General features: G+C 71.6%; 53 protein-coding genes (1 of these 53 only partly in view). 24 read left to right on the top strand and 29 right to left on the bottom strand.

The window, feature by feature from the left end:
• The 6 genes from KIK05_RS21635 to KIK05_RS21610 all read left to right on the top strand — a co-directional run.
• On the top strand, positions 1-708 hold the 3' portion of the coding sequence (locus KIK05_RS21635; RefSeq protein ID WP_308250051.1) for a PP2C family protein-serine/threonine phosphatase. Its footprint begins 489 nt before the window's first position; 708 of the gene's 1,197 nt are visible here — the last part of the coding sequence; its start codon lies beyond the left edge, outside the window; its stop codon occupies positions 706-708.
• A gap of 22 nt (positions 709-730) precedes the next feature.
• Positions 731-2,308, top strand: coding sequence for a sensor histidine kinase (locus KIK05_RS21630; RefSeq protein ID WP_214412600.1), 1,578 nt, complete (start codon positions 731-733; stop codon positions 2,306-2,308).
• On the top strand, positions 2,301-2,756 hold the full coding sequence (locus tag KIK05_RS21625) for a response regulator (protein ID WP_214412599.1): 456 nt from the start codon (positions 2,301-2,303) through the stop codon (positions 2,754-2,756). Before KIK05_RS21630 ends, KIK05_RS21625 begins: the two co-directional genes overlap by 8 nt.
• A gap of 218 nt (positions 2,757-2,974) precedes the next feature.
• Positions 2,975-3,790, top strand: a complete 816-nt coding sequence (gene sdhC, locus KIK05_RS21620; RefSeq protein WP_214412598.1) for a succinate dehydrogenase subunit SdhC — start codon at positions 2,975-2,977, stop codon at positions 3,788-3,790.
• A 13-nt stretch (positions 3,791-3,803) separates the two neighbouring features.
• Positions 3,804-5,711, top strand: coding sequence for a fumarate reductase/succinate dehydrogenase flavoprotein subunit (locus tag KIK05_RS21615; RefSeq protein WP_214412597.1), 1,908 nt, complete (start codon positions 3,804-3,806; stop codon positions 5,709-5,711).
• Entirely contained in the window at positions 5,711-6,484 is a 774-nt protein-coding gene (locus tag KIK05_RS21610; RefSeq protein WP_214412596.1) for a succinate dehydrogenase/fumarate reductase iron-sulfur subunit, read from the top strand. Before KIK05_RS21615 ends, KIK05_RS21610 begins: the two co-directional genes overlap by 1 nt.
• Positions 6,485-6,562: 78 nt before the next feature.
• Here the strand turns inward: KIK05_RS21610 and KIK05_RS21605 are convergent, their stop codons facing one another.
• Both KIK05_RS21605 and KIK05_RS21600 read right to left on the bottom strand, forming a co-directional pair.
• A complete protein-coding gene (locus KIK05_RS21605) occupies positions 6,563-7,390 on the bottom strand; it encodes an alpha/beta hydrolase (RefSeq protein ID WP_214412595.1) in 828 nt (275 codons plus the stop codon).
• A complete protein-coding gene (locus KIK05_RS21600) occupies positions 7,387-7,581 on the bottom strand; it encodes a hypothetical protein (protein WP_214412594.1) in 195 nt (64 codons plus the stop codon). The genes KIK05_RS21605 and KIK05_RS21600 overlap by 4 nt, the downstream gene beginning before the upstream one ends.
• Positions 7,582-7,741: 160 nt before the next feature.
• Here KIK05_RS21600 and KIK05_RS21595 point away from each other — a divergent pair, with 160 nt between their 5' ends.
• The gene (locus tag KIK05_RS21595; RefSeq protein ID WP_214412593.1) at positions 7,742-8,053 is read left to right on the top strand and encodes a cupin domain-containing protein; all 312 of its coding nucleotides are present in this window, start codon (positions 7,742-7,744) and stop codon (positions 8,051-8,053) included.
• Positions 8,054-8,082: 29 nt separating this feature from the next.
• Here the strand turns inward: KIK05_RS21595 and KIK05_RS21590 are convergent, their stop codons facing one another.
• A complete protein-coding gene (locus KIK05_RS21590; RefSeq protein WP_214412592.1) occupies positions 8,083-8,811 on the bottom strand; it encodes an SDR family NAD(P)-dependent oxidoreductase in 729 nt (242 codons plus the stop codon).
• Between the two features lie 52 nt (positions 8,812-8,863).
• Between KIK05_RS21590 and KIK05_RS21585 the strand changes: the two genes are divergently transcribed.
• The 3 genes from KIK05_RS21585 to KIK05_RS21575 all read left to right on the top strand — a co-directional run bounded on the left by KIK05_RS21585 (position 8,864) and on the right by KIK05_RS21575 (position 11,450).
• Complete coding sequence (locus KIK05_RS21585) at positions 8,864-9,289, top strand: MarR family winged helix-turn-helix transcriptional regulator (RefSeq protein WP_214412591.1); 426 nt, start codon at positions 8,864-8,866, stop codon at positions 9,287-9,289.
• Between the two features lie 407 nt (positions 9,290-9,696).
• Complete coding sequence (locus tag KIK05_RS21580) at positions 9,697-10,221, top strand: SigE family RNA polymerase sigma factor (protein ID WP_214412590.1); 525 nt, start codon at positions 9,697-9,699, stop codon at positions 10,219-10,221.
• On the top strand, positions 10,218-11,450 hold the full coding sequence (locus KIK05_RS21575) for a cell wall synthesis protein CwsA (RefSeq protein ID WP_214412589.1): 1,233 nt from the start codon (positions 10,218-10,220) through the stop codon (positions 11,448-11,450). The genes KIK05_RS21580 and KIK05_RS21575 overlap by 4 nt, the downstream gene beginning before the upstream one ends.
• A 98-nt stretch (positions 11,451-11,548) precedes the next feature.
• On the opposite strand, the gene KIK05_RS21570 is transcribed toward KIK05_RS21575, so the two are convergent.
• Positions 11,549-12,733, bottom strand: a complete 1,185-nt coding sequence (locus KIK05_RS21570) for a sensor histidine kinase (RefSeq protein WP_214412588.1) — start codon at positions 12,731-12,733, stop codon at positions 11,549-11,551.
• A complete protein-coding gene (locus KIK05_RS21565) occupies positions 12,730-13,383 on the bottom strand; it encodes a response regulator transcription factor (RefSeq protein ID WP_214412587.1) in 654 nt (217 codons plus the stop codon). Before KIK05_RS21565 ends, KIK05_RS21570 begins: the two co-directional genes overlap by 4 nt.
• 152 nt (positions 13,384-13,535) lie before the next feature.
• Here KIK05_RS21565 and KIK05_RS21560 point away from each other — a divergent pair, with 152 nt between their 5' ends.
• From KIK05_RS21560 to KIK05_RS21545, 4 genes are all read left to right on the top strand, one after another.
• Entirely contained in the window at positions 13,536-14,057 is a 522-nt protein-coding gene (locus KIK05_RS21560; RefSeq protein ID WP_214412586.1) for a hypothetical protein, read from the top strand.
• On the top strand, positions 14,054-15,115 hold the full coding sequence (locus KIK05_RS21555) for an efflux RND transporter periplasmic adaptor subunit (protein ID WP_214412585.1): 1,062 nt from the start codon (positions 14,054-14,056) through the stop codon (positions 15,113-15,115). Before KIK05_RS21560 ends, KIK05_RS21555 begins: the two co-directional genes overlap by 4 nt.
• Positions 15,112-15,834, top strand: coding sequence for an ABC transporter ATP-binding protein (locus KIK05_RS21550; RefSeq protein WP_214412584.1), 723 nt, complete (start codon positions 15,112-15,114; stop codon positions 15,832-15,834). The genes KIK05_RS21555 and KIK05_RS21550 overlap by 4 nt, the downstream gene beginning before the upstream one ends.
• A gap of 166 nt (positions 15,835-16,000) precedes the next feature.
• Entirely contained in the window at positions 16,001-17,200 is a 1,200-nt protein-coding gene (locus KIK05_RS21545; protein WP_214412583.1) for an ABC transporter permease, read from the top strand.
• Positions 17,201-17,208: 8 nt separating this feature from the next.
• On the opposite strand, the gene KIK05_RS21540 is transcribed toward KIK05_RS21545, so the two are convergent.
• From KIK05_RS21540 to ychF, 13 genes are all read right to left on the bottom strand, one after another.
• Complete coding sequence (locus KIK05_RS21540) at positions 17,209-18,564, bottom strand: hypothetical protein (protein ID WP_214412582.1); 1,356 nt, start codon at positions 18,562-18,564, stop codon at positions 17,209-17,211.
• A 132-nt stretch (positions 18,565-18,696) separates the two neighbouring features.
• Complete coding sequence (locus tag KIK05_RS21535; RefSeq protein ID WP_214412581.1) at positions 18,697-21,339, bottom strand: hypothetical protein; 2,643 nt, start codon at positions 21,337-21,339, stop codon at positions 18,697-18,699.
• A gap of 103 nt (positions 21,340-21,442) precedes the next feature.
• Positions 21,443-21,832, bottom strand: a complete 390-nt coding sequence (locus KIK05_RS21530) for a (deoxy)nucleoside triphosphate pyrophosphohydrolase (protein WP_214412580.1) — start codon at positions 21,830-21,832, stop codon at positions 21,443-21,445.
• Positions 21,833-21,944: 112 nt separating this feature from the next.
• Complete coding sequence (locus tag KIK05_RS21525; RefSeq protein ID WP_308250050.1) at positions 21,945-23,036, bottom strand: C40 family peptidase; 1,092 nt, start codon at positions 23,034-23,036, stop codon at positions 21,945-21,947.
• Positions 23,033-23,686, bottom strand: a complete 654-nt coding sequence (locus KIK05_RS21520; protein WP_214412579.1) for a hypothetical protein — start codon at positions 23,684-23,686, stop codon at positions 23,033-23,035. The genes KIK05_RS21525 and KIK05_RS21520 overlap by 4 nt, the downstream gene beginning before the upstream one ends.
• 2 nt (positions 23,687-23,688) lie before the next feature.
• Complete coding sequence (locus tag KIK05_RS21515) at positions 23,689-26,220, bottom strand: type IV secretion system protein (RefSeq protein ID WP_250563202.1); 2,532 nt, start codon at positions 26,218-26,220, stop codon at positions 23,689-23,691.
• Positions 26,217-28,700 carry an ATP-binding protein gene (locus KIK05_RS21510; RefSeq protein ID WP_214412578.1) on the bottom strand — a complete coding sequence of 828 codons (2,484 nt, stop codon included), beginning with the start codon at positions 28,698-28,700 and terminating at the stop codon, positions 26,217-26,219. Before KIK05_RS21510 ends, KIK05_RS21515 begins: the two co-directional genes overlap by 4 nt.
• The gene (locus KIK05_RS21505) at positions 28,700-28,846 is read right to left on the bottom strand and encodes a hypothetical protein (protein ID WP_214412577.1); all 147 of its coding nucleotides are present in this window, start codon (positions 28,844-28,846) and stop codon (positions 28,700-28,702) included. Before KIK05_RS21505 ends, KIK05_RS21510 begins: the two co-directional genes overlap by 1 nt.
• Positions 28,847-29,017: 171 nt before the next feature.
• Entirely contained in the window at positions 29,018-32,113 is a 3,096-nt protein-coding gene (locus KIK05_RS48215) for a conjugal transfer protein (protein WP_214412576.1), read from the bottom strand.
• 38 nt (positions 32,114-32,151) lie between these two features.
• Complete coding sequence (locus KIK05_RS21495) at positions 32,152-32,424, bottom strand: hypothetical protein (RefSeq protein WP_250563201.1); 273 nt, start codon at positions 32,422-32,424, stop codon at positions 32,152-32,154.
• Positions 32,425-32,532: 108 nt separating this feature from the next.
• The gene (locus tag KIK05_RS21490; RefSeq protein ID WP_308250049.1) at positions 32,533-33,456 is read right to left on the bottom strand and encodes a conjugal transfer protein; all 924 of its coding nucleotides are present in this window, start codon (positions 33,454-33,456) and stop codon (positions 32,533-32,535) included.
• A 1,073-nt stretch (positions 33,457-34,529) separates the two neighbouring features.
• On the bottom strand, positions 34,530-35,000 hold the full coding sequence (locus tag KIK05_RS21485; protein WP_214412573.1) for a DIP1984 family protein: 471 nt from the start codon (positions 34,998-35,000) through the stop codon (positions 34,530-34,532).
• Between the two features lie 286 nt (positions 35,001-35,286).
• Complete coding sequence (ychF, locus tag KIK05_RS21480; RefSeq protein ID WP_214412572.1) at positions 35,287-36,363, bottom strand: redox-regulated ATPase YchF; 1,077 nt, start codon at positions 36,361-36,363, stop codon at positions 35,287-35,289.
• A 41-nt stretch (positions 36,364-36,404) separates the two neighbouring features.
• Here ychF and KIK05_RS21475 point away from each other — a divergent pair, with 41 nt between their 5' ends.
• Together KIK05_RS21475 and KIK05_RS21470 are read left to right on the top strand one after the other, a co-directional pair.
• Positions 36,405-37,847 (top strand): DNA recombination protein RmuC, encoded by a 1,443-nt coding sequence (locus tag KIK05_RS21475; RefSeq protein ID WP_214412571.1) that lies wholly within the window; start codon positions 36,405-36,407, stop codon positions 37,845-37,847.
• A gap of 59 nt (positions 37,848-37,906) precedes the next feature.
• Complete coding sequence (locus KIK05_RS21470; RefSeq protein ID WP_214412570.1) at positions 37,907-38,482, top strand: DUF6542 domain-containing protein; 576 nt, start codon at positions 37,907-37,909, stop codon at positions 38,480-38,482.
• 52 nt (positions 38,483-38,534) lie between these two features.
• Here the strand turns inward: KIK05_RS21470 and KIK05_RS21465 are convergent, their stop codons facing one another.
• Complete coding sequence (locus KIK05_RS21465; protein WP_214412569.1) at positions 38,535-39,506, bottom strand: 4-hydroxy-3-methylbut-2-enyl diphosphate reductase; 972 nt, start codon at positions 39,504-39,506, stop codon at positions 38,535-38,537.
• A gap of 185 nt (positions 39,507-39,691) precedes the next feature.
• Between KIK05_RS21465 and KIK05_RS21460 the strand changes: the two genes are divergently transcribed.
• The 4 genes from KIK05_RS21460 (at position 39,692) to KIK05_RS21445 (ending at position 42,914) form a co-directional block, all read left to right on the top strand.
• Positions 39,692-40,750: a hypothetical protein gene (locus KIK05_RS21460; protein ID WP_214412568.1), complete on the top strand. Its 1,059-nt coding sequence runs from the start codon at positions 39,692-39,694 to the stop codon at positions 40,748-40,750.
• A 26-nt stretch (positions 40,751-40,776) separates the two neighbouring features.
• On the top strand, positions 40,777-41,988 hold the full coding sequence (gene xseA, locus KIK05_RS21455; RefSeq protein WP_214412567.1) for an exodeoxyribonuclease VII large subunit: 1,212 nt from the start codon (positions 40,777-40,779) through the stop codon (positions 41,986-41,988).
• Between the two features lie 36 nt (positions 41,989-42,024).
• Complete coding sequence (locus KIK05_RS21450) at positions 42,025-42,267, top strand: exodeoxyribonuclease VII small subunit (RefSeq protein WP_214412566.1); 243 nt, start codon at positions 42,025-42,027, stop codon at positions 42,265-42,267.
• 86 nt (positions 42,268-42,353) lie between these two features.
• Entirely contained in the window at positions 42,354-42,914 is a 561-nt protein-coding gene (locus KIK05_RS21445; protein WP_214412565.1) for a DUF4245 domain-containing protein, read from the top strand.
• Positions 42,915-42,923: 9 nt separating this feature from the next.
• On the opposite strand, the gene KIK05_RS21440 is transcribed toward KIK05_RS21445, so the two are convergent.
• Positions 42,924-43,520 carry a TetR/AcrR family transcriptional regulator gene (locus tag KIK05_RS21440; RefSeq protein WP_214412564.1) on the bottom strand — a complete coding sequence of 199 codons (597 nt, stop codon included), beginning with the start codon at positions 43,518-43,520 and terminating at the stop codon, positions 42,924-42,926.
• A gap of 144 nt (positions 43,521-43,664) precedes the next feature.
• Here KIK05_RS21440 and glpX point away from each other — a divergent pair, with 144 nt between their 5' ends.
• A complete protein-coding gene (gene glpX, locus KIK05_RS21435; RefSeq protein ID WP_214412563.1) occupies positions 43,665-44,699 on the top strand; it encodes a class II fructose-bisphosphatase in 1,035 nt (344 codons plus the stop codon).
• A gap of 60 nt (positions 44,700-44,759) precedes the next feature.
• On the opposite strand, the gene KIK05_RS21430 is transcribed toward glpX, so the two are convergent.
• Together KIK05_RS21430 and KIK05_RS21425 are read right to left on the bottom strand one after the other, a co-directional pair.
• A complete protein-coding gene (locus KIK05_RS21430; RefSeq protein ID WP_308250048.1) occupies positions 44,760-45,446 on the bottom strand; it encodes a DUF1707 SHOCT-like domain-containing protein in 687 nt (228 codons plus the stop codon).
• Between the two features lie 56 nt (positions 45,447-45,502).
• Complete coding sequence (locus KIK05_RS21425; RefSeq protein ID WP_308250047.1) at positions 45,503-46,009, bottom strand: DinB family protein; 507 nt, start codon at positions 46,007-46,009, stop codon at positions 45,503-45,505.
• 176 nt (positions 46,010-46,185) lie between these two features.
• Between KIK05_RS21425 and KIK05_RS21420 the strand changes: the two genes are divergently transcribed.
• Positions 46,186-47,376, top strand: a complete 1,191-nt coding sequence (locus KIK05_RS21420) for an MFS transporter (protein WP_214412561.1) — start codon at positions 46,186-46,188, stop codon at positions 47,374-47,376.
• A gap of 4 nt (positions 47,377-47,380) precedes the next feature.
• Here the strand turns inward: KIK05_RS21420 and iolD are convergent, their stop codons facing one another.
• The 7 genes from iolD to KIK05_RS21385 form a co-directional block, all read right to left on the bottom strand.
• Positions 47,381-49,216 (bottom strand): 3D-(3,5/4)-trihydroxycyclohexane-1,2-dione acylhydrolase (decyclizing), encoded by a 1,836-nt coding sequence (gene iolD, locus KIK05_RS21415; protein WP_214412753.1) that lies wholly within the window; start codon positions 49,214-49,216, stop codon positions 47,381-47,383.
• A 5-nt stretch (positions 49,217-49,221) separates the two neighbouring features.
• Entirely contained in the window at positions 49,222-50,160 is a 939-nt protein-coding gene (gene iolB / locus KIK05_RS21410; RefSeq protein ID WP_214412560.1) for a 5-deoxy-glucuronate isomerase, read from the bottom strand.
• Positions 50,160-51,041 (bottom strand): Cgl0159 family (beta/alpha)8-fold protein, encoded by an 882-nt coding sequence (locus KIK05_RS21405; RefSeq protein ID WP_214412559.1) that lies wholly within the window; start codon positions 51,039-51,041, stop codon positions 50,160-50,162. The genes iolB and KIK05_RS21405 overlap by 1 nt, the downstream gene beginning before the upstream one ends.
• The gene (iolC, locus tag KIK05_RS21400) at positions 51,034-51,978 is read right to left on the bottom strand and encodes a 5-dehydro-2-deoxygluconokinase (protein ID WP_214412558.1); all 945 of its coding nucleotides are present in this window, start codon (positions 51,976-51,978) and stop codon (positions 51,034-51,036) included. Before iolC ends, KIK05_RS21405 begins: the two co-directional genes overlap by 8 nt.
• The gene (locus tag KIK05_RS21395) at positions 51,975-52,868 is read right to left on the bottom strand and encodes a TIM barrel protein (RefSeq protein WP_250563198.1); all 894 of its coding nucleotides are present in this window, start codon (positions 52,866-52,868) and stop codon (positions 51,975-51,977) included. Before KIK05_RS21395 ends, iolC begins: the two co-directional genes overlap by 4 nt.
• A complete protein-coding gene (locus KIK05_RS21390) occupies positions 52,865-53,848 on the bottom strand; it encodes a Gfo/Idh/MocA family protein (protein ID WP_214412557.1) in 984 nt (327 codons plus the stop codon). The genes KIK05_RS21395 and KIK05_RS21390 overlap by 4 nt, the downstream gene beginning before the upstream one ends.
• A gap of 211 nt (positions 53,849-54,059) precedes the next feature.
• The gene (locus tag KIK05_RS21385) at positions 54,060-54,431 is read right to left on the bottom strand and encodes a hypothetical protein (protein ID WP_214412556.1); all 372 of its coding nucleotides are present in this window, start codon (positions 54,429-54,431) and stop codon (positions 54,060-54,062) included.
• A 207-nt stretch (positions 54,432-54,638) separates the two neighbouring features.
• On the opposite strand from KIK05_RS21385, the gene KIK05_RS21380 reads away from it, so the two are divergent.
• Both KIK05_RS21380 and KIK05_RS21375 read left to right on the top strand, forming a co-directional pair.
• Positions 54,639-56,294: a fumarate hydratase gene (locus KIK05_RS21380; protein ID WP_214412555.1), complete on the top strand. Its 1,656-nt coding sequence runs from the start codon at positions 54,639-54,641 to the stop codon at positions 56,292-56,294.
• An 80-nt stretch (positions 56,295-56,374) separates the two neighbouring features.
• Positions 56,375-57,351, top strand: a 977-nt coding sequence (locus KIK05_RS21375; protein ID WP_250563197.1) for a serine/threonine-protein kinase, incomplete at its 3' end; no start/stop codon positions are given.

Raw genomic sequence — 57,351 nt, 5'->3', positions numbered from 1 at the left:
CCCGTGCCGCTGATGAGGCAGGCCCTCAGCTCCGACGGCTTCCTCCACCAGGCCCGTTACCTCCCCGGCCGCCGCCAGGCCCTGCTCGCGGGCGACTTCTGGGACACCGTGCAGACCCCCGACGGCGCGCTGCACGTCGTCATCGGCGACGTCTGCGGCCACGGCCCCGACGAGGCCGCTCTCGGCGTCGCCCTGCGCATCGCCTGGCGCACGCTCGTGCTCGCCGGTCACACCGGGGGTGACCTGCTGGCCACCCTCGACAGGGTGCTGCGCCACGAGCGCAAGTCCCCCGAGATCTTCACCACGATGTGCACGGTGATGATCGACGCCGACCTCAGCCACGCGCGGCTCCACGTCGTCGGGCACCCGCCGCCGCTGTTCGTCCGCGGCGGGGTGCGCGAGGGGGTTCTGGGTGCCGTGCCCGGCGCGCCGTCCGGGCCGCCGCTCGGGATCTTCAGCGACATCGACTGGGCGGCGATCGACCTCCCGCTCGGCGACGACTGGGCCCTGCTGCTCTACACCGACGGCCTGATCGAGGCCACGGTCGGCGGCGGGCCCGACCTGCTCGGCACCGAAGGCCTCATGCGTCTCATCCGCGAGCACGGCGAGATCGACCTCGACCGGATCATCACATCCGTGCAGGAGATGCATCGGGACGCGCTGAGCGACGACCTCGCCGCCGTACTCGTCGCCCGGAGGGCCAAGTGAAGTGGACGACCGGAGGCCGGCCGTGACCGATCTCGCCCCGCTGCCCCCGCCCGCGCCACCCAAAGGCTTCGGACGGCTCCCGCTGGTCCGCTGGTTCCTCATCGCCGGGCTGCTGGCCACGCTCGCCATCGCCCTGGTAGGGGGCCTGACCGTGGCGACGGTCAACAACCTGAACGCCGCCCGTCAGTCCGTGGTCGACGTGATCGACCCGGCCGTCCTGCGCACCCTGGAGGTCTCCACCGCGCTGACGAGCCAGGAGAACTCCATCCGCACCTACGCGCGCACCAACGACGAGCAATACCTCGCCGACTACAGGCAGGGTGTGCGGGCGGAGGCCACGGCGGCGGCCCACCTCGAGCGGCTGGCGGACATGATCCCCGGCTCGACGGCGCGGGACGACCTCGACCGCCTGACGTCCGCCTCCGCCGCCTGGCGCCGCGACTACGCCGACGTCGTCATCGCCAAGGTGCCCACGCTCAAGACCAGCACCGCGACGACGTACGCCCCGGTGAACAACGACCGCTTCACGAAGGTCCAGGACGAGCTGGCCTCGCTGCAGAACGACCTGGCCCGCCTGCACGACCTCGGCAGCAAGCAGATGGACCGGCACTGGCGGACGTTCACGATCGTGCTGATCCTCATGGCCGTGGTCCTGGTGGCCACCGCGGTGACGCTGACGCTCATCGTCAGGTACATCGTGCTGCGGCCGATCTCGCGTCTCACCCTCCAGGTCCGGGAGGTGGCGGGCGGCGACTTCGATCACACGCTGCACGTCGACCGTCCCGCCGAGCTCTCGGAGCTGTCCGGCAACGTCGACGCCATGCGCCGGCGCATCGTACGGGAGTGGCGCCGCACCGCCGAAGCCCAGCGGATGCTCTCCGACCAGGCCCTGGAGCTGCGCCGCTCGAACGCCGAGCTGGAGCAGTTCGCCTATGTCGCCAGCCACGACCTGCAGGAGCCGCTCCGCAAGGTCGCGAGCTTCTCCCAGATGCTGGAGCAGAGGTACGGCGACAAGCTCGACGACCGCGGCAAGCAGTACATCGCCTTCGCCGTCGACGGTGCCAAGCGCATGCAGTTGCTCGTCAGCGACCTGCTCGACCTGTCACGGGTGGGCCGCGTGGGCGGCGAGAAGGCCGAGACCGACATGCAGAAGGTCGTGGACGCCGCGACCGGGAACCTCTCGGCGCAGATCGAGGACACCGGCGCCACCGTCTCCTACCAGGACCTGCCGCCGGTCTTCGGCAACCGGGTGCTGCTCACCCAGCTGTTCCAGAACCTCATCGGGAACGCCCTGAAGTTCCGCTCCCAGGATCCCCCTCGGGTCGAGATCACCGCGACCCGGCAGGACGACATGTGGGAGTTCGCCTGTGCCGACAACGGGATAGGCGTCGACACCAAGTACGCTGATCGGATCTTCCTGATCTTCCAGCGGCTGCACCCGCGCGACGTCTACCCCGGCACGGGCATCGGGCTGGCGCTGTGCAGGAAGATCGTCGAGTACCACGGCGGGAAGATCTGGCTGGACGACCCCGATCCCGAGAGGCCGGGCACCACGTTCCGCTGGACCCTGCCCGCGATCCCTGGAGACAACCATGGATGACTACCGCTTCATCGACGTCCTCCTCGTGGAGGACGACCCGGGGGACGTCCTGCTGACGCGGGAGGCCTTCGAGCACAACAAGGTCCACAACAAGCTGCACGTCGTCAGCGACGGCGAGCAGGCCCTGGCGTTCCTGCGCCGCGAGGGCGAGTACGCCGGGGTGCCGCGCCCCGGCCTGATCCTGCTCGACCTCAACCTCCCCCGCAAGGACGGCCGCGAGGTCCTGGAGGACATCAAGGCCGACCCCGACCTGCGCAGCATCCCGGTGGTGGTGCTCACGACCTCCGAGGCCGAGGAGGACATCCTGCGCAGCTACAGCCTCCACGCCAACGCCTACGTATCGAAGCCGGTTGACTTCGACCAGTTCATCCGGGTCGTGCGCCAGATCGACGACTTCTTCGTGACAGTCGTGAAACTCCCAAGGAATGGTCAGCTCTCGGAAAGCTGACAGCGACGTGACGGGAATCACACCAGGTCAGTCGAAAAAGTGAGTGACCCTCCTCACACATAGCTCTCCAGCCGTCGTAACGTAGACCCCCACCGAGGCACGCGCGCGGCTTGTGTGATCGGCGCGACCTGACGCGCGCGGCACCCAGTCGAACGTGAGAAGCCCGGACCCCGCACGCCTGACGCGGAAGGGGTCCGCGGGAGGTGGAGAGTTCTCCGATGACCCAGACAACGGCCGGCCGGCCGGCCAGCGAGCCGTCGCAGAGAAAGCAGCGGGCCCAGATCAAGGCGCGCACCCTGCGAACGGACCGATGGTGGTTGGCCCCGGCCATCACATTCGCGGCGCTCGCGTCGTTTCTCGTCTACGGACTTTGGGCGGTCTTCGACAAGAGTTACTTCGTCGAACCTTACATCGCCCCCTTCTCGTCGCCCTGCCTGACCCCGGCGTGTCCCGAAGGGGCGCGCTTCCTCGGGCTGACGATCGTCGGCGACTGGTGGCCGCTGCCGCCCGGCTTCCTGATCCTGGGCCTGCCGGCCGGTTTCCGGCTCACCTGTTACTACTACCGCAAGGGGTACTACCGCGCGTTCTGGCTCTCGCCGCCGGCCTGCGCGGTGGCCGAGCCGCACAAGAAGTACACCGGTGAGACCCGCCTCCCGCTGATCCTGCAGAACATCCACCGCTACTTCTTCTACGGCGCCGTGCTGATCGCCCTGGTGCTCACCTGGGACGCGGTACTGGCGCTGCGCGACGCCCACGGCAACTGGGGCCACGTCGGCCTCGGCACCGTGATCCTCTGGATCAACGTGGTGCTGATCTGGTCGTACACGCTGAGCTGCCACTCCTGCCGCCACATCACCGCCGGACGGCTCAACCACTTCTCCAAGCACCCCGTGCGCTACAAGATGTGGACCTTCGTCTCGCGGCTCAACTCCCGGCACATGCTGCTGGCCTGGCTCTCCATGTACTCCGTGATGCTGGCCGACCTGTACGTGCGGCTCGTCGCCAAGGGCATCATCAACTTCCCGTTCGCTTAAGGATCGATCACCAGTGGAAATCGAGCGTCACGAATACGACGTCGTCGTCATCGGAGCGGGCGGCGCCGGTCTCCGGGCGGCTATCGAGGCCCGGCAGCAGGGCAAGCGAACGGCCATCGTCTGCAAGTCGCTGTTCGGCAAGGCCCACACGGTCATGGCCGAGGGCGGCGCCGCCGCGGCCATGGGCAACGTCAACCCGTCCGACAACTGGATGGTGCACTTCCGCGACACCATGCGCGGCGGCAAGTTCCTCAACAACTGGCGGATGGCCGAGCTGCACGCCAAGGAGGCGCCGGACCGCGTCTGGGAGCTGGAGGCCTGGGGCGCGCTGTTCGACCGCACCAAGGACGGCAAGATCAGCCAGCGTAACTTCGGCGGCCACGAGTACCCTCGCCTCGCCCACGTCGGCGACCGCACCGGCCTGGAGCTGATCCGCACCCTCCAGCAGCGGGTCGTCGCCCTCCAGCAGGAGGACGAGAAGCTCCACGGCGACCCCGAGGCGTACATCAAGGTCTTCGCCGAGTGCACGATCACGCGGCTGCTCAAGGAGTCCGCGGCCGAGGACGCCCCGATCAGCGGCGCCTTCGGCTACTGGCGCGAGACCGGCAGGCTCATCTGCTTCGACGCGCCCGCGGTCGTCCTCGCCACCGGCGGCATCGGCAAGTCGTACACCGTCACCTCCAACTCCTGGGAGTACACCGGTGACGGGCACGCCCTCGCGCTGCTGGCCGGCGCGAAGCTGATCAACATGGAGTTCATCCAGTTCCACCCGACCGGCATGGTGTGGCCGCCGTCGGTGCGCGGGATCCTCGTCACCGAGTCGGTGCGCGGCGACGGCGGGGTGCTGCGCAACTCCGAGGGCAAGCGGTTCATGTTCGACTACATCCCCGAGGTGTTCAAGGACAAGTACGCCACCACCGAGGAGGAGGCCGACCGCTGGTACGACGACCAGGCCAACAACCGGCGTCCCCCGGAGTTGCTGCCGCGTGACGAGGTGGCCCGCGCCATCAACTCGGAGGTGAAGGCCGGCCGCAACTCGCCGCACGGCGGGGTGTTCCTCGACGTGTCGAGCCGGCTCCCGGCCGCCGAGATCGTCAAGCGGCTGCCGTCGATGCACCACCAGTTCAAGGAGCTGGCCGACGTCGACATCACCGCCGAGCCCATGGAGGTCGGGCCGACCTGCCACTACATCATGGGCGGCGTGGAGGTCGACGCCGACACCGGCGCCTCCTCGGTGCCGGGCCTGTTCGCCGCCGGCGAGGTGTCGGGCGGCATGCACGGCTCCAACCGTCTGGGCGGCAACTCCCTGTCCGACCTGCTGGTGTTCGGCCGCCGGGCCGGCGCCGGCGCCGCGGCGTACATCGACGGCCTCGCCGCGCGGCCCGTCGTCTCCGACGCGACGCTGCGGGAGGCCGAGGCCGAGGCCACCTCACCGCTCAACCGGACCGGGGGGGAGAATCCTTACGAGGTCCACCACGAGCTTCAGCGCACCATGAACGACCTCGTCGGCATCATCCGCAAGGCCGAGGAGATCAAGCAGGCCCTGGAGGTCGTCGAGAAGCTCAAGGAGCGGGCGGCCAACGCCGGAGCGCCCGGCGGGCGCATCTACAACCCCGGCTGGCACCTCGCGCTCGACCTGCGCAACATGCTGCTGGTGTCGGAGTGCGTCGCCCGCGCGGCGCTGCTGAGGGAGGAGAGCCGCGGCGGCCACACCCGCGACGACTTCCCCGCGATGTCGTCGGAGTGGCGGCGCAAGCTGCTGCAGGTCGGCCTGACCGCCGGCGGTGAGGTCACCGTCGAGGAGAAGATCCAGCCTCCGATGAGGGAGGACCTGATCAAACTGTTCGACCGGGCGGAGCTCAGTAAGTACGTCACCCCCGAAGAGCTGGCGGACTACGACGCGCTCGTTAAGGAGTCCTGATGGGTTACAAGGCCAAGTTCCGCGTCTGGCGCGGCGAGGGCGGCGAGGGCAAGCTCGAGGACTTCGTCGTCGAGGTCAACGAGGGCGAGGTCGTCCTCGACGTCATCCACAGGTTGCAGGCCACGCAGGCCCCGGACCTGGCGGTCCGCTGGAACTGCAAGGCCGGCAAGTGCGGCTCGTGTTCCATGGAGATCAACGGCAGGCCGCGCCTCGGCTGCATGACCCGGATGTCGACGTTCACCGAGGACGAGACCATCACGGTCACGCCGATGCGCACCTTCCCCGTCATCAAGGACCTGGTGACGGACGTGTCCTTCAACTACCAGAAGGCGCGCGAGATCCCGTCGTTCACCCCGCCGGAGAACGTCAAGCCGGGCGAGTACCGCATGCAGCAGATCGACGTCGAGCGGTCCCAGGAGTTCCGCAAGTGCATCGAGTGCTTCATGTGCAACAACGTCTGCCACGTGATCCGTGACCACGAGGAGAACAAGCAGGCCTTCGCGGGCCCGCGCTTCCTCATGCGGATCGCCGAGCTCGACATGCACCCCTACGACGTGGCCGACCGCAAGAACGCCGCGCAGGAGGAGCACGGCCTCGGCTACTGCAACATCACCAAGTGCTGCACCGAGGTCTGCCCCGAGCACATCAAGATCACCGACAACGCGCTGATCCCGATGAAGGAGCGTGTCGTCGACCGCAGGTACGACCCGCTGGTGTGGCTCGGTAACAAGATCTTCAAGCACTCCAGCTCGTCCACCTCGAAGTCGAGCTGACACGGGGGGCGCCGGAGGCCCGCTCCGGCGCCCCTTCCGTCAGCACGCTCCCGCGCACCAGGGTGGGACGCCCTTGGGTCACCTTGCTCCGTGGACCAGGGCCGTGATGTCGGCGAACAGCCGGTCCTGAGCGGCGGCCGCCTCCGGAGAGGTCAGGTCCATGCCCTGGATGAAGCCGTGCGTCAGCCCGGCCTCCTGCCGGTGCACCACCCGCACTCCCGCCTGCGCCAGCCGCCGCGCGTAGGCGTCCCCTTCGTCACGCAGCGCGTCGTGCTCGGCGGTCACGATGATCGTGTCGGGCATGCCGCGCAGGTCCGGCGCCAGCAGCGGGCTCGCCTCCTCGCGCACGGCCTCCTCGGGCGTCCACTGCGTGACGGCCCAGGTCAGGAAGTCGGCGTCGAGGGCGTAGCCGGATCCCTTCTCCTCGATGCTGGGCTGTGACAGCGTCAGGTCGGTGTTGGGACAGATCAGGATCTGCACGGCGGGCAGCGGCTCTCCGGCGTCCCGCAGCCGAAGGCAGGCCATGGTCGCCAGGTGGCCGCCCGCGCTGTCGCCCGCCACCGCCACGGGCCGGGCCTCGCGCAGCACCTCCACCACGTCCTCGACGGCCGCCGGGTACGGATGCTCGGGCGCCAGGCGGTAGTCGACGGCGAGGACCTCCACGTCGCAGGCGTCGGCGATGCGCCGGCACGTGCGGTCGTGGGTGTCGAGGTCACCGATCACCCACGCACCGCCGTGAACGTACACCACCAGGGGCCGTTCGTCGTCGGACGGCCGGTAGTGCCGCAGCGGCACGCCGTTCGCCCCCCGGAGGTCCTCCACGCCGGCCAGCGCGGGGCCCCGGGGGCGGGCGCCGGCCCGCCTGCGTGTCCCGTCGCGGAGTTCGGACAGGTTGGGAACGGTCACGGGCTCTCGTTTCTGATGATCGGACGGATGGTCAGCGGGAGACGGGCTCGACTCAACGTAGGGCACTCGATGTCGATCTGGGTATGCGCCGGATAGGCGTGGTCGGTGAAGTGCGCGTGGAAGACCTCGGCGATGCCCGGCACCGGAGGCCGCCAGGCCTTGATCGTCGTCGGCGGGCGGTGGGCGACCATGCCAGAAACGTACAAGACGGACGGCAGACGAGCGGGCCAGGCACGTCACACCAGCCGAAACCACCCCTGTTGAGGTGGCGCCCGTTCGAAAGGCATGTCACATGCCCCTCTCTCTTGATCCCGTCAACATCAGCGACAAGCTCTCCCAGTTCAGCGAGTTGTGGACGCAGAAGAAGATCGCGGACCTCAACGACTACGAGATCAAACTCGCCAAGCTGAAGGGGAATTCGTCTGGCATACCCACCCGGGGACCGACGAGCTGTACCTGGTCATCAGCGGCCGGCTCACGATCCGGCTGAGGAAGGGGGACGTCGTACTGGAACCCGGCCAGCTGTATGTGGTGCCCCGCGGCGTCGAGCACTGTCCGGTGGCCGAGGAGGAGACCGCCATCCTGCTGGTGGAGCCTCTGGGAACGCTCAACACAGGTGACGCGGGAGGGCCGATGACCAAGATCACCGAATCCCTTGGCTAGCCGGTCGGGCCGTTTTCGTGGCCTCACTCTCACAGGTAACCGCCGTTGACGCGCAGGACCTGCGCGTTGACCCAGGACGCCTCGGGGCTGAGCAGGTGGACGATGGCCTCGGCGACCTCCTCGACCTCGCCGAGGCGCCGCAGGGGGACCTGGTCCGCCATGCGACGCAGGTCCTGGTCGGTCTTGCCCGCCCGGAACGTCGGGGTGTCCAGCAGGCCAGGGGCGACGGCGTTGACCCTGACGCCGCGCGATCCGAGTTCCTTGGCCAGCACGCGGGTCAGCGCCTCGACGCCGGCCTTGGCCGCCAGCGTCAGGCCGAGGCCCGGGAATCCGACGGCGACCGCGGAGGAGGAGACGTTGACGATGCCGCCGCCGGGGCGCAGACGGCCGGCGGCCTCCTGCATGCAGTAGAGCGACCCGAGGAGGTTGACGCCGATCTGCTCGGCGACCAGGGCGTCGTCGCTGTCGGCGACGGACCGGACCGCGCTGGCTCCGGCGCAGGTGACGAGGGCGTCGATGCCGCCGAACGCCTCCTGCGCGCGATCGAACAGGGCACCGACGTCGGACCGGCGCGTGACGTCCGCTCGGACGGCGATCGCCGCACCGCCGCCCTCCCGTATCACGGTGGCGGTCTCCGCGGCCCGGTCGGCGCCGTGGCGGTAGGCGACGGCCACGTTCCAGCCCTTACGCCCGAGGCGTTCGCACACGCCGCGGCCGATGCCGGAGGAACCGCCGGTCACGATCACTGTGGTTGTCATGGCAACCCAGCGAACCACAAGCGTGGTTGCCATGACAACCTATGCTGGTGCCATGAACGCGCTCAGCAGTGACGACCTCGCGGTATGGCACGCCTGCAAGACCCTCGGCATGGTGGTCACCCGCCGCGTCATCACGGACATCACCGCCGGCACCGGGCTGTCCGGCACCGACTACGGCGTCATCTACCGGTTGGAGGACCACGGCGGGAGCCTGGGCCAGCAGGCCCTGACCGAATCCATGCAGCTGACCAAGGGGGCGATGTCCCATCAGCTGACCCGCATGACCGAGCGTGGCCTGGTCCACCGCGAGAAGGGGCCGACCGGCACCACCGTGCTGCTCACCGAACACGGACGCGCCATGCTCCACCAGGCCCGGCCGGTCCACGCCAGAGCAGTGCGCGAGCACCTGCTCGACCGGCTGTCCCCCCAGGACCGCGAGGCTCTGCTGCGCATGGCGGCGCTCCTGACCGACCGGTGACCAGCGCTGGTTGAGGCCGGGCAGTCCCGACGGGTTGTTGAAGACCAGGTGGCCGTCGCCGGCAGCCGTGACGAGAACCAGATGGCCGCCGCGATCAGGAGGCCTGCGGTCGGGCCACCGGATGGTGTGGTGCACCGAGGCCATGACGAGCGCGCCGTCCTGGACGGACTCCCCCAGTTCCTCACGGCTCAGGCTGCCCCGCCCCTCGGCATGGATGCCGAACCTCTCGGAGATCCAGCGGACGAACGGCGCGTAGATCAGACCGTCCACACCGGTCTTCCGCCGGACGGCCACCCGGTCATGATGGCACGCGGCCCGCATCCGGATTCCTACGGCGACGGAAGATGCAACAGTTCGCCCCTCGGCGCTCTCTGAGTGGTGACGGATATGACGAAGGGCGGAGGCAGTTGGACGCAGATCCGCGGTTCGCGGGGTTCGTCGCCGAACGTGGCGAGGCGCTGTTGCGCTACGGCTACGTGCTGGCCGGCAACCCGCACGACGCGGCCGACCTGGTGCAGGAGGCGCTGCTGAAGCTACGCGCCGCCTGGCCGAGGCTACGGGCCGAAGAGAACGCCGAGAAGTACGTGCGCACGACCATGGCCAGGATGCACACGGCCACCTGGCGACTGCGGCGGCGCGAGTTGCTCGCCTGGGAGTTGCCGGAACACGGTTACCACGACGTGCTGCCCAACGGCGACGAACAGGCGATGTGGGACGCGCTGGCCGGGCTGCCGCGCAAGCAGCGGGCGGTGGTGGTCCTGCGGTACTACGAGGGGCTGAGCGACGAGGAGATCGCCTCGACCCTGGGCATCTCACGGGGAACCGTACGAAGCCAGGTGTCACGCGCGCTGGACAAGCTCCGGTCCGCCGTGCCGGTGGACGGAATCCGGATTCCCGACAGCGTCAAGGCGGAGAACAGGGGGCGGAAATGAACGACTTCGAATCCACGTTGCGCAGGACCTTGGAGCACGCGGCCGACCAGGCTCCTCGGCTGCCCGGCGTGCTGGCGGGAGAGCTGGAGAAGGGCCACCAGCGGCGCAGGAACCGGTCCCAGGCGCTGCTCGCCGCGGCGGCCGTGGTGGTGGTCGCGGGCGGCGTCGTCCTGGGGTCGCGTGTCGGTGGCGATCAGGGGCCGTCACCGGCCGCCACCCCCTCCAGCGTCCCATCTGTCACGGTCACCGGATCGGGCGCCACGCCCGTGCCGGTCATCCTCTTCAAAGGGGCGATCGAGGACGTGTGGCCGCAGGCCGTGTACAAGATGCCGGCGAAGGACCAGGACGGGCGGGAATTGCGGCCGATCCTGTTCATCGACGACCGGACGCTGCTGGTCAGGGCCTGGCGCAGTTTCGACAAGACCGAGGTGCTCTACAGCTACGACCTGGACCTCCAGAAACTACGGAAGATCGCCGACGTCACCACGCCGAAGGGGACCATGCAACTCGCCGCGGATTTCAGCGTCGGCGACGGCCAGGTGGCCTGGTGGACGATGACGAAGCGGGCCGTGCACATCTGGACCGCGCCGCTGGACGGCGGCGAGCCCCGGTTGGCGGCCGAGCAGAAGATCGAGAACGGCGCCATTCCCCCCGTCGACGGTTTCGACGTGGCCAACGGCAACGTCGTGTTCTCGCTGCCGCAGGGAGGGGTGTTCAGCGTGCCGCTGACGGGAGGAGCCGTGACACCGGTCCCGCGCGGTGACGGCCTGCACCTGCTGTCGTGGCCGTGGGCCGGTTCACCGGGTGCCACATCGCACGACAAGCCACCGTTCACCCAACTCGTCAACCTGGAGACCGGCCAGACCAGCACGGCCGTCGTCAACCCAGGCGAGCAGTTGATCGCCTGCGGGGTGCGGACCTGTATCGGCGGGACCAAGGACGAAAAGACCTTCACCCGGCTGCGTGACGGCTCCCAGCAGAAGGAGATCCCCAGCGGGTTCCAGATACCGGAACCGCCGAGCCAGAGCCGCTTCTACATCCGCAACCTCTTCGACGACCGCCCCGGCCTGGGGCTGTACGACCTGAACACCGGCACCGTCGCCGACCTCGGCATCCGGGAGGAGGCCACCCGTGGCGAGGTCCCCGTGCCCGACCGCATCACCGGCCGTCTCATGTCCTACAAGATCAAGAGCGGTATGTACGTGATCGACCTATCCAAGATCCCGTAATCGCCCGCGGGGTGTGGGGGGTTTGCCCCCCACAGGACAGGCTCTCGCCGAATTGCGCGAAGCACCGCATTGCGAGGACCTTCACAGCGCGCGGGCCGTCACGGCGGCGCGGGCAGGCGTACGGTGACGGTCAGGCCGCCCTCGGGGCGGGGGTGGGCGGTGATGGTGCCGTCGTGGGCCTTGACGATGGCGCGGACGATCGACAGGCCGAGGCCGGCGCCCCGCGCGGAGCCGACCCGCTCACCCTGCTGCCGCCGGAACGGCTCGAACAGCTCGTCCACCTCGTACTCCGCGATCGGTTTGCCGGTGTTCTCCACCGTGAGGGTCGCGCCGCCGCCGTCCCGGCGCAGCCTCACCCACACCTCGCCGTCCCGCACGTTGTACTTGATCGCGTTCTCCACCAGGTTCGACACGCATCGCTCCAGGAAGAGCGGATCGCCCTGGACCAGCGCCCGGCTCAGGTCGTGGTGGACGGTCACGCGCCGTTTGCGCGGCTGCAGGCCGGGCTGTTCCAGCACGATGCGCACGACCTGCTCGACGTCCACGGTCTTGCGGACGGTGAGTTCCTGCTCCGACTGCGCCAGCAGCAGCAGGCCCTCGATCAGCCGCTCGTAGCGGGCGTTGGTACCGAGCAGCGCGCGGGCCATGGCCTTGAGGTCGCTGGAGGCCTCGGGTTCCTCCAGCGACACCTCCAGCACCGTCCGGTTGATGGCGAGCGGCGTGCGCAGCTCGTGGGCGGCGTTGCCGATGAACCTCCGCTGCACGTCGAACGCCCGGTGCAGCCGGTCGAGCATGGTGTCGAAGGTGTCGGCCAGCCGCTTCACCTCGTCCTGCGGGCCGCTGAGCGCGATGCGTTCGTGCAGCGTGCTCTCCGAAAGCCGTTCCGCGGCCGCGGTCACCCGCTCCAGGGGCCGCAGCCCGCGGTCGGCGACCAGGTACCCCAGCAGCAGCGCGATGATCCCGATGAGGATCATGACGATGAGCGACGAGCGCACCATCTCGCTCAGCACGCTGCTCGTCTTCTGCTCGACGTCGAACTGCGCGACCTTGAGCAGCGTGTCGTCACCCGGGCCTACGGCCCCGTCGGACATAGGACCGGTCTTGCTCAGGAACCGAACGTTGAACTGCTGGCTCAGTGCACGGGCGGTCAGCAGGTAGGTGAGCCAGAGCAGCACGGACCCGGCGGCGAAGAACAGCGCGCCGTACAGCAGCGTGAGCCGCATCCGCAGCCGGCGCCTCTCCCACCACTGCCGCGCCCGCGCGCCGTACGGGGGGCGGCTCACAGCCGGTACCCCTTGCCGGGCTCGTTCTCGATCAGCACCGGGACGCCCAGCTTCCTGCGCAGGGAGGTGATCGTGACGCGCAGGACCCCGCTGCCGGCGTCGGCGTACTCGTCCCACACGGTCCTGCGCAGCTCGGCCGCGGTGACCAGCCGCCCCTCGGCGCGGAGCAGCTCGTGCAGCACGTCGAACTCCTTGCGGTTGAGCGCGACCTCCCGTCCGTCACGGCTGACGGTACGGCGAGCGGGGTCCAGGGTGATCCCTGCCCGCTGGAGCGTGGACGGAGGCGTGCGCGGCGCCCGGCGGGACAGGGCACGGATCCGCGCGACCAGCTCGGCGAAGGCGAACGGCTTGGTCAGGTAGTCGTCAGCGCCCAGCGACAGCCCGTCGACGCGGTCGCGGATCTGCCCGGCGGCCGTCAGCATGAGGATGCGGTCGGCCGCGTTCCCGGCCGCCAGTTCGCGGCAGACCTCGTCCCCGTGGACCTCGGGCAGGTCGCGGTCCAGCACGACGACGTCGTAGTGGACGTAGGCGGCCATCTCCAACGCCTCTTCGCCGTCGTAGACGACGTCGACGGCCATCGCGTGCAGCCGCAGACCGCGCGCGATGACGTCGGCCAGCTCCTCCTCGTCCTCGACGACCAGCACCCGCATCCTCGGCCCCTTCCCTCTGCGACCGAGGGTGGCGGATCGGGTGTTAGCCGCGAGTAAGGCGATCTCTGGCTTATCCGCGTTTAGCACCGGCACGGCTGAAGTGTGTCTCGCACCGCGTGGCGAACGACCCGCGGTGCCGAGGAGTGACAGTCATGAAGGCGATCCGACCGATACTGGCCGCCGTCCCGCTTCTGCTGGCGCTGGGCGCGTGTGGTGCGCCCGCCGGGAACGACGGCGTGGCGAGCGCGGGCGGCGGTACGGCGAAACCCGCCGCCTCGGCGTCGGGTCCGGGCTCCACCGACCGCAAGGAGGCGGGGATCAAGTTCGCCCAGTGCATGCGCGAGCACGGCGTCGACATGAAGGACCCCGGCTCCGACGGGGCTATCCGCATCCAGGGCGGCAAGGGGGACCAGCAGAAGATCGCCGACGCCCAGCAGGCGTGCAAGCACTTCATGGACGCCGTGGTCGGCGACAAGGCGGGCAAGCCCGACCCGAAGATGCAGGACCAGATGCTCAAGTTCGCCCAGTGCATGCGCGAGCACGGCATCCCCATGAAGGACCCGGCCGCCGACGGCAGGGTCGAGATCAACATCCCGGCGGGGACCCCGAAGGAGAAGGTCGACGCCGCCAACGAGGCGTGCAAGGAGTTCGCGCCGGGCGGAGGCCCGTCATGAGGAAGGCTCTGACCGTCACCGGCGCCGGCCTGCTCGCGGTCGCCGCCGCCTGGGCGGCGGTGGTGACGTTCGGCCAACCCGGCAGCGGCGCGGCGACGCCCCGTACGGCGGCCGCGCCGGCCACGGCGGCGGTCACCCGCGAGGACCTCGTGGACACCAAGACCGTCGACGGCTCGCTCACCTACTCCGGGGAGCGCCACCTGAGCACGGACGCCTCCGGCACCGTCACCTGGGTCGCCGACGAGGGCGCGGTGGTCCGCCGCGGCCGCCCGCTGCTCAAGGTGGACCGCAAGCCGGTGGTCCTCATGTACGGCAGGCTGCCGCTCTACCGTGAGCTGCGGGAGGGCGTCTCGGACGGGCCGGACGTGGAGCAGCTGGAGCGCAACCTCAAGGCCCTCGGGTACGGGGAGTACCTCACCGTGGACGACCACTTCAGCTACGCCACCTACCTGACGGTCAAGGAGTGGCAGGACGACCGGGGACTGCCGGAGACCGGCCGGGTCGACGGCTCGCAGGTGGTGTTCCTGCCAGGGGTGGCGCGGGTCACCGAGGCCAAGGTCGAGGTCGGCGACCGCGTCCAGCCCGGACGGCCGGTCCTCACCGTCAGCGGCGTCCGCCGGCTCGTGCACGTCGACCTCGACACCGCCGACCAGACGCTCGCCCGCAAGGGCGCCAAGGTGAAGGTGGAGCTGCCCGGCGGCGAGACCGTGACCGGGAAGATCAGCTCGGTCGGCGCGGTCGCCAAGGCGAGCTCCGGCCAGGACCAGAGCGGCAAGACCACCATCGACGTCGACATCACCCTCACCAAGGCCCCGAAGACCCGGCTCGACCAGGCCCCCGTGGACGTGGAAATGGAGAGCGAGCGGCACAGGAACGTGCTCGCCGTGCCGGTGGAGGCGCTGCTGGCGCTGCGCGAGGGCGGGTTCGGCGTCGAGGTGGTGGAGGCCGGGCGTACCCACATCGTGCCCGTGGAGACCGGCGCGTTCGGCGGCGGCAAGGTGGAGATCACCGGCGCCGGCCTGTCGGAGGGCACGAAGGTCGGGGTGCCGGCCGAATGAGCGCGTCGTCCATCGTGGAGCTCCGCGCGGTGACGAAGGTGTACGGCGGCCACGTCCAGGCACTGCGCGGCGTGGACCTGACGGTGGCGGGCGGCGAACTGCTCGCCATCGTGGGTCCGTCCGGTTCCGGCAAGTCCACCATGCTCCACATGATCGGAACCCTGGACCGGCCGAGCAGCGGCACCGTCCGCATCGACGGGTACGACGTCGCGGAGCTGTCCGACCGCGAGCTGTCGGCCCTGCGCGGCCGGACGCTGGGGTTCGTCTTCCAGCAGTTCCACCTGGCCCCGGGGGTGAGCGCGCTGGACAACGTGGCCGAGGGCCTGCTGTACAGCGGTGTCCCCCGGCGGGAACGGCGCGAGCGGGCCGCGGCGGCGCTGGAACGGGTCGGGCTCGGCCACCGGCTGGGACACCGGCCGAACCAGCTGTCGGGCGGCGAGCAGCAGCGGGTCGCGGTGGCCCGCGCCGTCGCGGGCGACCCGCCGCTGCTGCTGGCCGACGAACCCACCGGGAACCTCGACTCCGCCGCGGGGGCCGAGGTCCTGGGCGTGCTGCGGGACCTGCACGCGGCGGGGACCACCATCGCGATCATCACGCACGACGCGGAGATCGCCGAGTGGTGCCCCCGCCGGGTCCGCGTCCGCGACGGCCGCATCGTCACCGACGAGGGCGACGGCACCCACCGCCCAACGGAGATCACGAAGGGGGTCCGGACATGACGTGCCATCGGCGTGAAGACGGGATCGGCACCGCGGCCATAAAGCGTCGGCGCGACGGCGGGATCGGCATCGCGATCACGAAGCATCGGCGGGTCGACGGGATCGGCACCGCGGCCACGAAGCGTCGCCGCGGCGGCGGGGCCGGCGAGTGGAAAGGGGGGCGGACGTGACTGGCGAGCGGCGGCTCCGCCCCGCGCGGCTCGGGCCACCGGATGTGCTGCGGGTCGGCGCGGCCGGGCTGCGGGCGCGGCCGACCCGGGTGGTCCTGTCGGCGCTCGGCATCGCGATCGGCATCGCCACCATGATCGCCGTGATCGGCATCTCGTCCTCGTCCCGGGAGCAACTGCTGCGCCAGCTCGACCGGCTCGGCACCAACCTGCTCACCGTCTCCCCCGGCCGCACCCTGTTCGGGGAGGACGCGAAGCTGCCCACCACCGCGCTCGACATGGTCGAACGGATCGGCCCGGTACGGACGGCGTCGGCCACCGGCTCCGTCGACACCAGCGTCCGGCGCACCGACCGCATCCCCGAGGCCGTCACGGGAGGCATCACCGTCCAGGCCGCGAGCACCGAGCTGCTGACCACCCTGGAGGGCCGTGTCGCGAAGGGGACATGGCTCAACGACGCCACCGGACGGCAACCCGCCGTCGTCCTCGGCTCGGAGGCCGCCGCCCGGCTCGGCATCACCAGGACGGGTGTGCGGGTGTGGATGGGCGACCGGTGGTTCACCGTGATCGGCATCCTGGACCCGATGCCGCTGGCCCCCGAGATCGAACGCTCGGCCCTCGTCGGCTTCCCGGCCGCCGAGAAGTACCTGGACTTCGACGGATACGCCACAACGATCTACGAGCGCTCGGCCGAGGAGTCCGTCGAGGCCGTACGGGACGTACTGCCGCGCACCGTCAACCCCGAGAACCCGAACGAGGTCCAGGTCAGCAGACCGTCGGACGCGCTGGCCGCCAGGGCCGCGGCCGCGGGCGCCTTCACCAACCTCCTGCTCGGCCTCGGCGCGGTGGCGCTGCTGGTCGGAGGCGTGGGAGTGGCCAACACCATGGTGATCTCCGTGCTGGAGCGGCGCCGGGAGATCGGCCTGCGGCGGTCCCTGGGGGCGACGCGGGGGCAGGTGCGGATCCAGTTCCTGGCCGAATCGCTGCTGCTGTCGGCGCTCGGCGGCATCTTCGGCTCGATGGCCGGGGCGCTGGCCACCACGGCGTACGCGCTGTCACGCGGCTGGCCGGCCGTCGTACCACCGTGGGCGCTGGGCGGCGGGATCGGCGCGACGCTGGTCATCGGCACGATCGCGGGGCTCTACCCGGCCATGCGCGCCGCCCGGCTGTCCCCCACGGTCGCCCTCGCCACCCAGTAGCGGGCGGGTCAGGAAGGGTCGCGGCGGAAGCGGCCGAGGAGGCCGCGACGGGGCTTGGCGTCGGGGGTCGCCGCACCGGGCGCGCCGCCCGCCGCCGGGGGCGTGGGGAGCGGTCCCCACAGGGTCGCGCCGTCGGTCGCCGGGGACGACGGCGCGGGCCCGTCCGCCGGACCGGCCACGGGGCCGGACGGGGACGCGGCGTCCTGCGCGAGCCCCGCCCCGGGCTGTTCGCCGACGGCGGGGAAGGCCGCGGTGCTGTCCTGTGCGGGCCCTGGCTGCCCCGCCCCGGGCTGCTCCCCGACGGCGGGGAAGGTCGCGGTGGCATCCGCCTGGTCGGCGCGCGGCCAGGGCTCGGCGGGCCCGGCGGCCGGCAGCGCGACCGGGCCGGCGAGGCCCTGCTCGTACGCCGCGCCGTACGCCTGCGGGTCGTGCGGAACCGGGAAGCCGTGCTCGGACATCGGCGGGTAGGTCTGACCGGGGACGAATCCGTGCCCGCCGACATACCCCTCACCCGGCACGTATCCCTGACCCGGGACGTACCCCGGACCGCCCGGGTGCGTCTGCCCCGGCGCCGGATAGCCCTGGACGGGGACGAAGCTGATGATCGGCGCGTACGCCATGCCGCCCTGGAAGACGGGGTAGCCCGGCATCGGCTGGCCGGGGAAGTCGTCGCCCCGGCTCCTGCCCCGGCCGCGCGGCCCGGCCTTGCGGATCGCCGCCGCGTGCGCGACCCGGCGGATCCTGCCCTCGAAGACCAGGATGCCCAGCATCACCAGGACGGCCAGCAGCACGCCCGGGATCGCGAGCTTCCTGCTGAGGGTGAGCTGGTCGTACTCGGGGGACGCGTTACGGATCTCGATGGGCACCGAGTCGGGCGTGGGCTCATCGAAGGACGAGCTCGGCGTCTCGGACGGGGAGGGGGTCGGTGTGGGCGACGCCAGCGCGAGCGAGATCTGCGGGTCGGGCGCGGGGCTCTCGGCCGGCGTGCTGGGCACCAGCGGGGTGCTGGAGGGGATCAGCGGGGTGCTGGACGGCGGGGTCTCGATCGCCGCCGGCGGAGGCACCACCGGTGAGGTCTTGGCCGACGTGGGGGACTTGGTCGGCTTGGGCGACTTGCTGGCCGTCGGCGACTTGGTCGGCTTCTTCGTCGGCTTCGGGGTGACCGTCGTGGTCTTGGTGACCGTCGGGTCGGGACTCTCGGTGATGGTGACCGTCACCGTCGGCTCGGCCTCGGGGTCACCGGTGTCGTCGGTGATCGTCGGATCGGTCGGCTCGATCTGGGTGGGGTCGGCCGCCGCGACCTGCGCGGCGTCGGCCCGGAAGGTGGTCATCGGCGCCGTGGCGAAGAGCACGGCGCCGGTCAAGCCGAGAGATGCGACCACTGCGGACGCGGCAGTCACACGTGCGCGTCCGCTCACCGTTCGCCCTCCAGACCGATACCTCTGCCAATTGAACTAGGGAAATACTAGTTCGGCAAAAGGAACAGTAAAGGGCGTTCAGGCGGAGAGTTCCTCTCGCGGCTCTGATTTCTTGGCGGCCCTCCGCCGGCGCAGCTTCATCTGGACGGCCAGCGCGCCGAGCAGGACCACGACGGCGGCCACGGCGGCGGGCAGGCCACGGACGATCTCCAGGTTCTCACGACCGCTGTCGGCCATGAGCCGGGGCTTCTCGGGGCGGATCTCCTGGGGCAGCGGCGCACCCAGCGGCGGGACCTGAGCCATGCCCGGCACCGCCCCCTGCCCCGGCACTCCGGGCATCCCAGGCTGCCCGGGCATCCCGAGTTGCCCGGGCACTCCGGGCTGCCCCGGCTTCCCGGGCATGCCGAACTGGGGCTGCCCCGGCATCCCGGGCAGAACCTGACCGGGAACCTGACCCGGCATGCCCGGCTGCGGCTGTCCCGACATGCCCGGCTGCGGCTGGCCGGGCATGCCCGGCTGGACCTGGCCGGGCGCGCCGGGCGGCATCTGGCCCGGCATGCCGGGCCGGACCTGGCCTGGCGCGCCGGGCCTGCCGGGCACCGGCATCGCACCGGCGCCGGCGCCGGCGGCGATCATGGGGCCGTACGCCTGGCCGGCGCCCGGAACCGGGACGAGAGCGGGGCCCGGAGGCATGGCGTTCGCCCGAGGCAGCCGGATCTTGCCGTTGCTCCCGGCCCCACCCGGCGCCATCGGGACGGGCATCGGCGCCTGGAGCGCCATGGGCGCCGGCAGGGCGCCGGTGAACACCGGCGGCCGCTGGTGCTTCGGCGGCCTGGCGGTGACACCGGGCGCCGGATGCGGGACCTGGGCGCGCCTGCCGGCCTTGCCTGCCGCTGCCCGCGAGGACCCGTACGGCGACTCGGAAGGGCCACCGGAGCTCCGAACCTGCGGGTGTGAACGGACCGCCGGAACGTCACGCCCGAGGGAACCCGACGCGCCCTGCCCCGGCGCCTGCCCGGCCTGCGAACGCGACCTCCCCTCCGTCCCCTGCCCGGCAGACTGCCCCACCTGCCCGAAACCAGAAGCCCCCTGCCCCGGCACCCCCTGGCCGGGACGGTGGCCCTGCTGCCCCGGCACCAGCTGGCCAGGACGCGCGCCCTCCTGTCCCGCCGCGAGCTGACCAGGACTGTAATCCTCCTGTCCCGGCGTGAGCTGGCCGGGACGGGAATCGGCCGGTGTCCGGTCGGGGCTCAGGGGCGGCTGGAACGGGAGGAAGGGCAGGGTTCCGGCGGACATGCTGGACATGCCGTTTTCGGGTCCAGCGAAAATCTCCGCGGATTCCGGAGATTGCCCTCTGATGGCCGCCCGTGCACTTGCGCTCGGCAAGCGCCCAAAGTCGCTTTTACCGGATTTGTCGCTTTTCCCGAAGATATCCAAGCCTTGCGAACCGGCACTTCCCGCGTTCTCCCCCGCCTCAGCAGGGGCGAGGGCCGCGTCGGCGGCCTCCGGCAAGGAACGTGCCTGCGTGGAGCTCTGGGGCCGCCCCGGGCCACCGTTCTGCGGCGGCGCACCCGGCGCCTGCGGCGGCTCCTCCGGCCGCGAGCCCTCCGGGACGGGGATCTGCGAAGGCGCCGGACTCGCGACCTGCGGCCCCGCGACGACGCTGCTTGCGCCGTTCCGGGCCTCCAGGCCGTCGCCCGCCGTGACGCCGCCGTTCTTGGCAGTGGGGGCGGGTCCGAGAGCCATGAGGCCGGCCGCGGCGGGACCACTGACGGTCGAGGCAGGACCACTGCCCACAGAGCCAGGGCCACCGGCGACCGAGGCAGGACCACCGACCGTAGAGCCGGGATCGCTGACCGTAGAGCCGGGGCCGCCGGCGGTCGCACCGCCGGGACCGCTGACGGTCGAGGTGGGACCACCGGCGGTCGCACCGCCGGGGCCGCTGACGGTCGAGGTGGGGCCACCGGCGGTCGAGCCGGCGGGACCGCTGACAGTCGAGGTGGGGCCACCGGCGGTCGGGCCGGCCGGACCGTCGACGGTCGAGGCGGTCGCGCCGCCGACCGCCGGGGCCTCGGGTGTGCCGCGGCCGGCCGCGGCGCCGTCGCCCGTCGTCGCCCCGCCGTTCACGCCGGCGGGGGCGGGGTCGAGGACGCCGGGGCCCGCGGGGGCGGGACCGCTGAGGGTCGAGGCGCTCCCGCCGCTGACGATCTTCTCCACGCCGTACTCCGGCGCGTCGTTGAGGTAGAGCTTGACGTCGGCCATGCGGGTGATCCACTGGACGCCCTCGGGACTCCGCATCTGGGCCACGGCGGTGACGCCGACCCGGTGGGCCCCCTGCGGCACCTTCAGCCCGACGTCGACCGTCTTGGCGCCCGTGGCCTCCGCGATGTCGCACACCCGAAGCCGGCGGTCGGGCTTGGCGGGCTTGGGAAGGGCCTCCTGGCATCCGACCGAGGCGAGAGCCTCGCCGGGAGTGGCCACGACCGCCAGGCGGGCGCGCTGCGCGAAGCCCTGGAGGCTGACCTGGAAGCGCAGCAGGTCGCCCGGACGTACCTGCGAGAGCTGCCGCGACGGATCGGCCACGCCCACCAGCCGCACGCTCAGCTGGGCGCCGTCGGCCCCGTCCGGCGGCCGCACCGCCGCCTCCCCCTGCGCCGCGGACGCGCCGAGGGCGGATCCCCCGCCGCCCAGAATCAGCGCTCCGGCACCGACTACGGACACCACCCTGGCACGTCGCCACCAATCGGCCACTGCAGCTCCCCGTTTCCCCGATACAGCACGCGACAAACTAGTCACGCTGTGTGACTGCTCATCGTACCCGGGTTCAGGAGTGCCGGATCAAATCCTGGACGGCCCTCACGATGGGAAGGTCGGCGGGCAGCCAAGGGATGGCATAGAGCTCGTCAGGGGCGAGCCAGCGCAGGGCCAAGTGCTCATGGGGATGCGGGATACCGGACGTCAGCGTGGCCAGCCAGACCCGCATCACGTACCCGGGGCTGAGCGGCCAGTCGCCGCCGATCTTCTCGCCGACCGCGATGTCGACACCGAGCTCTTCCCGGCACTCCCTGACCAGCGCCTGATGGTCGGTCTCCCCCGGATCGACCTTGCCCCCGGGGAACTCCCACCCGCCGGCCATCTCGGGGGGTCCGGCCCGCTGGGCCGCCAGGAGCCTGCCCTCTTCGACGATGGCCGCCGCGACAACAATCTTCTCCATGCGGGTAAAGACTAGGGAGCCCCCGCCGATCCCGCTTGGAAGACGCTTCGACGACGGCACGAGCAGGGTGATTCGCCCCCATGGAGCCCGAACGCCGGCAAACCCGCCGACGTCAGGTCAGGCCGAGGCGTTTGAGCTGGGAGAGGACGTCCGGGTTCTGGAGGGGACGGGTGTAGCCGACGATGTTGGGGCGATCGCGGTACGTCGTCACCTTGATCGGGCCGCAGAGCGTGCACCGGGCCTCGATCATCTTGCCGGGCGAGACCACCATGCCGACGTGCCCGGGAGTGTTCGCGGACGTGCCGGGCCCGGCGTTGAAGAACACCAGGTCTCCCGGCTGCTCCGAGCCCTTGGTCACCTTCACCCCGAACGGGAACTGCCCGAACGTCGTCCGCGGGATCGAAAGCCCTGCCGCCCGGTAGGCCATGTAGATGATGCCCGAGCAGTCGAAGCCGGCCGGGCCCGTGCCGCCCCAGATGTACGGCTTGCCGCGCTGGGCCAGCGCGAACTCCAGGATCTTCTTGACGACGTCGGTCGGCGCCGCCTCCACCAGCGGCTGGTCGCACGCCGGGTCGGCCTCGGCGGGGACGTCGAGGGTGCCGTCCGAGGCGTACTTGCGGGCGATCTCGAGCACCTGCTCGACGTACCACATCGCGTGGTTGTAGACGAAGAGCGCCCGCTTGAGGTCGCCCGGGGCGCCGTTGTGCTTCAGCATCTTCGCGGCGGCGAGGATGGCGTCGGCGGGGTTGTAGATGTCGGCCCATCCGTCGTCGTCGCCGTCGGAGGCGTACCCGCTGAACTTCGACGGGATCTTGATCTTCGCCTTGCCGCCCCACGTGCTGATGAGGAACTGCATGGGACCGGCGGCCCCGGCGTAGTTCGTCCCGCTCTTGACGCCGGCCATGTTCGAGCGGCCGTGGTCGGTCTCACGCTTGCCCACGGCGGCCAGCACGGTCCACTGGACGCCGATCTTCTTGCCCCACTTCTTGTAGAGGTCGAGGTAGTCGGTCGGGATGTCCGACTGGGCGGTGGTGGAGACGTTGGTGACCTTGGTGACGGCCCCGTCGTCGGCGCAGTCGCCGCCCGTGGTGCCGCCGCCGATGAACGAGGGGAACGAGCTCATCAGCATCGGCGCCATCACCAGGGTGACCAGCACCACGCCGGCGAGCCCGACGAGCAGCGCGAGCCGGACCCGGGAGCTCACTGCGTTGTCCCGTCGCCGCTGTCCCCGTCCTGTCCCGCGTCGGCGGGCTGCAGGTCGAACACCTTCCAACCGTCGCCCACCTGGGTCAGGGTGACGGCGTAGTCGGCGCTACGCTCCTGCGGACCGCTCTTGGCGGTGATGTGCTGCACGGCGGTGACGACGAACACGATCGACCCCCCTGCGATGCCACGGATGGTCTTCAACCGCGCCGACCCCTGGGAGACGACCTCGTCGGTGCGGTTCTGCTCGACCGTCGCCGGTGTGGTGACGTCGCGGGCGAGCATCGCGCCGAAGTCCACCGTGGTGAAGCCCTTCAGGCGTTCGGCGTACGACGCGGGGTCCTCGTCGTAGCGGAACGTCGCGTAGGAGACGGCGAACCGCTGGGCCAGATCGGCCGCCCGGGCGACCTGCTCCTTGCTGACCGGAAGGTACTTGTAGATGTCGAACGCCCCCGGGCTGATCGGCGTCGCGGACGGATCGGCCGACGGCGGCGCGGCGGCGGTCGGCGAGACCGCCGCCGCCCTGCCGGTCGGCAGCGCCTGTGGCGTGCCGCCGGCCACGGGCCGCATCGACAGGTAGATGCCGACGGCCGCCAGCGCGGCGACCACACCGGCGAAGACGAGCCCTCGCCGGTCGTTGCCCTGCACCATCGTCAGTCCTTGTCGCGGTTCGCCGGTCGCAGCCAGAAGGGCGAGGACTCGTCCTCACGGCGTGAGGACTCGGACCGCGGTGGCAGCCAGAGCGGCGGTGGCTCCTCGCCGCCGGAACGCCCGCTACCTGACAGCCAGCCGGAGGACCTCCCGTTCGACGACCCGCCGGACAGCCAGCCGGACCCGCCCGACGAACCACCGGACGACCCGCCGGACGACCCGCCCGACGAACGCCCGGACGAACCACCGGAGGACCGGCCGGAGGAACCGCCCGACGAACGGCCCGAGGAGCCACCGGACGAGCCGCCGCCCAGCAGGCCGCGCGGGCCGCCCGCCGTCGACCGTGGCGCCTTCGGCGCCGAGCCTTCCGACCGGCGCGACGAGCCGCCCGAGGACCCTCCCGAAGAGCTCGACCGCGAGGCCCAGCCGCCGGAGCCGCCGCCGAACCAGCCGCCCGTGGCACCGCCCGAGCCCGACGCCGCGGCGGCGCCGGAACCGGTGGACGTACGGGTGGCCGGGCGCTGGACGCCGGGCGCGCCGGCGCCGTTGGGGCGTCCGGACAGGTTGAGCGGCGGGGCCGCGCCGGGCCGCTGCACCGCCGTGCCGCGTCCGGCCTTGCGTCGCGCTCCCGTCTGCCCCTCGGCGTCGAGCGGCGCGGGCTGGGCGCCCGCCGGAACGCGGGTGCCCACCTGCTGGGTGGCGCCGGGGGTGACGTCCTCGCCCCGGACGCGGCCCTGCGCGACCCCGGTGGCCGTGGCCGCCGCCGCGCCGCCGGCCGCCATGGCCGCCGCGTTGATGACCGGCTCGGCCTTGCGCAGGCCCCAGCGGCCCATGCGCGCCGCCGCGACCGGCGGGAGGGCGTTCGCGGCGCGCGACAGGGTGGGCGCGCTGGCCGCCTCGCCGAGCATCCTGGTGGTGAGCGTGTGCCCGTCCATCGAGGCGAACAGGTGCTGGAAGGGACGCCGGTAGAAGAACCCCGCGATCGTCAGCAGCGCCATGAACATGATCTGCATGCCCCACGGCAGGTTCGTCGCGATGATCAGCGCGTAGCCGTACACCAGCACGCCGAGCACCAGGGCGAGCACCGCCTGCCGCAGCAACGTGCCGACCAGCATCTCGACCCAGCGCATCGCGATGATGCGCCCGGAGCCGGGGTGGACGCCGATCAGCAGGAACACCGGCCCGAGGATGAGCAGCAGCAGGAACCCGATCTTCAGGGCGATCAGCGACACCGCGACCAGGAAGATCAGCACTCCGGCGACCATTGCCGCCAGGAGCGCGCCGATCGCGATGCCGAGCCTGCTGGTCCAGTCCTTACCCTGGAACAGGGTGAACACCGGGGTGCTCTCCAGCGGCTTGGCGATCTCCTGCTCGTACCTCGCCTGGTAGGCGCCCGGGTTGGGCTTCTGGTCGGAGCTCTGCTCCTGCACGTCGATCGCCTGGATGTCGAGCAGCTTGGGCCCCATGACGTTCACGACGGGGGCCTTGGGGTCGGCGGTGCCGAACTCACCCATCAGCCACGGCTTGCAGACCAGGGTGGACCACAGGGCGTCGGCGTTCTGCTCGACACCGGGCGTGCCGCTCTGGGCGTACCCGCCGGGGCTGGACTTGGCGTTGTTCTGCCCCTTCTGCGGCAGGCAGGACGCGCCGCCCGCACCGGGCAGGCCGCCGAAGGCCGAGTTGACGACCTCGGCCGTCTTGTCGGTCACGGTCTTGCCGAGCCCGGTGAAGTCGCCGGGACGGCTGAAGAACCAGACGGCCACGGTGACGGCCAGGATCATCCAGATGACGCCCTCGGCCGTCGTGCTCGCCCGCTTGCGGATCAGCCCGTACCAGGCGAGCCACATCGCCGCGAGGAGGATCACCACCCGCAGGTACGGCCAGTACATGGCGTTGGCTAGGTTGGTGACGATGTCGTCGACCACGTCCTTGATCGACTGGAGCGGTCCTTCGGTGGCCGCGGCCTGGTAGGTCGTGATCGTCATGCGGTCGATGGCCTTGGCCCACAGGAACACCGTGTTCGCCCAGGCGTTGCCGAAGACGGCCGCCACGTCGGTGCAGCCGAGGCCGTAGGTGTGCCAGAACTGACCGGACATGCCGTACCGGTCGTAGTTGGTCAGCGGCTCGCGCACGGCCGTGCCGGCGGTCGTGGAGGCGCTGCCGCCGCCCACGGGCGGGGTGGCCGCCGTGCCGGTCGTCGTGGCCGCACCTGCCGCCGCCCCGGACGCGTCGGGCGGAGGCGGTTTGACGAGACCGTCGACGCCGCCGCCGACGATCTCGGGGGCCAGGTCGGGCGACAGGTCGCACGGCCCGGCCGCGCTCGCCACGGTGGGCGAGAAGGCGATCGGCACCACGAGCACGCTCGCGAGGATCGCCAGGATCAGGAAGATCTTCCGCCGCACCCGCCGCCCGGCCACGGGGGCCGTACGACGTGAACCGGACCCGGCCGACGCCCGGCGCGGCAGCCAGGAGAGCCTGCCCCGGAACATCGTCGACCGCCGCCCGGACACCTCTGAGCCCTGAGGATCACTCATGACCGCACCTCCTGCGCAGCCGCCCGCCTGCTCGCTCGCCCACGAGGATCATGCATGTTCTCGTCGGGTTTGTCGTGGGTCGGATTGGTGTCCAGCCAGCGCAGCAGCTCATCGGAGATCAGATCGACCCCGATGCGGCCGGCGCGGCCGTCCAGATCGCGGAAGATGCACTCGCCGTTGCCCAGCGCCCGCAGGGCGGCCTTGTGCTCCTCGGAGGGCTCCACACCCAGCAGCGCCATGACGTGGTCGACCTCGACGCGCTCGGTGGAGCGGAAGGCGAAAACGGAGGAGAGACAGTTGGTGACCTGCTCGTTCAGCAGGTCACCGGCGTTCTGGGAGACCAGCACCAGCGCGGTGTTCCTCGACCGGCCCATACGGGAGACCTCGGGCACCAGCTTGGCGCCCTCCGGGGTCGAGGTGATCGCCCAGGCCTCGTCAAGGAAGATCGCCTTGGGGGCGCGGCGGTCGAGGCCGTTCATCAGCCGCCGGGCGAACTGCGAGACGAGGTACAGCAACGCCACCGACAGGCGCTGCTCGTAGGAGTAGTCGTCGCGGACGGTGGTGACGTCGGGCAGCGTGAGCCCGCCGAGGGTGAACACCGTGGTCCACCCCTCGGTGTCGATCTGCTCCCCGCCGGAGGGGTCGAAGCACAGCCGGGCCAGGCGCATCTCGGCCATCGAGCGCAGCACGGCGCCGAGGTTGCGGGACGCGGCGTCCTCGGCCTGCTCCAGATAGTCGACGACCTTGCCCAGCGAAGGATCGGGCGCGTTCGACACCGCGGAGACGGCCTGGATCATCGCCGACTCCCGCTCCTCGGACATGCGCGGGAGCAGCAGCCGCAGCGTCTCGGTCGCCATGGTCTTCTTGGCCGCGATGTCGTCGCCGAACGAGAACGGGTCGAGCAGACCCGGCGCGGCCGACCCCAGCGGGATGATGCGCGCCTTGCGTCCCCGGCTCTGCAGCAGCTGCACCAGCGACTCGGCGTCGCCCTTGGGGTCGATGACCGCCACCGTGACCCCGCGCAGCGCCATCTGGTAGATCAGCAGCAGCGCGAGCGTGGTCTTGCCGCCGCCGGGCTCACCGGTGATCGCGATGGCCGTCGGCCGGTTGCGCGTGGCGGCCACCAGCGGGTCGAAGTGCACGATCGAACGGGCACGTCCGAGCGTCTCCCCGATGTACGGGCCGGCCCACCCCGCGCCGCTCTCGTCGATGCGGTCGCCGAGGTCCACCGTGGCCGTGGCCATGCCGCCCGCGATCGTGCGCAACGGCTGCCGCTGGGCGTAGGCGTTGACCCGCACCCGCTCCCCTGGCAGCGCCTCGCAGAACAGCGAGAACTGGTCGCCGGTGGAGTTGACGATGTCGATGCCCATGTCGCGGTAGTGCTCCACGACGGCCTCGACCCGCTGCACGCACATCTCCTCCGTGGGCGCGGCGACCATCAGCCGGTGCCACCCGTACACGAAGGGCAGGCGCTCCTTGGTGATGCCGTGCTCAAGCATGCGCGCGGCGTCGATCTGCTCGGCCAGGGCGATCGGCGCCTCGGCACCGGCTTCCCGGATGTGGATGTCCATGTCGCGGGCGTGCGCGAGCTTGCGCGCGACGTCCTTGCTCGCCTTGATCGGGGGAATCAGGCGCATCCGCGAGCTGACCTCCACCGGAAAAGGTAACTGGTCCATGAAGTGCAGCCACGGCTCGCCGTCCGGGAACGGCATGAGGTCGGGGAACCTGGCGAACGACAGGTGGGCGACGTAGGAGTCGCCCGTGGGCTGCTCGATGCGCAGGAACGAGCGGCCGTTGTGGATCTGGCCCTCCACCAGAGACTCCACCTCGCCCTTGCCCCAGCGGCGGGACGGGGTGGCCGACGACGGCGGGTCGCCGAGCGAGCCGGAGGCGGCGTGCCGGAACAGCCAGGCGATCTCGCCGGAGGTGGCGTGCCTGGCGTACAGGGCGCTCGTGCCGAGGGCACGGCCGAGGCGCTCGGCCTGCTCGGTCCACTTGTTGATCTCGGCGTCGGGGACGTGGTCGTCCTCCAGGCCGAGGGCCTTCTCGCTGCGCTGGTAGAACCCGAACATCTGGGCCAGCACACCGGTGCCGAGCTGCGCGCCGCGCGGCCCGAGACGGACCCCGAGGTAGACCTCCTTCGTCCAGAAGTCCTTCGCCCAGACGTGGCGGTACATGTCCTCGAGGTACTCGCGCCAGCCCTCCCCCTCGTCGGAGGTGGCGTTCAGCGCCATCGCCCACTCGGCGGCCGCGTAGGCCCGGTGTGCCACCCGCAGGTGCACCTCGGCGTCGGGCATGCGGATGGCGGCCAGGGCGATGGTGATGTTGGTGGCGAGCGCCTCGCGCTCCTCCGCGGTGATGAACTCGTAGCTCACCGTCGGGAGCCGGAAATACGCCCACGCGGACGAGTCGGTGAGGAGGATCCGATCGTCGAAGTAGCGTACGGCCAGCCTGCTCCTCGACCGCGACGATCTTCCCATCAGCCGTCCCGCTCCCCGCTCGGCACCGTGGTCACAGCCCGGCACGCCCGCAGCTCGACCACGGACCGGCACGCCCGCCGCTCCCCGCTCGGCACTGTGGGCGCGTGCCGGTACGGCCGCAGCTCGAGGCACGCACGCCGCTTCACGCTCGGCACTGTGGGCGCATGCCGGTACGGCCGCCGCTCCACGCCGCACGACCGGCCGCCGGCCTCCGGCCGCGGCTCCCGCTCCCTCGTCACCGAGCCACTTCCTCCTCGCTCCGGACCCGCCGCCTCATCACTGCCCTACTCTCTCCCGACTCCACCCTCGCCGTCTCGTCATCGGGCCACCTCCTCGCTCGGGTGAGAGGTGGAGGCGAGGCCGCTCGCCACCACCCCGGCCAGCGCGACGTACGCCCTGCGTCCACCGGCGCGCAGATGGGTCAGCTGGACGGGCCCGGCGTGCCCGGGCGCGAGTTCGTCCTCCCAGGGAACGCGGACGATCGCCCGGCAGCGGCCGCGGGCCACGGCCTCGGCCTGCTCGACACCGGCCATGCTGCGGCGGCTGACGCCGTTGATCACCATGATCGCCCGCCGCCGGAGCTCGGTGGACCCGTGCCCGTCGAGCCAGTCGAAGGTCATCGCCACCGCCTCCGGCGCGTCCTCGCTGGCGGGCGCCACGAGGATCAGCTGGTCGGCGTACGGCAGCATGCGCGCCGCCACCGACGCGGCGGGATCGACCAGGATCAGCCGGTAGTGCCGGTCGAGCATGCGCATCGCCTGTCCGAGCCGCTGGTCGGAGAGCAGTCCCCGGTCGGCGAGCCTGCGCGCGGCCGCCGCGTCGGAGTCGGACCCCACGACCTCCAGGCCGGACTCGCATCGCGTGGTGTACGCCCGCATGCTGAGGTAGCCGCCCACACCGTCGAGCCCGGAGAGCAGCGAGGTCAGCGTCTCCGGCGACTCGGCGTGGATGCGGCTGGTCAGCGTGTGGTCGCCGGTGTTGGCGTCGACGGCGAGGACCCGGTCGTCGCGGTAGCGGGCGAGGGTGTGGCCGAGCATCAGCGCGGTCGTGGTCTGTCCCGCGCCACCGGTGCAGCCCAGCACGACGACGCGGCGGCTGCCGGTGAGCACGGTGCGCGCCCTGGCCTCGTCGGTCTCGATGCCGTCGTTACGGCTCGGTCCGCCGCCACCGACCACGACCTGCGCGAGGCGCCGCCACCCACCGGTCTGGTCGCGTCCGACGACCGACTCGACGCGGCGGACCTTCGGCTCGTCCCCGGCACGAGGTCCCGGGACGGGGACCGACGGCACGGCCGGATCGGCACTCGCGCCGGAACCCGCCGGGACCGCCCGGATGGACAGCGGCGGCGCCGCCTGCTCCCGCCCGGCCGACCGCGACGGAACCCTCGGACGCTCCTCGGCCCTGGCCGCCGGCACCTCGGCACGCTTCGCCGGACTCTCCACCGGCCGCTCCGGACGCGCCACCGGGCTCTCCACCGGCCGCTCCGGACGCGCCACCGGACTCTCCACCGGCGTCACCGGGCTCTCCACCCGCTCGACACGCTTCGCCGGACTCTCCGCCGGCCGCTCCGGACGCGTCCCCGGCCTGACCGAGCCGTCCGCCCGCTCGACACGCGTCACCGGACTCTCCGCCGGCCGTTCGACACGCGTCACCGGACTCTCGACCGGCCGTTCGGCGTTTTCGGCGAGGACTGCCGGGGACGGAGGCTCTACGGCGAGACCGCCCTTGAACGGCGTGGGGCGGGCCGTGGGGCGTGGTGGCTGTCCCTTGCGGTGCTGTTCGCGACCGTCCGTCTCTTCAGCGGCACCGGAGCCCCCCGGGAGGGACTCACGCCGGTCGGAGAGCCCGATGCTCTCCAGGGAGAACGTGCGACGCTCCTGGGGAACCGCCTGCTCCTCACGCTCCAGCCCTTCGGATCGCTGCCTACCGGCGCCGGCGGGGCCGCGTGTCTCAGAGGCCGGTGCGGCGCCGCCCGCCCTGCCTTCGGCGGAAGCGGCGAGCCTGCGCAGGCGGCGCAGCGCCTCGGTGCCGATGGGCGGCGGGACCGAGGCGGCAGCCGGCTCCTGACTCTGCGCACCGGCGGACGGCGGGACGGCAGCCGGCTCCTGACTCTGCGCACCGGCGGACGGCCGAATCGTGGCCTGGCGCTGGGTGCCGATGGGCGACGGAACCTCGGCCTCACGCGGGGTGTTCACGGGCGACGGAACCTCGGCCTCACGCGGGGGGCCGATGGGCGGCGGGGCCGTGGCCTCGGCGTCCGCCCCGTCTCCGGACGGGACTTCGCCTTCGGCTTCCGCCGCGGGCGGTTCCGCCGGCCGGGTGAAGGCGTTGGAGACTTCGGGAGGGAGCGTCAGCCGGGTGCGGACGGGCGGGTGCGCGACAGGCACGACGGCCTCGGCACCGAAGCCCTGCACCTCGACCGCCTCGGCGGCGAAGCCCTGCGCCTCGACGGCCCCAGTGGCGAGACCATGCGCCTCGACGGCACCGGTGGCGAAGCCGTGCGCCTCGGTGGCGAGACCCTGCAGCTCGACGGCCCGCTCGGGCGTGGCCGCCACCGCCGTCTCCAGCGCGCGCTCACGGACGTTCTCCGCCCGCTCGGGCGTGGCCGCCACCGCCGTCTCCAGCGCGCGCTCACGGACGTTCTCCACCCGCTCGGGCACCCGCTGCGGCGGGGACGCCGGGTGCTCGCCCGCCGGCTCCGGGCTCTCGCCGGACCGCGGCTTGGGGGGCACGCCGGTGGGCACCGGGGCGGCCGGCGCGAGGGCTTGCGCCGGCTCGGTGACGACATCGCCCCAGGTGATGCGCGGCCGCTCGACCACGGTGCCGGCCGTTCCCAGTGCCGGGGCCTCCCGGAGGCGCTCCTCCGAGGCGGTCGCACCGGCGAGGGACGCGGCGGGGCGGGATTTGACGGAAGGCAACTGCCTGGGGGCCAGGGCCTCCAGCGGACGGCGACGCGGAGCGGTGTGCTTGGGCTTCGCCCTGGTGCCGCGGCGGGACCGGGAGGTGGACTTCACCGTGTCAGCGGACAGGACCTGAGCGGCCTGCGGAGCCGCCCGCCACACCCTCGCGGTGAACGTGATCTCGTCGGGCTCGTGGAGCGGCGCCAGGCGGGCCCACGTCTTCGGCTCGCCGATGTAGCGGATCTGGGACTGCAGCAGCTCGGTCAGCCGCTTGCTCTCGATCACCGGACGGGTCGACAGCCACGTCACGATGCCGGGCGGCACGAGATAGACCACGTGCCACGGCGTCTCGAAGGGCATCCCGAGGACCGCCAGAAGGATCGACCATGGGACCAGCACGCCCAGGAACACACCGATCCAGACGATCGGAAGCGGCATCGGCAGCCGAAGGTCGTACAGCTTGTAGAGCCGCTTCTCAATCCGCCAGATATTGGTATAGGTAGGCAGGTCCACCCGATCCTCCTCTCCCTCGCACGGCCGTCAGGTCACGCTCACTTGATGCCGAGCGCCCCTGCGATGGCCTTCGCCGTCACCTCGATGACGTTGGGCACGTAGAAGATCACGCCGATCGCGACAGCCAGGATGATGAACTGCACGAATCTGGTGATCTCTCGCGTGAAGAGGAAGAAGATCGCGACCACGGAGACCACGACAAGGAACAGCGGGGCGAAGAACTTCCGCAGGAAGTCCGCCAGTCCCGCGGTGTTCACCCCGCCGGTCGGGGGCGCCGACGGCGTCAGGAGCTCCAGGGCGTTCTCCGCCATGACTTTCAGAATCAACTCTCGTCCTCCTGCTTGTGGTCACGCCGGCCGGTACGCGGAGCGGCCCGCGCTCCCTTTGCTGCTCCCTGGCTCCCCAGTTCCGCCCCGGCCTCACCCCGCGGACCGCGTCGCGCCGCGAATGTCTTTGACGTACCAGTTGTCGCCCTGCTTCTCGACGACGAGCCGGTACGCCTGCTCGAGGCCGGCGGCCTGGGCGCCGGGATCGGTGGATGTGGAGGACGGACTCGGTGTCGAGCCCGTGGGGACGGTCCACACGACGACGGCGGTGACCTCGCGGGTGGTGCCCCCGGGCGGGGCCGTGACGCTCTTCAGCTCACCCAGGCTCACCTTGCCGCCGAAGCCGTCGAGCGTCGTGCCCTGGGCGACGTAGCGCTGCAGCTGGGTGGCGTCGCCGGAGGCGTAGGCCTTGAAGAAGCCTTCGAGCTGAGGGCGCAGTTCGCTCTCGGTGGTGTCGTCGTGCTCGGGCTCGGGAAGCTGCGGCAGGCCGGCGGCGTCTCCGGCCGGCAGCAGCGCGGGCTCGCCGGACACGACGAACTTGTGGTCGGTGTAATAAACGGGGACGGAAAGCTTCCAGCGTTGTGCGCCAGATTGGGCGAAAACCGTCACAACGGCATTTTGGGCATCGCTGACTTGGACATCCGACGCCTGGAAAGCGCCCGCCGACATGCGGCCGAATCCGTTCCATCCCAGTTGGCCACCGCCTTCGGGAAGGAACGGCTTGAGCCGCTCGGCCCTCTCGTCGGGCTTGGAGCCGTCGAAATTGAGATACGCGGCGGCGAACTGGCTGGCGAACGCCCCCGCCTCCGTCTTCGGGAACCCGAAATCGGTCGGGGTGGCCGTGGGACCGCTGGGCTCGCTCGGCTGGGCCAGTCGCTCGATGGGCGCGCGGACGCCGTTGACGACGATCACGATGATGAGGGCCCAGAGCACCGCCCTGCCGGTCCACACGAGCCAACGCCCGCCCCCGCCGGACCATGCGCCGCGCCGGGAGGCGCCGCGTCCTCGTGCCGTCACGTGGTCAGGATCGGGATCATAGGGCGACGGAGGGTACGTCGAATGCTCGGGTTCGCCAGCGGTCCGCGGACCGTGCTGGACGTCTGACCTGCGAGCCATCACGCCTCCGCTCGCGCCGATCCCCCCGGCTGGCGCGCAATCGTCTTACCGTCGTTCCTGTTATCCATGGTGATGATTTCACCTTAGCGGCCCCACCAATTCTTCCAGGAAAGCCACGCCCATGCTGCAGGCATCGCCGTAGCAGACCAAGTCGGTCTTCCTCCCGTTTCGGGTACGCGACCGCCCGGTTCACGCAGGCCAGGGGGCATATGTCCGGTGGCGAGTCAGGGCATACCTCCGCAAGAGACGTCGCTGTAAGGATTAAGCTCGCACCAGACGGGAAATGGCAGCAAAACGGACTGACGATGGAGGCGTCGTTCCAGTTCACAGGGGCCACGGCACTGCGCGCGGACCTCTCTGTGACGACGGCGGCGGGCTCGGCCGGGAGGCTGCGAACCGTCCGCACGCACCGGCCTCCCTTCCGCCAGGCTGCTCTCTCCTGCGGGCCGGCACAGGCGTACGCCCTCAGCACGCCCCACCGGGGCGCACTGCCGACCCAAGCATTGGAGACTACGCGCGGCGGGCGTCCCACCTGGATTACCTGACGGCCACGCATTGGTACCCACCAGACGAAGCGTTCGCCCAAGCGGGTGAGACCGACTGCACGCATCGGATCGCACGTGCAGACACAGAAGCTCATCAGGAGCCCTACCGTCCTCGCGAAGGGGAGCATCAGCGCACATGGGGCTCACGTTGCCGTGGCGCATGGCGCACGACGACCACGCCTGGGCGCCGGCGGACCGGCGGGCTGCGATGTGGAGGTACCCCGACCCCACCCTCACCGTCACGGATCTGCACGTGGTTGTGTGCTGTGCGCAGTGCACGATCACTTGTGCGCGGTGCTGAGCTGCTCCGTGATTCTGGGGAGTCGAACCCCGCGCTGCTCTCCACGCGCCAAGAAGAGGGCCGGAACCGCCGACCCGCGGTCTGTGCACGCCTCCGTGAACGACTACCTGCTCCACATCGCGCTCTGCTCAGTCCAGCAGGTCCACCTCCCAGTTCGACCGCTGGATCCGCACATCGAGCTCGCGGATCTCGCGCGCCAGCGCATCCGCCTGAGCACGAAGCTCCGCGACCGGAAGCGCGGACAGCATCATCAGCTCGGACCGCAACTGCCGGACATATTCCCGCTGGTCCCGGCCGGCGGCCGCGTCGGCCGCCGCGGTGATCAACCCGTGACGCAGCCGCAGCACATCCCTGCGCGCCAGCGCGTCGGTGAGAGTACCGCCCGTATCGATCGTCGTCACGGCGTTGGTCCGATTGATCCGCCGGATCAACGACTCAAGGTCGTCCAGGACCTGTCCGGCCTCGGCCAACAGGCTCCCCGCGTCCTCGGCGGGAACTTCGCCCTCCTGGTATCGGGCAGTGCTGACCACACGGGCGCGCAGTTGCTCCACCCGGCGTACCGCGTCCGCGCGCAGCGCCAGCGCCTCGGCAAGCTTCAAGGTCCCTTACCTCCGTCGCGGTGAGATCCGGAAGGAGTATGGCCGATCCACTCGGCCCACAACGGGCTTTTCGCGTTTGGACGAACATATCGGCCGCGTTGGACTTCGTCTCGCCCTGTCTGAGCCGACACGGGCGAGCCGGCTCGGGCCCGGCCCAAGCCAGCACAGGGCAGGGAAACAGGGTGACCCAGCCGGAGAAACAGGAAGGGGCCAGCCTCTAAAACTGACCCCTGACCTGGAGTTTCTTGCTCTGATCAGCCGCTTCGATCGATCAAGGAGTCACGTATCAGACGTTGAAGCGGAACTCCACCACGTCGCCGTCGCGCATGACGTAGTCCTTGCCTTCGATGCGGGCCTTGCCGGCCGAGCGGGCGGCGGCGAGGGAGCCGGCCTCGACCAGATCGTCGAAGGAGACGACCTCGGCCTTGATGAAGCCGCGCTGGAAGTCGGTGTGGATCACTCCGGCGGCCTCCGGCGCGGTGGCGCCCCTGCGGATGGTCCAGGCGCGGCTCTCCTTGGGGCCGGCCGTGAGGTAGGTCTGCAGGCCCAGGGTGTTGAAGCCCACCCGCGCGAGCTGGCTCAGGCCCGACTCCTCCTGGCCCACCGACTGCAGGAGCTCCAGCGCCTCGTCGTCGGGCAGCTCGACCAGCTCCGACTCGATCTTGGCGTCGAGGAAGACGGCCTCGGCGGGCGCGACGAGTTCGGCGAGCCGGGCGCGCAGGGCGGCGTCCTCGAGCTCGTCGGCGTCGAGGTTGAAGACGTACAGGAACGGCTTGGCCGTCAGGAGGTGCAGCTCGCGCAGGTCGGTGAGGTCCATGCCGGAGGCGTACAGCGTGGTGCCGGAATCGAGCACCTTGGACGCCGCCTCCGCCGCCTCCAGGGCGACCTTGCGGTCCTTGTTGAACTTCGCCTCTTTGGCCAGGCGCGGCAGGGCCTTCTCGAGCGTCTGCAGGTCGGCGAGGATCAGCTCGGTGTTGATCGTCTCGATGTCGCGCTGCGGGGAGATCTCGCCGTCGACGTGGGTGACGTCGGGGTCGGTGAAGACCCGGATGACCTGGCAGATGGCGTCGGTCTCACGGATGTTGGCGAGGAACTGGTTGCCGCGCCCCTGCCCCTCGGACGCGCCCTTGACCAGGCCCGCGATGTCGACGAACTCGACCTTGGCGGGGAGGACGCGAGCGGAGTCGAAGATCTCGGCCAGCTTCTGCAGCCGTGCGTCGGGGACTCCCACGATGCCCACGTTGGGCTCGATCGTGGCGAACGGGTAGTTGGCCGCCAGGGCGTTCCCGCTCTTGGTCAACGCGTTGAAAAGCGTGGACTTGCCGACGTTGGGCAGGCCGACGATGCCGATGCTCAAGCTCACGCTTGCCGAGTTTACGCGGCTCGCGCGCCTGGACTGGAATCATGCCGGGAGTGGACGTCATGGCACTCGCCTTCCAACTCGCCGTCGGACTGGCCGCGGGACTGGTGATCGGTTTCGCCGTCGGCCGGGCGCGCGCCGCCGCCCGTACCTCCGCCGCCGAGGCGCGGATCGCCGAGGCCGAGGCCCGCGCGAACGCCGCCGAGGCCCGCGCGGACGCGGCCGAGGACAAGGTCGCCTACGTCGAGGACCAGATGGCGCAGCGGTTCCAGACGTTGTCCACCCGCGCGCTCGACGTCAACAACCTGCGCTTCCTCGAACTGGCCGAGAGCCGCCTGGCCGCGTCCCGGGCGGAGGCCGCGGGCGACCTGGAACAGCGCAGGCAGGCGGTGGAGAACCTCGTCGCCCCGCTGCGCGAGACCCTCGCCAAGGTCGAGGAACAGCTTCGGGCCAGCGAGACCGGCCACCGCGTCGCCCAGGCGGAGCTCGGCAAGCAGATGGAGTTCGTGCGGGAGAGCTCCGAGCAGCTCAAGGCTCAGACGGCGGCCCTGGTGAGGGCGCTGCGGCGGCCGGAGGCGCGCGGACGGTGGGGGGAGCTGCAGCTTCGCAGGGTCGCCGAGATCGCCGGCATGGTGAGGTTCTGCGACTTCGACGAGCAGGCGAGCGCGGCCACCGCCGACGGCGTGCTGCGGCCCGACATGGTGGTGCGGCTCGCCGGCGGCAAGAACATCGTCGTGGACTCCAAGGTGTCGCTGGCGGCCTACCTGGAGGCGGCCGAGGCCGGCGAGAGCGTCATGCAGGACGCCCGGCTGGACGCCCACGCGCGCCACCTGCGCGAGCACGTCGACCGGCTGGCGTCCAAGGCCTACTGGCAGGCGTTCAGCCCCGCGCCGGAGTTCGTGGTGCTGTTCATCCCCGGCGAGGCGTTCCTGGCGCCCGCCCTGGAGCGCGACCCGGGTCTGCTGGAGTACGCGATGTCGAGGCGGGTCCACATCTCCACCCCGACCACGCTGATCACGATGCTGCGCACCGCGCAGTACGCCTGGCAGCAGGAGGCCCTGAGCCGCAACGCCCGGGCGGTGTTCGACCTCGGCAAGGAGCTGTACGAACGGCTCGGCGCGATGGGCCGCAACGTCGACGCCCTCGGCAAGGCGCTCACCCGGGCCGTGACGGCGTACAACAAGACGGTCGGCTCGCTGGAGAGCCGCGTCCTGGTGACCGCCCGGAAGCTGAACGACCTCGGGGTGGTCGACGGGGAGCTGCCCCAGCCCGATCTGGCGGAGGAACTGCCGAGACGCCCCTCGATGCCGGAGCTCGTGGAGGAGCCCGCGGGACACCCCGGCGAGGACTCCACCGGCGACAGGGGCCCCGAGGGGGCTGTGGAACCGGCCTCCGAGGACCGGGCAGCGCAACCCCAGGGTGAAGAGACGGTAAGCCCGTTTCCGCCCCCTCGGATGAACGGTAAGTTGGCGCGAGACTTGCCGTAGGCAGTAGGACGGGATCCCGGCCGCGGGGCCGCCGACGACCGCGCCCGGAGGGGGCGACAGTGGTAGCACAGGAGCGAGCGCGACCGGGGGTCAGGCTGACCGCCCGGGGCGCCGTCGCGCTCATTTTCGTGGTCACTCTGGCCTGCGAGGCGACCGGGTCGACGGTGGTCGTCGGGCTCGCCTTCTGCGCCGCGTGCCTGGCCGGGGTCCTGTTCGTGCAGCCCCGTGATCTGCTGTCGCTGGTGGTCAGCCCGCCGCTGGTCTTCTTCTGCGCCACCTTCGTCTCCGCCGTGCTCGGCTCGCTGGGGACGCCGTCGCTGATCCAGGCTCTCGGCCTCGGCCTCGTCACCGACCTGTCGGCGGCCGCGCCCTGGCTGTTCGCCGGCTCGGCCCTGGTGCTGGCGGTGGCGTGGCCGCGCGGGCTGCCCGCGAACGTCCGCGAGCTGCGCGCGCAGGTGCGCGGCTCGCAGGTCCCCGAGGCCGCCGCCCCTCGTGCCGCCGCCCCGCCCGCGGTCAAGAACCGGGCGCGCGGAGACGGCGAGGGCGGTTTCGCCCCCGAGCCGGAGGGCTACTTCGAGCCTCGCGTGTACGGCACGCGCCGCGACGACGAGTCGAAGGACGACCGGCCGGCCTGACCGGCGGCCTTCGGGGGCCGCGGTGGCACTCCCGGCGAGGCCGTTCAGGCGGTCAGCGGGCGCCGGCCCGCAGGTCGCGGCGCAGCTCGTGGGGCAGAGCGAAGCGGACGCTCTCCGGCACCGACTCGACCTCCTGGACGTCGCCGAAGCCGTGCGCGGCCAAGTGGGCCAGCACCCCTTCGACCAGCTCCTCGGGCACCGACGCGCCGCTGGTCACGCCGACGGTGGTGACGCCCGCGAGCCACTCGTCGCGGATGAACGAGGCGTCGTCGACGAGGTAGGAGGCGTCGGCCCCGGCGTCCTTGGCGACCTCGACGAGGCGCTTGGAGTTGGAGGAGTTGGTGGAGCCGACGACGATGACGAGCTGCGCCTCGCGGGCGATCTCCTTCACCGCGGTCTGGCGGTTCTGCGTGGCGTAGCAGATGTCGTCGCTCGGCGGGTCGATGAGGTTCGGGAAGCGCTCCCTGAGCCGGGCGACGGTCTCGGTGGTCTCGTCGACCGACAGCGTGGTCTGCGAGAGCCAGACGAGCCGCTCGGGGTCGCGCACCTGGACGCGGCCGACCCCGTCGAGCCCGTCGACGAGCTGGATGTGGTCGGGGGCCTCACCGGCCGTGCCCTCGACCTCCTCGTGGCCCTCGTGGCCGATCAGCAGGATGTCGTAGTCGTTGGCCGCGAAGCGCTTGGCCTCGTTGTGGACCTTGGTGACCAGCGGGCAGGTGGCGTCGATGGTCTTCAGCGACCGCCGGGCGGCCTCCTCGTGGACGGCTGGGGCGACGCCGTGGGCGGAGAAGACCACGATCGCGCCCTCGGGCACCTCTTCGGTCTCCTCGACGAAGATCGCGCCGCGCTGCTCGAGCGTCTTCACCACGTGGGTGTTGTGCACGATCTGCTTGCGGACGTAGATCGGCGCGCCGTAGAGCTCCAGAGCCTTCTCGACCGCCTGGACCGCGCGGTCGACTCCCGCGCAGTAACCGCGGGGCTTGGCCACCAGGACGCGGCGGGTCGCCGAGGTCTCCGAAATCATGTCCTCATGCTATGTGCTCCGCGATTCCTTGGCCGCCAGTGGCTCAGGTTCCGTCGGCACGCGTGCTTTATCTGCTTTCCTATGCTTGATGGAGTGTGCGACGGCCCTTTCCGTCCGCCCCTTGACCTCACGCGGCACAGTCTGGCGAGACTGGTCGTCCAATACAGACCCTCTAGGGAGCCGGCATGTCAGTGACCGACATCGTCCGCACCATAGCCAAGAACGTCCGACAGACCGTCTCCAACCCCGGTGAGCTGAAGGAGAAGGCCAAGGACCTTCCCCTGAACGTGCTGCAGACCGCGCTCACGGGGGTCGGGCAGGCCCTGATGCTGAGCGATCGCCTCCGTAGCGGCGTGAAGCGGCTGCTGAGCGAGGACGACAAGGCCACGCCCGAGCAGGAGGCCGCCGAGCGGCCGGCCGCCGCGGAGGAGCGTGAGGAGAAGCCGGCCAGGCGTGAGCCGGTCATCTTCGCCCCGCGCCCGAGCGCCACCGCCGCCGCCCCCGCCGTCGCCGAGGAGAGCCGCAACGGGGCCGCCGCGAAGGCCGAGGCGGCAGCCGCCCCCGCCGCCGTCGCCACGCCCCCGGCCAAGCCGGGCCCGGTGGCCGAGAAGCCCGCCGCCCAGCGTCCCGTCGCCGACACGGCGGTCACCGAGAAGCCGAAGGCCGAGGAACCGGCCGCGGAGAAGCCGAAGGCCGAGCAGCCGGCCGCCGAGAAGCCGAAGGCCGAAGAGCCGGTCGCCGAGAAGCCCGCCGCGGCCGAGGTCGTCGCGGAGAAGCCGGCCGCCGAGAAGGCCCCCGAGCCGGTCACCGTCGAGGAGGGCACCGGCGTCGAGGAGACCGCCCCCGAGGCCCCGGCCAAGCCCAAGCGGGCTCCCAGGGCCAAGGCCGGCACCGCCGCCAAGCCCAAGGCCGAGACGACGGCGCCCAAGCCCCGCACGCGCAAGCCGCGGGCCGCCGCCGGCGCCGGCAAGCTGGCCGAGGCCGTGCGGCATACCCCCGAGGCCGAGGCGGCGGCCGAGGCCGCGCCCGCCGAGGTCTCCTCCCCCGCCGGGACCACCCCGACGCTGGCCGAGCCCATGCCCGGCTACTCCGAGCTCACGATGGCGTCGCTACGGGCCCGGCTGCGCGGCAAGTCCGCCGACCAGGTCCGCTCGCTGCTGGAGTACGAGCGGAGCACCACCGCGCGCGACGACATCGTCCAGATGTACGCCAAGCGCCTGGCCAAGCTCGAGGCCGGGGAGTAGGCGCGGATGGTTTGTAGGCTGCCCGCATGACGGCGAAGACCTCACCGGAGCAGCCACTGCCCATCCGCTCGGTGTTGCAGATGGTGGCGCAGTGGATCGCCAGGCTCGGCACCGTCTGGGCCGAGGGGCAGATCACCGAGCTGTCCTCCCGGGGCGGCACGGTGTTCCTGACCCTGCGCGATCCCGTGGCCAACGTCTCGGCCCGCGTCACCTGCCCGCGCAACGTGTACGAGGCGACCGTCCCCCGGCCGGTCGACGGCGCGCGGGTGGTCGTGCTGGTCAAGCCGGATTTCTGGGTCAACAGGGGCTCGTTCGCGTTCACCGCCCTGGAGATCCGGCCCGTCGGCATCGGTGAGCTGCTCGCCAGGCTCGAACGGCTGCGGCAGATCATCGTCGCCGAGGGCCTGGCCAACGCCGAACGCAAGCGCAGGCTGCCGTTCCTGCCCGGCACGATCGGGCTGATCTGCGGGCGCGACTCGGCGGCCGAGCGCGACGTGCTCGAGAACGCCCGCCGCCGCTGGCCGGCGGTGCGGTTCAAGGTCGAGACGGTGGCCGTCCAGGGCCAGTACGCCGTGGGCGAGGTCACCGAGGCGCTGCGCAAGCTCGACGCCGACCGCGAGGTCGATGTGATCATCGTCGCCCGCGGCGGCGGCTCCCTGGAGGACCTCCTGCCGTTCTCCGACGAGTCGCTGGTGCGCGCGGTGGCCGCCTGCCGTACCCCGGTGGTCAGCGCGATCGGCCACGAGCAGGACAACCCGCTGCTCGACCTGGTCGCCGACCTGCGCGCCTCCACGCCCACCGACGCCGCCAAGAAGGTCGTGCCCGACGTCGGCGAGCAGCTCGCGCTGGTCCGCCAGCTCCGCGACAGGGGACGGCGGGTGGTGACGGGCTGGCTCGACCGCGAGGCGTCGTGGCTGGCCGCGGTACGGTCGCGGCCCTCTCTCTCCGACCCGGTGCGCGAGATCGAGCGCCGGGCCGAGCAGGTCGACGGCCTGCGCGACCGGGCCCGGCGCTGTCTCACCTCGTCCCTGGACCGCGCCGAGGACTCCCTGGGGCACCTGCGCGCCCGGCTGCTCGCCCTGTCCCCCGCCGCGACGCTCGAACGCGGTTACGCGATCGTCCAGCACCCCTCCGGCGAGGTCGTGCGGCGGGCGGCCGAGCTGGCCGAGGGCGAGGAGCTGAGCGTGCGGTTCTCCGACGACCGCGTCGGGGTGACCGTGTCCAAGCCCGCCACCTGACGCGAGGCGAGCCGGGCCGCCCGTAAGGTGGTTCCCGTGGCTGAGGAGAAAGCTGGGACGCCGTCGTACGAGCAGGCGCGCGAGGAGCTCACCGAGGTGGTGCGGCGCCTGGAGGCGGGCGGCCTCACCTTGGAGCAGTCGATCGAGCTCTGGGAGCGCGGCGAGAAGCTCGCCGCGATCTGCGAGGAGTGGCTGCAGGGCGCCAGGGTCAGGCTGGCCGAGGCCATGGCGCGCCGTGAGCGCCCCGAGGGCGCGCGGCCCGAGGAGGCGCCGTTCTAGCCGGGTGACCGCCCGGGCCGTGCGAGATCGGCGCCGGGGTGCCGCGAATGCGGGACCGCCGTGCCAGGCCGGTATTCTCCCTGGTTGTGCGCCAATTCACCCAGGGGTTCTACGGGTACGCCTTCGCCGTGCTGGTCTGCCTGGCGGTCGTCGGTGTCTTCCTGCTGGTCGCGCCGCAGAGCCGCACCGAGCACATCCCGAGGGTCGAGTACAGCATGACCGTGGCCAACCTGCGCCGCGTCGCGCCGTACGAGGTGCGGGTGCCCGACCCGGTGCCGGCCGGCTGGGTGCCGAACAGCTCCGAGGTCGACCAGAAGCGGTACGTCACCTGGCGGCTGGGCTTCGCCACGGCCAAGCGCGAGCACGCCCTGCTCGCGCAGAGCAACGAGCCGGGCGACGCCTTCGCCAACCGGCTCGCCAACAGCGACAAGACCACCGGCAGCCGTCAGGTCCTCGGCGAGAGCTGGCAGGAGCGCTTCCGTCCCGACAAGAACCAGCGTTCGCTGGTGCTCGTGCGTCCCGACGTGACCCTCGTGGTGACCGGTACGGCCGGCTGGGACGAGCTGACGCGGCTGGCCGCCTCCTTGAAGGCGCAGCCCAAGGTCACCTCGTCCGCTTCGCCCACCCCGGCGGCCACCTCGTCCTGATCCGGCCGCCTACGGGCGCTGGACGCGGCCGATGATGGCCAGGACGTCCTCGGTGAGCACCCGGGCGGCGGTGACGTCCTCCGCCAGGGCCACCTCGGACACGGCGGCGGCCAGCGCCCCGGTCACGACGACCACCAGCGCGCCCTTGTCGTCCTCGAACAGGGCGGCGTTGCGCCGTGCCCACTGGCGCATGCGGTCGCGCATGATCACCTCGAAGCCCGGGGGCCCGTCGCCGCGCAGGAAGAGGGCCGCGAGCTCGCGCTCCTCGAAGCAGCCCTCCAGGTAGGCGCGGGCGCCGGCGATGAACAGCCGCATCGGGTCGGACTCGCCCTCGGACCGCGCCGCCTGCACGGCCTGTTTGGTGCGCTGCGTCTGGCGGGTCTGGAACTCCTCCCAGAGCGTGAGGTACAGGTCGGCTTTGCCGGAGAAATGGTGATACAGGCTGCCGACGCTGGCGCCCGCGCGGGCGACGACGTCGGTGACCCCGGCTTCGGCGAAGCCCCTTGAGACGAAGATCTCCCTGGCGGCGTCGAGAAGCGCGCCGCGAGTCGCGGCGCCGCGTTCCGAGGTGCGCACCGTCACCGGTCGTTCCGTGTCGCTGCTCATGCAGGCGACAGTATCCCCCCGTCGGCCGCGGAAGTGAGACAACTACGATCGTTGCACCCGGCTGGATTAGAAAGCGGGGAAGCAGGTAGGTCCAGTACAGGGCGTCCCGATCGCCGTTCGTCCAACTAAGAGGGGCTTGTCACTATGTCGGAACCGACGGCCGTACCGCCCGCGCTCGCCACAGGTGAGCACGCGCCCGATCGCAACCTCGCCCTCGAACTCGTCCGCGTCACCGAGGCCGCGGCGATGGCGGCCGCGCGGTGGGTGGGCCGGGGCGACAAGAACGGCGCCGACGGCGCGGCGGTCAACGCCATGCGCCAGCTGATCAACACCGTGTCCATGGACGGCTGCGTGGTGATCGGCGAGGGTGAGAAGGACAACGCGCCGATGCTGTACAACGGCGAGCGCGTGGGCGACGGCAGCGGGGCCGAGTGCGACGTCGCCGTCGACCCGATCGACGGCACCCGCCTGACCGCGCTCGGCATGCCGAACGCCGTCTCGGTGATCGCCGTGAGCCCGCGCGGCTCGATGTACGACCCTTCGGCGGTCTTCTACATGGACAAGCTGGTGACCGGCCCGGAGGCGGCGAACGCCGTCGACATCAACGCGCCGGTGGCCGCCAACATCGCCGCCGTGGCCCGGGCGAAGGGCTGCTCCGCGTCCGACGTGACGGTGGTGATCCTCGACCGGCCCCGGCACGAGCGGCTGGTCAAGGAGATCCGCGAGACGGGCGCGCGCATCAAGTTCATCACCGACGGCGACGTGGCGGGCGCGATCATGGCGGCCCGCCGGAGCACCGGCATCGACCTCATGCTCGGCATCGGCGGCACGCCCGAGGGCATCATCGCGGCGTGCGCCCTGAAGTGCCTGGGCGGGGTCATCCAGGGCAAGCTGTGGCCGCGGGACGACGCCGAGCGCCGCCGCGCCCTGGACGCCGGCCACGACCTCGACCGCGTGCTCACCACCGACGACCTGGTGACCTCCGACGACGTCTTCTTCGCCGCCTCCGGCATCACCGACGGCGAGCTCATGGCCGGGGTCCGCTACAGCGGCGGCGTCGCGGTCACCCACTCCCTCGTCATGCGCGGCCGCTCCGGCACCGTCCGCAAGGTCGAGAGCGAGCACCAGCTGTGGAAGCTGCGCGCCTACAGCGCGATCAACTTCGACACCGCCAGCTGACCGCGTGACACCTGGGCGGCCGTCATCAGGCGGCCGCCCCCAGTGGTGTCCGGGGCACCGCTATCGGCGGCGAATCCAGCCGCGTTTGGGCGGTTTGGGGGACTTGGCGACGACGTTTCCCATCATGATCACGCCGGTGATCTCGATTACGGGCGCGTCCGGGGCGGGCGACTGGGGCACCTGGTTCTTCTTCCCGCCGAGCACGGCCGAGGCGGGGATGACCACACGTACGCCCTCGGGGACGATCAGGGTGAGCGTCGCACCCACGACGGTGGCCTGCACGGTGATGTGGCTGCTCTGCAGGAGCGCCTCGCGCAGGTCGAGCGTGACGCCGGTGCCGACGGCGGTGACGGAGTAGCGCGAGGGCACCACCCACCGGCCCTCACGCTGCTCGGAGCGGAACAGCGCCATCACGGGCCGCCCGTCGGCGCGCAGCGGCTGCAGGTGCTCGGGCAGCAGGTCGGCGGTGAGGGCCACGAGCTCACCCAGCGTGCGCGCCTGGTAGACCCGCTCGACGCGCTCCTCGTGCTCCAGGTGGCTCAGCCTGCCGTCGGCGACGGCGTCGCCCAGGACGGCGACGACCCGCTCACGGTCGTCGTCGGAGGCCCGCAGCTCCTGCGGAGCCGGGCCCTGGCCGTTCTGCTGTCCGCTCAGGAAGCCGGACAGGACCTGCCGCAGGATCGGAGCACCCTGCTCGTTCCAACGGTTGCTCCAGCGCTCATGACGCGCCGCGCGCTCGGCATCCACGTCTCGACCCTAACTCCTCGGCGCAGCGGCCGGGCCGCACGCGGCCCCAGGCCGGCTCACGCGCCGACGCTGCCGTCGATGGCCTCGCGGAGGAAGTCGGCGTGGCCGTTGTGCCGGGCGTACTCCTGGATCATGTGCATCATCACCAGGCGCAGCGACACCTCCTCGCCCCACCTGGCGTTGTAGGCGGTGACCTCCAGCGACTCGGCCTGCTCCTCGACGCGGCGCGAGTGCTCGACCTCGGCCTGCCAGGCGTCGAACGCCTCCGAGCGCGTGCTGCGGCTCGCGTCGTACGCCTCCTGGTAGTCGCGCTTGTCCGACCAGACGAAGGGGACGTCCTCTCCGCCGATCACCCGGCGGAACCACGTGCGCTCCACCTCCGCCATGTGCCGTACCAGGCCGAGCAGCGAGAGCGTCGAGGGCGGCATCGACTGCCTGCGCAGTTCGTCGTCGGAGAGGCCTTCGCACTTCATGGCGAGGGTCGCGCGATGGTAGTCGAGGAAGGCGCGCAGGGTCTCGCGCTCGCCGCCCTGGAGGGGTGGGCCGATACGCTCGATCGTCACCATGGTTCCTTTCGTCGGTTCTGTTCCGGGCAGCGCCGATTGTGCCCCAGCCGTTTCACAGAACCCCAATTCAAGAAGCGGTAACGTCGCCCGCCAAGGCATTGACCGGGGGAGCCGGTGATCGTAGCCTGGCGCAACCTGATTCGGGCTCATGTTTCCACCCCCCGGAGGCCCCTGTGCCTACCTCGCGTGACCGTCGTGCGCGCCTTGCCACCTTCGCCGTCTTCTTCGTCCAGGGCCTGACGTTCGCCACCCTGCTCACCCAGGTCGCGGCCCTGCAGAAGAAACACGGCCTCAGCGACGGCGAGCTGTCGATCCTGCTGCTGGTCGTCCCCGTGATCGCCGGGGCCGGGAGCGTGCTGGCCGGCGAGGTCGCCAAACGGTACGGCAGCCGGTGGGTGCTGCGCGTGGCCCAGCCCCTCGCGGGCCTCGCGGTCGTCCTCGCCGGGCTCGCCGCCACCGTCCCCGAGCTCGTCGCCGCCAACGTGCTGTTCGGCCTGTGCCTCGGCGGGGTGGACGCGGGCATGAACATGCAGGCCGTGACGGTGGAGCGCAGGTACGGCCGGCCGATCCTCACCGGCTTCCACGCGCTGTGGAGCGCGGCGGCGGTGATCGGGGCCGTCTGGGCGTCGGCGGCCGGAGGGCTCGGGCTCGGCCTGCCGGTGACGTTCGCCGTGGCCATGGTCGCCGGGGTCGCCGTGGCCGTCGTGGCGGCGCCCAAGCTGTGCGGGCCGGAGGAGGAGCACGTGGAGGCGGGGCCGGAGGCGGCCGCGCCCTCCGGGAGCCGGTTCCCGTGGCGGCCGATCCTGCCGTTGTGCCTGGCGATGGCGTTCCTCTACGTCGGCGACGCGTCGGTGTCGAACTTCGGCTCGGTCTACATGGACAAGATCATGCACGCGACCGCGGCCGTCGCGCCGCTGGCGCTCGGGGCCTACCAGGCGACCACGTTCGTGGTCAGGATCGGCGGCGACTTCGCCGTCCGCCGGTACGGCCCCGCCGCGATCGTGCGCATCGGCGGCGCGCTGGCCACCCTGGGCTTCGCCGGGATCGTCACGGCGCCGAACCAGCCGCTGGCCGTCGTGGCCTTCGGTGTGACCGGGGTCGGGCTGTCGGTCGTGGCCCCGCAGTCGTTCTCCGCCGCCGGACGCCTCGACCCGGCCGGTACGGGCGTAGCGATCGCCCGGGTCAACATGTTCAACTACGTCGGCTTCATCGTCGGGGCGGCCCTGGTCGGCGGGATCGCGGACGCGGCGAACTACCAGCTCGCGTTCGCCGCGCCGCTCGTGCTGGCCGGGGTCATCGTCGTCCTGGCCCGTGGCTTCCAGCCCCGCGCCGCCCTCCCCACCCCTCAGCCCAGCCAGGCCTGACCGCTCAGAGGTACGGCCGCTGGTCGCGTTTGGCCTCTTCGTATCGTTCGCGAAGTTCCGGGGTCATGGAGGTCTCGGCGATGGGGACGTCCCACCAGGCGGTGGTGTCCGGGGACGGGCCGGGGACGGTCTCGACGTGGACGACCGTGGTGGTCGTGGCCTCCCTCGCCTTGACCAGGGCGCCGCGCAGGGACGCCCGGTCGGTGGCGCGCAGGACGTCGGCGCCGAGGCTCGCCGCGTTGGCCGCCAGGTCGACCGGAAGGTACTCGCCGTCCAGCCGGCCGCCGGAGGTCCGCATGCGGTAGGCGGTGCCGAGGCGCCGCGCGCCCACCGACTCCGACAGGTTGCCGATCGAGGCGAAGCCGTGGTTGTCGACGATCACCACGATGAGCTTCACGCCCTCCTGGACGGCCGTCGCGATCTCCTGGGCCATCATGAGGTACGAGCCGTCGCCCACCAGCACGAACACCTCGCGCTCCGGCGCCGCGAGCTTGACGCCGAGGCCGCCCGCGATCTCGTAGCCCATGCAGGAGTAGCCGTACTCCACGTGGTAGGCCTTCGGGTCGGACGCCCGCCACAGTTTGTGCAGGTCGCCGGGCATGGACCCGGCGGCGTTGACGACGACGCCGTCCGTCCCGGCGACCTCGTTGAGCACGCCCAGCATCACCGGCTGCGTGAGGCCGTCGCCGTCGTACAGCTCCGAGACCTCGGCCTGCCAGGCACGCCCGAGCTCCGCGGCCCGCGAGGTCCAGCCGGGGTCGGCCTTCCAGTCGCCGAGGTCGAGCAGCGCGAGCCCCTCGCGGGCGTCGCCGACGAGCATGACGGCGGCGTGCTTGGCGGCGTCGAACGCGGCGACGTTGAGGTTCACGAACCGGACGCCTTCGGCGAAGAGCGTGCGGGAGGCGGTGGTGAAGTCGGTGTAGCGGGTGCCGACGCCGATGACGAGGTCGGCCTCCCGGGCGATCGCGTTCGCGGCGGCCGTGCCGGTGTGCCCGATCGCCCCGACCGCGCACGGGTGGTCGTACGGCAGGACGCCCTTGCCCGCCTGGGTCTCCCCGACCGGGATGCCGTACGCCTCGGCTAAGGCCGTCAGCTCCTCCCAGGCCTCGCTGTAGATCACGCCGCCGCCCGCGACGATGAGGGGCCGCCGCGACGCCTTGATCGCCTCCACGGCCCGCTCCACGGCCGCCGAGTCGGGGACCGGCCGCGCCACGTGCCACACCCGCCGTTCGAACAGCTCGACCGGCCAGTCGTACGCCTCGGCCTGGACGTCCTGCGGCAGCGCGATGGTGACGGCTCCCGTCTCGGCCGGGTCGGTGAGCACCCGCATGGCCGCCATCAGGGCCGACGGCAGCTGCTCGGGCCGGTTGATCCGGTCGAAGAAGCGGGACACCGGCCGCAGGCAGTCGTTGACGCTGACGTCGTACGACCGGGGGTCCTCCAGCTCCTGCAGGACGGCCCCGGCGGCCCGGGTGGCGAAGATGTCGCCGGGCAGCAGCAGCACCGGGAGCCTGTTGATCGTGGCCAGGGCCGCCCCGGTGACCATGTTGGTGGCCCCCGGGCCGATCGAGGTCGTGCAGGCGAAGGTCGACAGGCGGTTGCGCGTCTTGGCGAAGCCGACGGCGGTGTGCACCATGGCCTGCTCGTTGCGCGCCAGGTAGTACGGCAGGGGGTCGCCGAGGCCCGCGCCGCGCTCGGCGAGCGCCTGGCCGACGCCGGCGACGTTGCCGTGCCCGAAGATGCCGAAGCACCCTTCGATGAGCCGCTGCTCGACGCCGTCGCGCTCGCTCCACTGCTCGGCCAGGAAGCGCACGAGCGCCTGCGCGACCGTCAGCCGGATGGTCTTCACGTCCGTGCCTCCCGGGTGCCGTCCGATGAAGTGCCGTTCGCCGAGTAGCCGTTCGCGGGTGCGCCCGTGGCCGGCGACGGGGTGCCGCGACGCGGTCGTGAGCCGTTGGGGGCCGTGGTCATGGGGACGCGGGGGTCGACCGCCCGGCCCTCCCAGCCGGCACGGATCCAGGCGTGCCGCGGGTCGTCGCAGAAGGCCATCGAACGCTTCTCGGCGGGCCCGGCGAGGACGTTCAGGTAGTACAGGTCGTAGCCGGGCGCGGCCATCGACGGCCCGTGGTAGCCGTGCGGGACCAGCACGACGTCACCGCAGCCGACCTCGGCCAGCACGTCGATCGGCTTGCCGGGCGAGCCGTAGACCCGCTGGTAGCCGGGGCCGCCCTCGAAGTAGTAGATCTCCTCCAGCACGGCCTCGCCGTCGCACTCGGTGTCGTGCTTGTGGGGCGGGTAGGACGACCAGTTGCCCTCGGGGGTCAGCACCTCGACGGCGACGAGCTTGTCGCACTCGAAGGCCTCCGGGCTGCAGAAGTTGTTGACCTGCCGGCTCGCCTGCCCGGCGCCCCGCACCTCGACGGGCACCTCCTCGGCCGGGCCGTACCTCACCGGCAGCCGCCGGGTGGCGACGGCCGAGGGGAGGGCGAAGCGGCCCTCGCCGGTGATGCGCACGCGCGAGCCGACGGGGAGGTAGGCGAAGTCGGTGACGGCGGAGAAGACCGACACGCGCCCCTGGAGCTCCAGGCGCGCGCCGTCGCACTCCACGACGCACGACCCGGACAGCGGCAGGACGAGCATCTCCTCGTCCCCGGTGCCGAACTCGACGCTCTCGCCGCAGAGGTTCGCGACGCGCAGACCGGCGTACGTCCATCCGGCGCGCTCGGGGGAGATCCACAGGGCCCAGGGGGCCACCGCCGTGGAACCCGCGGGGATGTAGGACATCAGGGCACCTCCAAAAGCCCGGCGGCGGTGTCGACGGCCGCGGCCACGTCGTCGTCAGGAGGGTAGAGCAGCGCGCGCCCGACCACGAGACCCCGCACGCCGGGAAGTCGAAGCGCCTTGCTCCAGGATCCGTAAACCTCGTCGGGAGCCCTGGTGGGGTCGCCGCCGAGCAGCAGGGTGGGCAGGGTCGTCGCCTCCATGACCCGCTCCATCTGGTCGATCACGGGGATCTTCAGCCAGGTGTGCGCCGAGGTGGCGCCGAGCCCCTGCCCGACGTGGATGGCGTGGATCATGCCCTCCGGGGACAGGTCGTGGTGGACGACGCCCTCGTCGCGGTGCGACCAGAACGGCTCCACCAGGGCCATCAGCCCCTCGCGGGCGAGGCTCGTCACGGCCCGCGAGCAGGACTCCAGCGTGGCGGCGGTCTCCGCCGACCGCAGGCCGACACGGCAGAGCATCTTGCCCCCGTCGAGCCGCATCCGGACGATCGACTCGGTGTCGTAGGCGGTGAAGCGGTCGTCGAACTCGAACGCGGTGCCGTGGATCCCGCCGCGGTTCATGGAGCCGATGACGACCTTGCCGTGCAGCGCGCCGAGCAGCAGCAGGTCCTCGACGATGTCAGGGGTGGCGAGCAGGCCGTCGACCCCGGGCCGGGCCAGCGCCACGCACAGCCGGTCGAGCAGGTCGACGCGGCTGGCCATCGCCATCGGCCGTCCCCGCACGCCGAGCGCGCCCCGCGCCGGGTGGTCGGCCGCGATGATCAGAAGCTGGTCGCGGTCGCCCAGCAGCGGCCGGCGCCGGCGTTCGGCCGCGGCCTGGGCGATCTTCCCGGGGTAGCGGGCGCGGACCTCGGCGATCCTGCGGCGGTCGTCTTCACGCATGGGCTTCACCCGAGAGCACGGCCTCGACCTCCTCGGCTGTGGGCATGGCCGGCGCGCACGCCAGCCGTCCGGCGACGATCGCGCCGGCGGCGTTGGCGTGCCGCAGGATGTCGGTCAGGCCGCGGCCGGCGAGCAGGCCGTCGCACAGCGCGCCGCCGAACGCGTCGCCCGCGCCGAGACCGTTCACCACCTCGACCGGCACCGGCGGCACCACCACGTTCTCGCCGGCCGTCATGCCGAGCACCCCGCCCGGCCCCTGCTTCACCACCGCCAGCTCCACGCCCATGTCGAGCAGCGCCCTGGCGGCCTCGTGCGGATCGCGCGTGCCGGTGGCCACCTCGCACTCGTCGAGGTTCCCCACGGCGACGGTGACGTGCTCCAGCGCCTTGCGCACCCATTCCCCGGCCGCCCGCGCCGACGGCCAGAACATGGGGCGGTAGTCGAGGTCGAGCACGGTCAGCGGGGCGCGGCCCCTGGCGTCCCAGGCGGCGAAGTGCGCGCCGCGGGAGGGCTCCTGCGACAGGCCGGTGACGGTCGCCCAGAACAGCCCGGCGTCCCTGATCGCCGCCAGGTCGAGCTCTTCCGGATATATCTCCAGGTCGGGGGCCTTGGGGAGGCGGTAGAAGTACAGCGGGAAGTCGTCCGGCGGGCGGATCTCGCAGAACGTCACCGGCGTCGGCAGGCCCTCGACCTCGCTGACGTACCGGTCGTCCACGCCGTAGGAGCGCAGCGCGTCGTGCACGAAGGCGCCGAACGGGTCCGCCCCGGTGCGGGTGATCACGGCGGAACGGCGGCCGAGCCTGGCCGCCGCGACCGCGACGTTGGTGGCGCTGCCCCCGAGATACTTGCCGAAGGTCTCGACCTCGCGCAGCGAGACGCCGACCTGGAGAGGGTAGATGTCGACACCCACCCTGCCCATCGTGAGCACCTCGGTCATGCGTCGCCTTCCGCCCCGGACGCGACTCCGGCGAGGTAGGCCAGGCTCTCGCGGACGGCCTCCTGCGGGCCGCCGTCCGCCGGGGGCTCCTCGCCGAGGATGACGTCCTGCTCCATGACGTACCAGCCCTGGTAGCCCGCCTGCCCGAGCCGGGTCACGATGCCGGCGACGTCGACGTCGCCGCGTCCCAGCGGCCGGTAGATCGCCGCCCGGACCGCCTCGGTGTAGCCGAGCTTCCCGGCGCTGACCTGCTCGGCGAGCGTGGCGTCCACGTCTTTGAGGTGGACGTGTGCGACCCTGGCTGCGGCCCTGGACACCAGGTCGAGCGGGTCGGTGCCCCCGATGAGAAGGTGACCGGTGTCCAGGCAGAGCGGCATGGCCGACCCGTCGAGCACGCGGTCGACCTCGTCACGCTTTTCGATCATGGTGCCGACGTGCGGGTGCAGCGTGACCGCGCGCCCGAACTCCTCGGCCTCGTCGAGCAGCCGTCCGAGGTTGCCCAGCAGCGTCTTCCAGCCCCCGATGTCGAGCACCGGGCGCTCGTCGTAACCGTCGGCGCCGGTCGCCGCCGCGAGCACGACCGTCTCGACGCCGCCCTCGGCGAAGGAGCGGAACGTCGCGCGGGCCTCCGGCACCGGGTCGTACGCCGGGTCGTGCAGCACCACGGGGACGAATCCACCGATGCCCCGCAGCCCGTACGAATCCAGCAGCTCGCGGCGATGCCCGGGTGAGGGCGGCAGGAAACCGTCGGGGCCGAGCTCGGTGGCCGTCAGGCCGAGTGCGCGCATCTCGCCGAGGACCCGCTCGCGGTCGAGCTGGTGCCCCCAGTCCGGCACCTCGCACACGCCCCACGAGATCGGCGCCGCGGCGATCCTCATCGCGCCGCTCATGCCGCCACCTCCGCGACCCGCGCCGGACGGCCGGTGCGGCGGGAGAGATCGGCGGCCTCGGCGACGCGCAGCGCCGCGAGGGCGTCCTGGACGGTGCACAGGCTCTGCCCGCCGCCCCTCACGGTGCCGAGGAAGGCGTCGATCTCGGCGACGTAGGCGGGCTCGAAGCGCGCCCCGAAGTCGGGCCATGGCGCGCCGCCGGGGAAGGCGACGCCGGGCTCGGCCGAGGTGAGCGGCACACGGTCGTCCAGGCCCACGGCCACCGTGCCGAGCGTGCCGGCGAGTTCCATCCGCACGTCGTACCCCGCGCCGTTGTACCGGGACCCCTGCATGGTCACCAGCGTGCCGTCGTCGAGGGTGAGCAGGGCGGCGCTGGTGTCGACGTCGCCCGCCTCGGCGAAGAACGCCTCGCCGCGGTTGGCGCCGGTGGCGTACACCTGCTCCACCTCGCGGCCGGTCACCCAGCGGAGGACGTCGAAGTCGTGGATGTGGCAGTCGCGGAAGATGCCGCCGGACAGCGGGATGTAGTCGGGCGCCGGCGGGCGCGGGTCGGCGGTCAGCATGTGGATCCGGTGCAGCACGCCCAGCTCCCCGCCGTGCAGGGCGCGGCGGGCGGCGGCGTACCCGGCGTCGAAACGCCGCTGGAAACCGATGTGCACCAGATTGCCGCTGCGCTCGACCGCCTCGACGACGCGGGTGGTCTCCCCGATGTCCGGCGCGACCGGTTTCTCGCAGAACACCGGGACGCCCGCCTCACACGCCCGCAGAATCAGCTCCGCGTGGGTGGACGTGGGTGTGGCGACGACGACGGCGTCGGCCTGGAAGGCGTCGCCGACGCGGGCGCCCACCCGGGCGGCCACTTCCTTCGCCCGCACCTCGTCGGCGTCCCACACCACTAGCTCGGCGACCTCGGGATGGGCGGCGAGCGTCGCGGCGTGGAACGCCCCGATGCGGCCAAGACCCAACAGACCCACACGCATGCTGCCTCCGCGGCTCGATCAGCTCATCACGGCCCGCCCCCAGTTCTAAGTACCAGGCTGCCGGGAGTCAAGACTTTGTCCTGACATTCTGATGATCTGTCCAATCGTTCGCGCGCGGCACAGCCGTCGCGGAGGAGGGGCGCCGCCCGGTCCCAGGACCATCGATGCCCAGGCCGGCACCGGCCCAATCCGGCCGATCACGCGGTGAGGATCACCACCAGCGGGCGCGGCCGGGCATGGCGTGCTTCTCCTCGTGGGTGCCCACCGGCCGCATGTCCTCACCGGCCAGGTCCCTGCTGGTCCACTCGGGGTGCTCACCGCTCCCGCTCCCCTCGCGGGCCACGCCGGCCGGGCCGACGGGCTCACCGGGCGGCGGCTCGGACGGCACGCGCGGCTCCGGCACCCGCCGTCCGGAACCGGTGAGCTCCGGCCCGTGCCGGACGGGCGGGGGCTGCGCCCTGGTCGGCCACTGGACGTGCTCGCCCCGGATGCCGGACAGGACGATGGTGACGAGCGCGACCCCCAGGGCCGAGGCGACGACGACCACTCCGAGGACGACGATGACGATGTAGCCCGGATCCATGATTTCCCCCGATCTTGGATGCGCGCCGCTTCTCATTATCGAACGCCTGCAGAAAGGTTTTCGACCACCCGGCCGCCCGGATATGTGGTGACAGCGCCATGATTTCCTCAAGGCTGCACAAGCCCCGGGTCAGAAGGAGTTCACCGCGAGCCGTACCCTGCAACAGGACGGCGGCGAGCGCGCCACGAATACGGAGGAGCACAGGCGATGCCCGAGTTCGACTACACCGACCTGCTTCCGCTGGGGCCGGATGAGACGGAATACCGTCTGATCACGGCGGAGGGGGTGCGGAAGGTCGAGGCCGCGGGACGTACGTTCCTCGAAGTCGACCCCGAGGCGCTCCGGCTGCTGACCAAGACCGCGATCCACGACATCTCCCACTACCTGCGGTCGTCGCACCTCGCCCAGCTCCGCAAGATCATCGACGACCCGGAGGCCAGCGGCAACGACAGGTTCGTCGCCCTCGACCTGCTCAAGAACGCGAGCATCTCGGCCGGCGGCGTCCTGCCGATGTGCCAGGACACCGGCACCGCGATCGTCATGGGCAAGCGCGGCCGGCACGTGCTGACCGACGGCGCCGACGCCGAGCACATCGCGCGCGGCGTCTACGACGCCTACACCGAGCTGAACCTGCGCTACAGCCAGATGGCCCCGCTGACCATGTGGGACGAGAAGAACACCGGCAGCAACCTCCCCGCGCAGATCGAGCTGTACGCCGAGGACCCCCACGGCCACCCCGACGAGTACAAGCTGCTGTTCATGGCCAAGGGCGGCGGCAGCGCCAACAAGTCGTTCCTCTACCAGGAGACCAAGGCGGTCCTCAACGAGAGCCGCATGCTGGCCTTCCTGGAGGAGAAGATCCGCTCGCTCGGCACCGCGGCCTGCCCGCCGTACCACCTGGCGGTGGTGGTGGGCGGCACCAGCGCCGAGTTCGCGCTGAAGACCGCCAAGTACGCCTCCGCGCGCTACCTCGACTCGATCCCGACCGGGGGCTCCCCCTCCGGGCACGGCTTCCGTGACCTGGAGATGGAGAAGAAGGTCTTCGAGCTCACCCAGAAGCTCGGCATCGGCGCCCAGTTCGGCGGCAAGTACTTCTGCCACGACGTCCGGGTGATCCGCCTGCCCCGGCACGGCGCCTCCTGCCCGGTGGCCATCGCCGTCTCCTGCAGCGCCGACCGGCAGGCACTCGCCAAGATCACACCCGAGGGCGTCTTCCTCGAGAAGCTCGAGACCGACCCGGCCCGTTTCCTGCCCGAGACCACCGACGAGCACCTGTCGGACGACGTGGTCTCCGTCGACCTCAACCGGCCGATGGCCGACATCCTCGCCGAGCTGACGCGCTACCCCGTCAAGACCCGGCTCTCGCTGACCGGCCCGCTGGTCGTGGCCAGGGACATCGCGCACGCGAAGATCGCCGAGCGCCTGGAGGCCGGCGAGGAGATGCCGCAGTACCTCAAGGACCACGCCGTCTACTACGCGGGCCCGGCCAAGACCCCCGAAGGGTACGCCTCCGGGTCCTTCGGGCCGACGACCGCCGGGCGCATGGACTCCTACGTCGAGCGGTTCCAGGCCGCGGGCGGCTCCATGATCATGCTGGCCAAGGGCAACCGCTCCAAGCAGGTCACCGAGGCCTGCCAGAGGTACGGCGGCTTCTACCTCGGCTCCATCGGCGGCCCGGCGGCCCGGCTCGCCCAGGACTGCATCAAGAAGGTCGAGGTCCTGGAGTACCCCGAGCTCGGCATGGAGGCCGTCTGGAAGATCGAAGTCGAGGATTTCCCCGCCTTCATCGTCGTCGACGACAAGGGCAACGACTTCTTCCAGGACACGACCGGCCCGGTGCTGACCATCGGCCGCCGAATGTGACCAATTCTGACCGAAGATCTCAACAGAGAATCGGCATGGCCTCTACAGGCGGCGATAAACGAATCGGTAAGCTGCCCACCATGCGCGCCCCGGCTGGATACGAGCTTGCCTCGCGATACCGGCTTGTCGAACCGGTCGGGCGTGGCGGCATGGGCACGGTCTGGCGTGCTCACGACGAACTGCTCGATCGTGACGTGGCGGTCAAAGAAGTGCGGCTCCCGCTCGTCCTCGACGAGGAGTTGCGGGCCGAGCTGTGCGCGCGCACCGAACGCGAGGGCCGGGCGACCGCGATGGTCGCCCACCCGTCGGTGATCACGGTGTTCGACGTCGTGACCGAAGATGATCGTCCTTGGATCGTCATGGAGCTGCTCCACGCGCGCTCGCTGGAGGAGCTCGTCAAGGAGCACGGGCCGCTGCCCCCGCGCCGCGTGGCCGAGATCGGCCGCCAGGTGCTGGGCGCACTGCGGGCCGTCCACGCCAAGGGCATCCTGCACCGCGACGTGAAGCCGAGCAACGTCCTGGTCACCGAGGACCGCGCGGTGCTCACCGACTTCGGCCTGGCGGCCCTCGAAGGCGACGCCTCGATCACGCAGGCCGGCATCGTGCTCGGCTCGGCGGGCTACATCGCGCCCGAGCGCGTCCTCGGCGACCGCGCCAGCCCGGCCGCCGACCTCTGGTCGCTCGGCGCGACCCTCTACACCGCGGTCGAGGGCCGCGGGCTGCACGGCCGGCGTACGGCCGCGGCGGCCCTGGCCGCGCTCACCAGCGGCGAGCCGATCCCCATGGAGAACGCCGGCCCGCTCGCGCCCGTCCTGCGGGGCCTCCTCCAGATCGACCCGGAGGCCCGGCTCGACGGCATGCGCGCCTCGCTCATGCTCGCCCGGGTGGCGGCCGGCGGCCTCGCCGAGGAGCCTCTCGGCGGCCCCGCGCAGCGCACCGTGCGCCAGCAGTCCCCGGCCACGCTGGGCGGCTCCGCGGCGGCCTCACGCGCCTCGGGCGGGGCGCGGGGCGCCGAGACGGGGCCCGCGTCCGCGGCCACGCGTGGCAGGCAGGCGGG

The sequence above is a fragment of the Sphaerisporangium fuscum genome (assembly GCF_018531465.1).
Taxonomy (GTDB): Bacteria; Actinomycetota; Actinomycetes; order Streptosporangiales; family Streptosporangiaceae; genus Sphaerisporangium; species Sphaerisporangium fuscum.
This window is presented reverse-complemented; position numbering and strand designations above follow the sequence as displayed.

What these genes read in the sequence shown, in the direction of transcription:
- KIK05_RS21380 (WP_214412555.1), top strand. Translation starts at nt 54,639, where the DNA reads ATGCCCGAGTTCGACTACACCGACCTGCTTCCGCTGGGGCCGGATGAG.
- KIK05_RS21520 (WP_214412579.1), bottom strand. Translation starts at nt 23,686, where the DNA reads ATGGTGCAGGGCAACGACCGGCGAGGGCTCGTCTTCGCCGGTGTGGTC.
- KIK05_RS21475 (WP_214412571.1), top strand. Translation starts at nt 36,405, where the DNA reads ATGCCGGGAGTGGACGTCATGGCACTCGCCTTCCAACTCGCCGTCGGA.
- KIK05_RS21575 (WP_214412589.1), top strand. Translation starts at nt 10,218, where the DNA reads ATGAACGACTTCGAATCCACGTTGCGCAGGACCTTGGAGCACGCGGCC.
- KIK05_RS21555 (WP_214412585.1), top strand. Translation starts at nt 14,054, where the DNA reads ATGAGGAAGGCTCTGACCGTCACCGGCGCCGGCCTGCTCGCGGTCGCC.
- KIK05_RS21550 (WP_214412584.1), top strand. Translation starts at nt 15,112, where the DNA reads ATGAGCGCGTCGTCCATCGTGGAGCTCCGCGCGGTGACGAAGGTGTAC.
- KIK05_RS21395 (WP_250563198.1), bottom strand. Translation starts at nt 52,868, where the DNA reads ATGAGCGGCGCGATGAGGATCGCCGCGGCGCCGATCTCGTGGGGCGTG.
- KIK05_RS21600 (WP_214412594.1), bottom strand. Translation starts at nt 7,581, where the DNA reads ATGGTCGCCCACCGCCCGCCGACGACGATCAAGGCCTGGCGGCCTCCG.
- KIK05_RS21465 (WP_214412569.1), bottom strand. Translation starts at nt 39,506, where the DNA reads ATGATTTCGGAGACCTCGGCGACCCGCCGCGTCCTGGTGGCCAAGCCC.
- KIK05_RS21390 (WP_214412557.1), bottom strand. Translation starts at nt 53,848, where the DNA reads ATGCGTGTGGGTCTGTTGGGTCTTGGCCGCATCGGGGCGTTCCACGCC.
- iolC (WP_214412558.1), bottom strand. Translation starts at nt 51,978, where the DNA reads ATGACCGAGGTGCTCACGATGGGCAGGGTGGGTGTCGACATCTACCCT.
- KIK05_RS21560 (WP_214412586.1), top strand. Translation starts at nt 13,536, where the DNA reads ATGAAGGCGATCCGACCGATACTGGCCGCCGTCCCGCTTCTGCTGGCG.
- KIK05_RS21565 (WP_214412587.1), bottom strand. Translation starts at nt 13,383, where the DNA reads ATGCGGGTGCTGGTCGTCGAGGACGAGGAGGAGCTGGCCGACGTCATC.
- KIK05_RS21625 (WP_214412599.1), top strand. Translation starts at nt 2,301, where the DNA reads ATGGATGACTACCGCTTCATCGACGTCCTCCTCGTGGAGGACGACCCG.
- KIK05_RS21460 (WP_214412568.1), top strand. Translation starts at nt 39,692, where the DNA reads ATGTCAGTGACCGACATCGTCCGCACCATAGCCAAGAACGTCCGACAG.
- KIK05_RS21495 (WP_250563201.1), bottom strand. Translation starts at nt 32,424, where the DNA reads ATGGCGGAGAACGCCCTGGAGCTCCTGACGCCGTCGGCGCCCCCGACC.
- KIK05_RS21385 (WP_214412556.1), bottom strand. Translation starts at nt 54,431, where the DNA reads ATGGATCCGGGCTACATCGTCATCGTCGTCCTCGGAGTGGTCGTCGTC.
- KIK05_RS21405 (WP_214412559.1), bottom strand. Translation starts at nt 51,041, where the DNA reads ATGCGTGAAGACGACCGCCGCAGGATCGCCGAGGTCCGCGCCCGCTAC.
- sdhC (WP_214412598.1), top strand. Translation starts at nt 2,975, where the DNA reads ATGACCCAGACAACGGCCGGCCGGCCGGCCAGCGAGCCGTCGCAGAGA.
- KIK05_RS21590 (WP_214412592.1), bottom strand. Translation starts at nt 8,811, where the DNA reads ATGACAACCACAGTGATCGTGACCGGCGGTTCCTCCGGCATCGGCCGC.
- KIK05_RS21515 (WP_250563202.1), bottom strand. Translation starts at nt 26,220, where the DNA reads ATGAGTGATCCTCAGGGCTCAGAGGTGTCCGGGCGGCGGTCGACGATG.
- iolB (WP_214412560.1), bottom strand. Translation starts at nt 50,160, where the DNA reads ATGTCCTACATCCCCGCGGGTTCCACGGCGGTGGCCCCCTGGGCCCTG.
- KIK05_RS21585 (WP_214412591.1), top strand. Translation starts at nt 8,864, where the DNA reads ATGAACGCGCTCAGCAGTGACGACCTCGCGGTATGGCACGCCTGCAAG.
- KIK05_RS21530 (WP_214412580.1), bottom strand. Translation starts at nt 21,832, where the DNA reads ATGGAGAAGATTGTTGTCGCGGCGGCCATCGTCGAAGAGGGCAGGCTC.
- xseA (WP_214412567.1), top strand. Translation starts at nt 40,777, where the DNA reads ATGACGGCGAAGACCTCACCGGAGCAGCCACTGCCCATCCGCTCGGTG.
- glpX (WP_214412563.1), top strand. Translation starts at nt 43,665, where the DNA reads ATGTCGGAACCGACGGCCGTACCGCCCGCGCTCGCCACAGGTGAGCAC.
- KIK05_RS21510 (WP_214412578.1), bottom strand. Translation starts at nt 28,700, where the DNA reads ATGGGAAGATCGTCGCGGTCGAGGAGCAGGCTGGCCGTACGCTACTTC.
- KIK05_RS21440 (WP_214412564.1), bottom strand. Translation starts at nt 43,520, where the DNA reads ATGAGCAGCGACACGGAACGACCGGTGACGGTGCGCACCTCGGAACGC.
- KIK05_RS21610 (WP_214412596.1), top strand. Translation starts at nt 5,711, where the DNA reads ATGGGTTACAAGGCCAAGTTCCGCGTCTGGCGCGGCGAGGGCGGCGAG.